Below are 57671 nucleotides of genomic sequence, written 5' to 3' on the forward strand. Positions count from 1 at the left end.
AGTACAGCGGAATCGCGCCCAGGCCCAGCAGCAGGCCCCAGCCCAGATAGTCGTGGCTGCGCCAGTAGGGCGACAGCATCACCGTGCACAGGAACGCCAGGCAGCCCATGGCCGTGGCCACGCGCAGGTAGGTGCTGCCGTAGCGCATGCCGTTGCCGATCGTGACCCACAGCATCACCGCATACAGCGGTGCGGCCGGCTCGCCCTGGATCGTCATGATCCAGGCCATGCAGGTGTAGTCGGTCAGCATGCCGATCACCCGGCGCACATGCGACACGCCCGGATTGACCAGGATCGCGGCCAGCAGGCCTGCGGAAATGGTCAGCTCGAAGGCGAGGATCAGCCACGTCGCAGTCAGCGCCTCACCGCCACCGCTCAGCGAGCGCCAGCCGAGATAGCTGATGAACAGCGCCGTGATGATGATGCGGATCAGGTTCTGCGCGTGCTCGCTGTCCTCGCGCCCGGACAGGCGCTGCTTGAAGCGGGCCAGCAGCGAGCGCTTGTCGGAGCCAGTGGCGGGCGTCGTATCCATGGTCGGATGTCGCATCCTTCGGCGCAGCAGGGAGGAGCAGCACAACGGTACCGCCAACAGCCCCAGCCACAGTGAAACCGCCAGGCCCAGGTTGGCCTGCCAGTAAGGGGTCAACAGCACCGTAGTGCCGAAACTGGCCATGGCCAGCACGACGGCAGCGGCCAGGTACCGCGGCCCGAAGCGCAGGCCGTTGCCCACTGTCACCCACATCACCACCGCATACACCCACGCCAGCGGCTCACCCATCTGGATCATGCCGATCGCGATCAGTCCGTAATCGGCCAGCATCCCGGCCACCCGTCGCGGGTCCGAGCGCTGCGGCCTCCACAGCAGCCAGCCGAACAGCAGCAGCGACAGGCCCAGGCCGGTCACTACCGTCGCCAGCACGCCCTGGTACTGATCCAACCGGTGCAGGCGGGCACCGGACAGCAGAACATAGGTCAGGATCAGCGAGATCAGCACCACCCGCACGATCGCCTGGCCATGTTCCGAATCCGGACGCTGCGCCAGCCGACGCTTCACGCGTGCGAACAGGTCCTGCATGTCACCCACCCGGTCGCGTCGATGCCGTCGAGTGCTGGGCGCAGATGTCCATCAACTGCTGGCGGCCGCGCATCAGCGCATCCACGCAGCGTGGATCGAACAGGCGGCCACGCTGTGCGTACAGATAGGCCAGTGTGGCTTCCATGGTCCATGCTTCCTTGTACGGACGGGGTGAGATGAGTGCGTCGAAGACATCGGCGACAGCAACGATCCGCGCTTCCAGCGGGATCGCTTCGCCGACCAGGCCGTCGGGATAGCCGCTGCCGTCATAGCGCTCGTGATGGCGCAGCGCGATGAGCGCGCCCACCTGGATGAAACGGTTCTGGCTGCCACTGAGCAGCTCGTGGCCGATGCGTGGATGCCGGCGCATGATCGCCAGCTCCTCGTCATTGAGCTTGCCCTGCTTGAGCAGCACCGCGTCGGGAATGGCGATCTTGCCCATGTCATGCAGCGGTGCGGCCATCTCGATCAGGCGCACGTCGTCTTCGGGCAGGCCCAGCTGCTCGGCAATCAGCCCCGCCACGCGCGCCATGCGTTCGAGGTAGGCACTGGTGCCGGCATCACGGAACTCGATCGCCCGTGCCAATCGCGACAGGGTCTCGCGTTCGCGTTCCTCGACCTCGTGCATGCTGGCCAGCAGGCGCTGCTCCAGCGACAACGCGCGCTGCTTCACGTTCTCGGTCTGCTGGCGCAGCTGCAGCAGGTTGTAGCAGCGCGCGCGCAGTTCGCGCGGGCGGATCGGCTTGACCAGGAAGTCGATGACCCCCGCTTCCAGCGCCGCCTGCCGGATCGGCTCGTCGCCGACCACGGTGATCAGGATCACCGGGATATCGCGGTGCTTGGGCAGGCGACGGAAACGGCGGGCGAACTCCAGCCCGTCCATCTCCGGCATGCGGTAATCGAGCAGCAGCAGGTCGACCGGGTGCGCCTCGCACCAGGCCAATGCGGTCAGCGGATCGCCGAAGTCATGCACGCTCAGTTCCGGCGCGATGTCTTCGATGACGTGACGCAGCATCGTCCGCGCGGACGTCTGGTCGTCAACAATGACGATGTTCAACGCGTACTCCGCCTGGTTTCTCGACCATGCTGGATCATCAGCAGGCGAGGATACCCTGCCGCTGCGAACGCTCGCACCCTGCATCGGCCCGACTCCCGTGTCATGCGTCCCGGTTCATGATCGTCATCACATTGTGAAGCGGACTCTCCACAATGCGCACTCCCCCTGGCGCCGATCAAGCCATAACAGACGTCAAGGTAGTGCATTAACGATACGCCGAGTGCGGGAGGCGTCAATCGCGCCGTCTCATTTCGCGACGGCGCGCACAAACAGGGGTCAAAAAGACGACTTACTGCTCCGGACGCATGTACGGGAACAGCAGCACGTCACGGATCGAGCTGCTGCCGGTCAGCAGCATCACCAGGCGATCCACGCCGATGCCGAGGCCACCGGTCGGGGCCATGCCGTACTCCAGCGCACGGATGTAGTCGGCGTCGTAGTGCATCGCCTCGTCGTCGCCGCCTTCCTTCGCGGCCACCTGGGCCTGGAAACGCTGCGCCTGGTCTTCCGGGTCGTTCAGTTCGGAGAAGCCGTTGGCCAGCTCCTTGCCGTTGACGAACAGCTCGAAGCGATCCGTGTAACCCGGGTCGTTGTCGTTGGCACGAGCCAGCGGCGAGACCTCCACCGGGTGGTCGGTGATGAAGGTCGGCTGGATCAGGGTGTGCTCGACCGTGGCCTCGAAGATCTCCAGCAGCAGCTTGCCCCAGCCGTAGGAAGGCTTGACGCGGATATTCAGGCGCTCGCAATGGCGCAGCAGCGCGTCGCGGTCGGTGCAGTCGGCGACGGAAATCTCGGGGTTGTGGTGGCGCACCGCCTCGTCCATGCGCCAACGGCGGAACGCCGGGCCCAGGTCGATCCTCGCCCCGTCCCACTCGACCTCGGTGCTGCCGTTGACGGCCTTGGCCACGTCACGGATCACGCCTTCGGTCAGGTCCATGATCTCGTTGTACGTGGCGTAGGCCTCGTACAGCTCCATCATGGTGAATTCCGGGTTGTGGCGGGTGCTGACGCCTTCGTTGCGGAAGTTGCGGTTGATCTCGTACACGCGCTCCAGGCCACCCACGGTCAGGCGCTTGAGGTACAGCTCCGGCGCCACGCGCAGGTACAGGTCCAGGTCCAGCGCGTTGTGGTGGGTGGTGAACGGCTTGGCCGCCGCGCCGCCGGGGATGTAATGCATCATCGGCGTCTCGACTTCCAGGAAGTCGCGGTTGTCCAGCCACGCGCGCATGGCGCGGATGATCTTCGAGCGCTTGATGAAGACCGCGCGCGATTCCGGGGTGACGATCAGGTCGACGTAGCGCTGGCGGTAGCGCTGCTCGACGTCGGCCAGGCCATGCCACTTGTCCGGCAGCGGGCGCAGCGACTTGGTCAGCAGGCGGATCGATTCGGCCTTGACCGACAGCTCGCCGGTCTTGGTACGGGTCAGGCCGCCTTCGACGGCGATGATGTCGCCCACGTCCCAGCCCTTGAAGGCGGCATAGGCATCGCCCAGCACCGTGCCCTGCAGGAACAGCTGGATGCGACCGGACTCGTCCTGGATCTGCGCGAAACTGGCCTTGCCCATGATGCGCTTGGCCATCAGGCGGCCGGCCATCTTCACCTGGCGGCCATTGCCTTCCAGGGCCTCGGCGGTCCACTGTTCGGCATCGGCGAACTCTTCCTGCAGGCGGCCGGCGAAGTCCTCGCGACGGAAATCGTTCGGATACGCGATGCCCTGCCCACGCAGCGCTTTGAGTTTCTCACGGCGCTCGGCGATCAACTTGTTCTCGTCGACGGGGGGGGTATCGGTAGCTTCGCTCATGGATCTGCGGGAATCGTGTAGTGAGGGGGATCTTGCGCCCGGCACAGCCGGTTGCCCAGCATACCAAAACCGTCCAGCCCCAGCCCCGCCGCCGCCCTGCCCCGGTAGTCGCCAACCTTGGTTGGCGGTCCCTGTGTCGACCAAGGTCGACACCCACCGGAGCGCGGCGCCGGCGTCAGCCGTTCCCGGGAAACGCCTGCCGCAGCTCGTCCACCAGCACCCGCTGGTTCTCCGAGTAATCGATCGGCACCGACACCAGGTGCACCCCGCCCTCGTTGAAGGCCGCCTCCAGGGTCGGGACGAACTGCTCGATGGCCGTCACCTCATGCCCCTTGCAGCCATAGGCCTCGGCATACTTCACAAAATCGGGATTGCTGAAGGTCATGCCGTAGTCGGTGAAACCATCCACCGCCTGCTTCCAGCGGATCATGCCGTAGGCACCGTCGTTGAGGATCAGCACCACCAGGTTCAGGCCCAGCCGGCGCGCCGTCTCCAGCTCCTGGCTGTTCATCATGAAGCCGCCGTCGCCACACACCGCCAGCACCCGTCGTTGCGGGTGCAGGATCGAGGCCATGATCGCCGACGGCAGGCCCGCGCCCATGGTCGCCAGCGCGTTGTCCAGCAGCAATGTGTTGGCCACCTGGGTGCGGTAGTTGCGCGCAAACCAGATCTTGTACATGCCGTTGTCCAGCGCCACGATGCCGTCCGGCGGCATCACCTGGCGCACGTCGTGCACCAGTCGTTGCGGGGTGAAACCAGCGTCCTCGGCGCGATCGGCAAGGTGCTCGAGGATGGTCGCGCGCAGCGGCAGCAGCGCATCGGCATGGGGCACCGCGCCTTCGATGCGGTCGGCCAGTTGGGTCAGCGAACGGCCGATGTCACCGATCACTTCCACCTGCGGGAAGTACACCTGCTCCACCGCCGCCTGCGAGTAGCCGATATGGATCACGGTCGGCCCGCCTGGACGCATCACGAATGGCGGCTTTTCGGTGACCTCATGGCCGATGGTCACGATCACGTCGGCCTGGTCGATGGCCATGTGCACGTAGTCGCGTTCGGTCAGCGCCGCGGTACCCATGTACAGGCCCGAGCCGCCGGCCACCGCGCCTTTGCCCATCTGCGTGGTGAAGAACGGAATGCCGGCGCGTAGTACGAACGCCGACAGCGCCTCGCTGGACTGCGGCCGCGACGCCGCCGAAGCGATCATCAGCAACGGCCGCTTGGCATTGCGGATGATCTCCGCGGCGCGGTCCAGCGCCTCGGGGCTGGCAATCGGCCGCTCCACCGCATGCGGCGGAATCAGCGACACCCCTTCTACTTCATCGGCGGCGATATCCTCGGGCAGCTCCAGCAACACCGGGCCCGGGCGCTCCTCCTGGGCCACACGGAACGCTTCGCGGACGATGGTCGGGATGGTGCGCGCCGAGACGATCTGCCGCGCCTGCTTGGTCAGCGGCTTCATCGTGCTGACGATGTCGACGATCTGGAAGCGTGCCTGCTTGCTGGCCACGATGCCCTTCTGGCCTGTGATCATGATGACCGGCCACGCACCGAGCAGCGCGTAGGCGGCGCCGGTGGTGAAGTTGAGAGCGCCCGGACCGAGCGTTGCCAGGCATACGCCCGGCTTGCCGGTCAGGCGGCCATACGTGGCCGCCATGAACACCGCCGCCTGTTCGTGGCGGGTGATGACCAGTTCGATGCTGGAATGGCGGAGCGACTCGACCACGTCGAGGTTTTCTTCGCCGGGAATACCGAAAATGCGCTCGACGCCTTCGTTCTCAAGTGCGGCGACGAGCAGATCTGAACCCTTGGACATCGGATGCCGTCCTTTGTGCTGGACTGATGGTGGATCGTTGCAGGAAGGATGAGAGCCGCGCGTCAATGCTTGTCGAACCACACTGTCTGCGCGTTGACGAATTCACGGATGCCGAAGTGCGAGAGCTCGCGGCCGAAGCCGCTCTTCTTCACGCCGCCGATCGGCACGCGGGGGTCCGAAGCGGAGAAGCCGTTGACGAACACACCGCCGGTCTGCAGCCGGCGGGCCAGCTGCATGGCTCGGGCGCGGTCGCCGGTCCACAGGTTGCCGCTGAGGCCGAACTCGCTCTGGTTGGCCAGTTCCACCGCGTGGTCGGCATCACGGGCGCGGCTGATCGAGGCCACCGGCCCGAAGGTCTCGGTATCGAAGGCCTGCATGCCCGGCTCCACGTCGGCCAGCACGGTGGGGGCGTAGAACGCGCCCGGGCGATCCAGCTGATGGCCGCCGACCAGCAGCTTCGCGCCGGCCTCCATCGAGGCGCGTACCTGCGCATCCAGCTGTTCCAGCAAGTCCTGGCGGGCCATCGGGCCGATGCGGTTGGCCGGGTCGCGGCCATCGCCGATGCTCAGTGCCTGCACCTTCTGGCAGAACTGCGCCACGAAACGGTCGTAGACCGCGTCTTCGACGATGATGCGCTTTCCGGCGATGCAGACCTGCCCGGTGTTCTGGAAGCGCGAGGCGACCGCGGCATCTACGGCGGCGTCCAGATCGGCGTCGGCCAGCACGATGAACGGATCCGAGCCACCCAGCTCCAGCACTACCTTCTTCAGTGCCTGCCCGGCCTGGGCGGCGATGCTGCGGCCGGCGGCCACGCTGCCGGTCAGGGTGACGGCGGCGATGCGGTCATCGGCGATCGCACGGCTGGTACCCTCGCGGCTGATGTTGGCGGCGATGAAGGTGCCTTCCGGCAGCCCGGCATCACGCCAGGCGGCATCGAGCAGTTGCGCGGTGCCGACGATGTTCTCGGCCGGCTTCAGCAGGAAGCCGTTACCGCCCATCAGGATCGGTACCGCCGCGCGCATCACCTGCCAGTACGGGAAATTCCACGGCATGATGCCCAGCACCACGCCCAGCGGCAGGTAGGACACGTAGGCCTTGTCATCGGGCACCTGGGTCGGTTCGTCGCGCAGGAACTGCGCGCCGTGGTCGGCGTACCAGTCGCACAGCACGGCACATTTCTCGATTTCGGCCAGCGCTTCAGCTTGGACCTTGCCCATTTCGGCAGTGGCCAGCGCGGCCAGCTTCTCACGGTCTCGGCGCAGTACGGCGGCCATCGCACGCAGTACGTCTGCGCGCTGTTCCAGGCTCTTGACGCTCCAGGTCGCAAAGCCGACTTGGCCGCGATCGAGGATGGCTTCCAGTTCGGCGTCGGTAGCGAAGGGGTGGCTGGCGATCTGCTGGCCGGTGGCCGGATCGAGGGAAATGGCGGTGGTGGGGGCAGCGGACATGCAGGGCTCCTGGTGTCTCGACAACGGGCGGTGGCCCGTCTCCTGCGCAGGAATGTGGACCCGAATGGCGGAGGCAACAAGGCGTCTGCTTATCCTGTGACCTGCACTTACCTGTCTGAATGGGGATAGGTGCCGGCAGGGCTGCGCCCTGCACCCGCAGAGGCAACGGCAACAGCCGAAGCAACAGCAACAGCGGGCTATCCGTGGGATGGCGGGGTGGGTCCAGTTGCGGGAGACGCCGTAAACCCTTCCATGAAGTGACCCCCGGGAGTTGGACGCCAGATCCAACCCCGAGGGATACATGAACAGATATGACGCTCGTTTCAAACTGCAGGTTGCCAAAGAGGCCTGCAAGACCTCCACATCAGTCAAAGCCGTTGCTCGTCGCCACAGCCTGGAGGCCTCCACGGTCAGGCGCTGGGTGGCGACCTATCGGCTGCATGGTTGGCGCGGATTTCATCGCCAGGCCCGGTTCTATGACCTCCCGTTCAAGTTGGCTGTCCTGGAAAAAATGAGCCAGGACGGCATGTCCGGGCGGGAGGCCACCACCTACTTCCAGATCGGTGATGCCGGCGCGGTGGGGCGATGGCGGCGCCTGTATGCTCAAGGCGGTGCCCAAGCGTTGGCACCGCCTCCGCCGCTGCCCCGAAAGCCGATGAAAAAGACCCGTTCGTCCAAGCCACCTGAGGAAATGAGCCGCGATGAGCTGCTCAAGGAAGTCGCCTATCTGCGTGCGGAGACCGACTACCTAAAAAAACTCGATGCCTTGATCCGGGAAGAGCAGGCGGCGCAAGACGCAAAGCGCAAGCCATCCAAGGATTGAGGCAGGTTCATACGCTGTCGCTTCTGCTCGAAGCGGCGGAGCTGTCACGCAGTACGTTCTATTACCAGAACCATGTCCTGGCCCATCCGGATCAGGACGAGGCAGCCCTGTGCGAGCGCATCCGTGCAATCTACGATCAAAGCCAAGGGCGCTATGGCTATCGCACGGTGACGCTGGAATTGGCCAATCAGGGTCATCGGACCAATCACAAGCGGGTACAGCGCCTGATGGGGGAGATGGGCCTGAAATCACGGGTACGGGTGAAGCGCTACCGGTCCTTCAAGGGGGCCGCCAATGTTGTGGTTGGCAATGACCTCAATCGCCAATTCCACGCCGAGCGCCCCAACCAGAAGTGGGTGACCGACGTGACCGAGTTCAAGGTACAAGGCATGAAGCTGTATCTGTCGCCGATCATGGACCTCTACAACGGCGAAATCGTGGCTTATCAGATCAAGCGCCAGCCCGTGTTCGATCTGGTAGGTCAGATGCTGGAGGAGGCCATCAAGAAGCTTTCGCCGGATGAGCGACCGATGATCCACTCCGACCAGGGCTGGCAGTACCAGCATGAAAACTACCGGCACATACTGGAGAAGCACTCTTTGAAACAAAGCATGTCCCGGCGTGGCAACTGCCTGGACAATGCAGCGATGGAGAGCTTCTTTGGGACGCTGAAGTCGGAGTTCTTTTACCTGAACAGCTTTGACAGCATCGAGAGTCTGGAGGCGGGGCTGGTGGAATACATCCAGTACTACAACCAAGAGCGAATCAAATTGAAATTGAAGGGCCTGAGCCCGGTACAGTACCGGGAGCAGGCCCAACAGGCCCAATCGGCCGCCTGACCCCTGTCCAAGTCTCGGGGGTCACTTCACCATGGGGGCTTGGCCGCGGCATCCATGCCGCGGACACTCCCGCAACCGCACCCCCCCCGCCTTCGACGGTTTCCCGCGATCTGTTGGGACGGCGCTCTGCGTTGCTGTTGGTGGGTGTCGACCTTGGTCGACACAGTAGACCCACGCCATGCGTGGATGACTCATTCGATATCTGAGAGAAAAATCGTGTCGACCAAGGTCGACACCTACCAACAGCCGCGCGGAACAAAGCCGCAGTTGCCAACAGCCGCGTGAACCTGTCGAAGGTGGGGCGGTGTCGGAGTGCGGGGTGTCAGCCGCATGGATGCGGCTGCCAAGCCTACACGGACGTACTTGCGGCGTCCCCGCACGCCGACACCGCCCCGCCAAACCACGGAACCTAGCTCTGGCTCTGGCTTTGGCCGTTGCATTGAGCAGGTGCAGGGCTGCAAGCCCTGCCGAACACCCCCTACTTCCGCAGCAGGTAGGTCACCAGGGAAAGGTCATGCCGGCTCTCCGGCACCAGCACCACGTACTGCAGGTCCAGCAACCCGCGCGTGGGATGGTTCAACTTCTTCGCACCTTCATCGAACCGGCGCACGTCATGCTCCGGCCACCACTGACGGAATTCCTCGCTGTGCGCGGCAATGTCCTCCACCAGCGCCAGGAACGGCGCCTTGTCCGGCGCCTGCGCCATCGCCGCACGGAAACCTGCCAGCAGGCCGCGGGTCATTTCTTCCCAGTTGAGGATCAACGTGCGGTACGGCGGGTACAGGAACATCAGCCGCAGCGTGTTGCGCTCATGCGGCGCCAACTGGCTGTAGTCCACGAACAGATCGGCAATGGCCGGATTCCAGGCCAGGATATCGAAGCGGGTGTTGCGCACGTAGGCCGGGATCGGCTGCATCGCCTCCACCAACTGGCGCAGGCCATCGGTCACGCTCTCGTCCGGTGATTCCAGCGGTACGCCGTAGCCGGACAACGCGAACGCATAGGCGCGTTCGTCGTCGCTCATGCGCAGCACCTGCGCCAGGCGCTCAAGCACCTCGGGCGAGGCACGCACTTCGCGGCCCTGCTCGATCCAGGTGTACCAGCTGACGCTTACGCCGATGGCCAGCGCCACTTCCTCGCGCTTCAGGCCCGGGGTGCGCCGGCGCCCGGCCGGAAGGCCGAGCGTGGCGGGATCGACACGGGCGCGGCAGGCCTTGAGGAAACCGCCCAGTTCCTTGCGTTCACTTTCGCTGCGCATCATCGCTACCGCCGTGCCCGTTGTAGCGTCGAGCCATGCTCGACGCATCTGCTACCCCGCGAAAAGCAGCTGAGCATGGCTCAGCTCTACAGGACGCGTGCTCGACCACCCTCGGCGTTGCGCACGAGGGTGACGATATCCGCGCAGGCGCGCCGATCAGGCATCGACGCGCTTGGAGCCCACGGCCAGGCCGGCCTTCAGGCTGGCCTCGACGAACTCGTCCAGGTCGCCGTCGAGCACCTTCTGCGTATCCGAGCGCTCGATGCCGGTACGCAGGTCCTTGATACGGCTCTGGTCGAGCACGTAGTTGCGGATCTGGCTGCCCCAGCCGATGTCGGACTTGGTGGCTTCCACCGCGTCCTTCTCGGCGTTGCGCTTCTGGATCTCCAGCTCGTACAGCTTGGCGGCCAGCATCTTCATCGCGTTGTCGCGGTTCTGGTGCTGGCTGCGGCCGGTCTGGCAGGCCACGACGATGTTGGTCGGGATGTGGGTGATGCGCACCGCCGACTCGGTCTTGTTGACGTGCTGGCCACCGGCACCGGACGAACGGTACACGTCGGTACGCAGGTCGGCCGGGTTGATGGTGATGTCGATGTTGTCGTCGATTTCCGGCGACACGAACACCGAGGTGAAGCTGGTGTGACGGCGGTTGTCCGAGTCGAACGGCGACTTGCGCACCAGCCGGTGCACGCCGGTCTCGGTCTTCAGCCAGCCATAGGCATAGTCGCCTTCCACGCGCAGCGTGGCCGACTTGATGCCGGCGACGTCGCCACCGGACACTTCCATCAGTTCGGTCTTCCAGCCGCGCGACTCGCACCAGCGCAGGTACATGCGCAGCAGGATCTCGGCCCAGTCCTGGGCTTCGGTGCCGCCGGCACCGGCCTGGATGTCGACGAACGCCGCCGCATTGTCCATCTCGCCGGAGAACATGCGCTGGAACTCCAGCTTCTCCACGTGGGCCTGGTGCTTGTCCAGGTCGGCGACCACGGCCAGGGCGGTGTCCTCGTCCTGCTCGGACTCGGCCAGCTCCAGCAGCTCGGTGGCATCGTTCAGGCCATCGAGCACCGAGGCGATGCCGCCCACGGTCTTTTCCAGGCTGGAACGTTCGCGGCCCAGGTTCTGGGCGTACTCGGCGTTGTTCCAGACGTCGGGGCTTTCCAGCTCCCGCGTTACTTCTTCAAGACGCTCTTTCTTGGCGTCGTAGTCAAAGATACCCCCGAAGCGACAGCACGCGATCGGTCAGATCGGTGATGCGCTGGCGGACAGGATTCAGTTCGATCATGTCGGCGGTTATGCATTCAAAAGATGACTGGTAATGATACCGCAGGCCGTGGGCGCCCGGAATGAGGGCCTGGGCCTGCGCCGGGGAGCCTCGAGCGTGATGTGTCGGCGCTGCATTCAGGCAGGCGGTACCCGCCTTGGCGCGGGGAGCCGGCCAGGCTGCAGCCGACCCCACACAGGGCCTCCTTGCCCCAAGTGGCCGTCCGAGGGTCTTCCTTGGTCCACCCTCGGACGGCCACTTGGGGCAGTTGACTATTTAACCTCGAACTCGCCCACCAGCACGGTCTCGGCGCGGTCCTTCAGTCGCATCGTCACCATCTGATCCTTCTGCTTTGCCGTGCCCCAATGGGTGGTCAGACGCAGCATCAGTGTCGTCGCGCCGGTGACCAGTTGCTGGCGGCTGCCAAAGTAGTTCGCCTCCACCTTGTACTTGCCCGGCTTGGCGTTGCGCAGCGAGAACTGCTCGGGACCATAGCCGCCGGTGAAGTCCTGCGACATCTGCCCGCCCTGGTAGGTCAGGCGGTTGCCGTAGTAGGCGCGCTCGCCGTTCGGGTCGGTCACCCACAGGTCCATGTCGCTGTTGTCGGCATCCCAGGAAAGCACCACGCGCAGGTCCAGCGGCATCGCCTGCAGCAGGCGCGGGTCGATGCTGGTGGTATCCAGCCGGGGCGTGCTGCGGGCCACCAGATTGGTCAGTTCATCCAAGGCGATCAGGGCGATGCCATCGAAGCGGCTGTCCCACGGCCGCACCACCACCTGGTACAGCGGCGCCAGCGCCTGCTGCGGCTTGCCGGCCGCCGCCAGTGCCAGGCCGAGATCGCGGAAGCTCTGCGGTTCTTCCTGGCCCATCGCCAGCACCTGCTCGAACACCGGCACCGCCAGCGCGGGGGCATCGGCCTGCATCAGCCGATAGCCGAGCACGCGCAGCAGGTGGCGATTGTCCAGGTCCATCTCGGCCAGGTTCGACAACACACGCAGCGCCAGGTCGCGCTGACCCTGCGCCAGCAGCAGGTCGGCCACATCAAGGAAGAAGGCGCTGCTGTCGGCGTGGGCATCGCGCTCGGCCAGGTAGCGGTCATACAGTTGCGACGGCGGGCCCTGGCGCAGGCGCCGGGCGATGGCCGAGTCTGGCTGCCAGGCCGCCAGCTGGATGCCGAGCTCGCCCTCGTTGGCGGCAGCGGGCGCAGCGACACGGCCACCCGTGACCGTGATTGAATCCAGGGCCTTGTTCGATACAGGCGCCGAGCGACGTGCACGCGCGCTGCTGGCTTCCATGCGCTGCTCGGCGGCGGCCATCGGGGCCGGGGCGGGCGGTGCCGCAGGGGCCGGCGCGGCGAGCATCGCCACCGGCGCCGATTCCATCGCGTAGTCCGCGGAGGCGACTTCCAGTGCCCCGCCCTTCGGCTGCGGCGGCATTCCCTTCGGCCAGCTACGGTTCCACCACTGCTGGCGCTCCTTCCAGTGTGCCGCCACTTCATCCAGACGCTGGCGATCAGCAGCGGCGCGGTCTGTCACCTGCCGTGCGAACCGCGCGTCGTAGTCCGCGCGCAGCTTGCCGGACGGACGGATGGCATGACGCAGGTAATCCTCCAGCGTCTCCAGCACGATCAGCGAGGTGTCCGGCCCGACCAGGCCAAACTGCTGCGACAGGCGCTGCATGGCCTCGCGGTTGCCGCGGCGGTCGACGGCCAGTTGCTGCAGGCGCGCCTGCGCCCACAAACCGGCCAGCAGTTCACCGTCCTTGCTCTTCTGCGTCGCTGGCAGCGCTTCCCACTCACCGTCGCCAACGCGCACCCGCATCGGCACACCGTCGGCTGCCAGTTGTGCGTGCAGCCACAGCCAGCCGTCGGCTTCACTGCGCCGATCGATCACTACATCCTGCACGCCGCGTCCCGCATCGACCTGCACATCCAGCGGCGATGCCAGCAACGCGTGCGCCGCCGCATCGACATCCTTGCCCAGCGCGACGAAGCGACCGCCATGCGCCTCACTCCAACCCCGCAGTCGCACGGCATCGGTGCGCGCGCCGGCGCTGCTGACCGCAAACAGGCGTTGATCCGGCGCCATCGCCGGCAGCTGTTCCGGCCCATAGGTCAGCAGGCCATCGCTGACCAGCAGGTATTCCTTCACGCCCGGCTGCGGCTGCCACTGTGCCAGCGCGCTGGCACCGTCCGGGCGCACGGCCTGCAGGGCTGCGCGCAGTTCACTCCAGTTGCCGGCGCGGATGCGGAAGCGACGCACCGGCTCGGCGCGATCGCGCAGCACGGTCAAGGCCACGGTGCCGTCGCGCAGCGCAGCGAAATAGCGATCCAGCAGGGCGAACTCACGTGTGTGATCGCGCTGGCCCGCCGAACCGGAGCCATCCCACAGCAGGCCGATTTCGCTCGGCAGTTTGCGCGGCGTGCTGCTGGCCGCCACCGGCAGCTGCGCCAGCAGATAGTGGCCATCCTGCCAGGGCGCCACCTGCACCTGTGCCTGGCGGGTCGCCGGCAGATCCCACTGCAGCTGCTTCGGCAGCTGCGCCCCCTTGCCCTGCCACTGCAGCTGGCCCGCGCTGATGCGGAATGGCGCCGTACCTGCGGTGGTCGTGCCAGGTGCCTGCAGTTTCAGTTCAACCGAGGCTGCACCGGCGGCAAACTGCAGCGGCAGCGTCCACTGCCAGCCTTGGCCGGCGAAGGCCAATGGCTCGCGGATCACCAGCTGCACGCGCCGGCTGCCGCCGGCCGGCAGCGGATAGATGCGCAGGCGGAACTGGTTGCCGGCGGTCTGTTCCAGCAGGCCCGGGTCAACGCCGCGGCGGGCAATCTCCTCGAACACTTGGCGGCCGCGGTCCTTTGGCACCGGCACCGCGTCACGCATCTCGCCGTTGATATCCAGCGCGAAGCCGCTGATCTGCTGGCCATCGGCCAGGGGGAACTGCAGCTCACCCTCCAGCACGCGCCGGTTCGGGTTGTGGAATTCCAGGGTGATCCGGGTCTGGGCGATGCCCGCCTGGACCCCGCCCTCGATGCGGGCGTGTCGCAGTTGGACCGCCTGCTCAGCCGCCGGTGCGGTCAGCAGCGGCGTGGCGGCCTGCGGCCGGGAGATCGGCGGCGACTGCGCGCCAGCGGGCCAGGCCGCAAGGGCCAGCAACAACACAATGCAGCAACGGGCGAAGACCATGACCGGACTCCAGTGGGATCGTGGACCCTTGAACGCACCAGCAGCCGTAACGGGGTTGGGAGACCCAAAAAGGGGACGGAGGGGATTAAGTCGCTTATGCCCTGTTTGCCAGTTGCGACTTAATCCCCTCCGTCCCCTTTTTTCTCAGGTGGGCAGGCAGTGCTCCACGATCAGCTGGATGGCGCTGCCGCCGCGATAGTCGTCGCAGGCCAGCCGGTAGGCGAGGTGCACGTGTCGGCCGGGCGCATTGCCGTGCCAGCCGCCGAAGTGGATCGCGTTGATCGTGCCAGGCACGCCCGGCAGGCGCAGTTCCAGCTTCAGGTGGCGCTCCTTCAGCACGCGCCAGTTGGCCACTTCGAAGTGGCCGTCGAACAGGGGTTCGGGGAAGCCCTGGCCCCATGGGCCGGCCAACCGCAGCGCATCGGCGTGGCGATGATCGAGCTCGTCCGCGGCCAGTTCGCCGTCGCTGAGCACCTGCTGCTGCAGTGCCGCCGGGTCGAGCATTTCCAGCACCACCGCGACGAAGGCGGCCTTGAAGTCATCGACGTGGTCACGCCGCAGGCTGAGGCCGGCCGCCATGGCGTGGCCACCGAAGCGTTCGATCAGGCCCGGATGGCGTGCATCGACCAGCGCCAGGGCGTCACGGATGTGCAGGCCGGGAATGGAGCGCGCCGAGCCTCGCAGGATCTCGGCGCCGGGTTCGGCCGGGGCGAAGGCGATCACCGGGCGATGCAGGCGATCCTTCATCTTCGATGCGACCAGGCCGACCACACCCGGATGCCAGTCAGCATCGAACAGGCAGGCCGCCACCGGTCGCTGACCGGCCATGTCCAGCACCACCCGGGTCAACGCCTGCTCGGCGTCATCGGTCATCGACTGCTGCACGGCGCGCCGTTCCGAATTGATCTGCTCCAGCGTCTGCGCGATCTCGCGCGCCTGGCGCGGGTCTTCGGTCAGCAGCAGCGCGATGCCCAGCGCCATGTCTTCCAGCCGGCCCGCGGCATTCAGGCGCGGGCCGAGCGCGAAGCCGATGTCGGTGGCCGTCAGCCGCGCGGCATCACGGCCGCTGGCTTCGATCAGCGCACGCAGGCCAACACAGCCCTGTCCCGCGCGCAGACGCCGCAGGCCCGCGCTGACCAGTGCCCGGTTGTTCGGATCCAGCGCCACCAGGTCGGCAACGGTCCCGACCGCCACCAGGTCCAGCAGCGTGGTCAGGTCCGGGCCCTTGCCATCCGCAAAGACACCTGCCTCGCGCATGTGCCGGCGCAGCGCCATCAGCACGTAGAAGATCACGCCGACGCCTGCCAGCGATTTGCTCGGGAACGCATCACCGTCCAGATTCGGATCGACGATGACATCGGCCGGCGGCAGCTGCGGCCCGGGAAGGTGATGGTCGGTGACCAGCACCTGCCAGCCGCGTGCCTTGGCCGCGGTCACGCCCGCATGGCAGGCGATGCCGTGATCGACCGTGACCAGCAGGTCCGGCTGCAGCGCGGCCAGCTCTTCCACCAACGACGGTGACAGGCCATAGCCATGCACCATGCGGTTCGGCACCGCGTGGAAGACGTGTTGCGCACCGAGCATGCGCAGACCGCGCACGCCGACCGCACAGGCGGTGGCGCCATCGCAATCGAAATCGCCGACCACCAGGATGCGCTTGTCGTTGGCGATGGCCTCGATCAGCAGACCCACCGCATCATTGATGCCGGTCAGCAGCTCAGGCGCGTGCAGATTGCCCAGCTTCGGCTGCGCCAACTCCGGTGTACCTGCGCCACGGCTGGCATAGAGACGCGCCAGCAGCGGCAGCGTGCCCTCCGGCCAACTGCCGGGTACGACCGCATCGCGGCGGCGGATCATCGGCGTATCAGAGGCGGGCTGCACAGCATCGGCGGCAAGGGACATCGGCATCGCCGGTTACGAAAGACCTGCACATCATAACGTGCACCACTCTCCCAGTCGGCTGCCGCTGCTGACGAGGCACCTTGGCTCTTCGGCCAGCAGCATTTGGATTTCACGACCGCATCTTCCATGCTTGCCTGCCCTGGAACGGACTTCCATCCATGACCCGCACCCTGCTGACCGCGCTGATGGCACTCACCGTGGCGCCGACCGCCCACTCCGCCACGCCTGAGCCCAGGCCCGGGGTCGAATTCGAACACAACGACTGGTCGCTGGCCTGTGACAACACCCGCACCTGTCGCGCCGCCGGCTACAGTCCGGAACAACCCGGCAACCTGCTCAGCCTGATGCTGGAGCGCGCCGGCGGCCGGGGTACGAAGGTGCTCGCGCGGCTGCGCAATGGCGAGAATGGCGAAAGCCCGACGCCGACCGGGGCGCTGCGCCTGCGCCTGAACGGCAAGGACCTGGGCCCGGTGCGCGACACGGGCGACGGGGAGAAAGTGTTATTGCAGCAGGCACAGACCGATGCACTGGTCGCCGCACTGCCGCGCCAGGCACGCATCGAGATCATCGACGGCAAGGGCAAGGCGTGGCCGATCTCCGACAGCGGTGCAGCAGCCGTACTGCTGAAGATGGACGAGGCCCAGGGCCGGCTGGGAACGCCCGGTGCGCTGGTACGGCGTGGCGACAAGCCCGAAGCAAGCGTGCCTGCGGCGTTGCCGGTGCCAGTGATCGTGCGCGGCACGCTGGTGACATCGCGCGCCTCGGACGCGGCACTGGCCAAGGCACCGGGCCTGCGCAAGGCGCTGATCGCCAGCCTGCCGAAGCCGGATGAGTGCGGCCGCCTGAGCGATGGCGGGACAGATGAGATCGAGATCCAGCGACTGGACGCCCAGCATGTACTGGCAAGCACCAGTTGCTTCGTGGGTGCCTACAACTTCAGCAACGGCTACTGGGTAGTGCAGGACAAGGCGCCGTACGAAGCACGCTTCGTCACGTCCGATGCGGAAGACTTCGATCGCGACGACGCCACGTTGAGCGGTCGTTTTCGCGGGCGCGGCGTCGGCGACTGCTTCTCCGGCCACGATTGGGTCTGGGATGGAACGCGTTTCGTGAAGGCCAGAGCGTTCACTACCGGGCAGTGCCGGGGCGTTGCGGGCGGGCACTGGACGCTGCCAACGGTGGTGAGCGAGGTCCGTTGAGGCGCCGCTACCTGCGGTGGTGCCGGCCGCTGGCCGGCAACCCCGGCATACCCTGGGGGTCATAGCCCTTTTCCGATGGAAAACGGATCCGACCCCGCTCGGCCGAGCCCCCGGTCAGTCGTGAAGCTGGCGCGGCTTCTTCCAGAACTGCCAGCGCTGTCCGCGATCCAGCTGGAACTGCAGGCCGTCCTCGAAATCCAGCACCAGCCGCTGCAGCTCGCCGCGCTTCAGCGCGGCCAGCAGCGGACGGATCGCATCGTTGCCGAGCTGCTGCAGGGAACGCAGCTGGCGCAGGTCGACCAGTGCATCCACCGCCTGCTCGCCATCGACGGCTACGCCAGCCGCCAGGGCCAGGCCCTGCAGCAGGGCATCGCGGCTGCGCACCTGTGCGTGCGGCGTGCTGACCGACACCGGCATCACGCCACCGCCCCAGAACCACAGCGAATTGATCGGCTGTTGCCCCTGCGCGGCGCGCTGCTGGTTCCAGGAATGGTTGTGCAGCAGCACCTGTGCCTCGGTCATCAGCGCCCGCCATCGACGGCCGCCCCGCCCTTCCGGCAGGTGCGAGAACAGGTCATCACCCAGCACTTCGTCGGGGCTGTCGAAGTCCGGTAGCTCGCTGTCGATCGGCAGCCGCAGATACCAACGCGAAGGATCGGGTGCGTCAAGCACGAAGCCGGCGTCGGCGAACAACGGCTGCAACACCGGCAGCAACGCCAGGCTGTCGGCCAGCGTCGGTCGCAGCGTTTCGCCGTAGGCCATCATCCGCGCGCCATGCATGTCCGGCACCATGCAGGCCGGATCGGCACGCAGCCAGCTGGCGCCGGCGGCATCGCCGACGTCGCGCTGGCGCGTCAACGCGGCCACCGGCCAGTGCGGCGCGGCAACCGAGAAATGGCGTGTCAGCTGCGCGCGCTCGCCCGGGACGACCTGCACCGTCGTGGCACGACCGAGCGCACGTGCCACATCGTCCGGCAACGCAGCCGCGGCAAAGCGGCTGCGGGCCGGCAACAGCAGGGTCGCCGTTGCCACCGTGTCAGTCCACGTAGCTGACGCTGACGATCTCGTACTCGCGTTGGCCAGCCGGGGCGTCGATCACGATCGAATCACCTTCCAGCTTGCCGATCATCGCGCGCGCCACCGGCGAGGAAATCGCGATCAGGCCCAGCTTGATGTCCGCTTCCAGGTCACCGACGATCTGGTACTTCTTCTCTTCGTCGGTTTCCACGTCGGCCAGCGTCACGCTGGCGCCGAACACCACCTTGGAGCCGGCGTTGAGCTTGCTCACGTCGATGATCTCGGCGTGCGACAGCTCGCCTTCCAGCTGCTTGATGCGGCCTTCGATGAAGCCCTGTTCCTCGCGCGCGGCGTGGTACTCGGCGTTCTCCTTCAGGTCGCCATGCTCACGCGCTTCGGCGATGGCGGCGATCACCTTCGGGCGCTTGACCGACTTCAGGTGATCCAGTTCGTCGCGCAGCTTCTGCGCGCCCTTCATCGTGATGGGGGCTCTCATGCATTCAACTCCTTGTGCAGCTCCTGCAGCGACCAGACGGGGCCGGTGCCGCGGAATTCCAGTGAATCCACCAGCGCCTTGGCGCCGGCAATGGTGGTCGAGTAGGTGACGCGATGCTGCAGCGCCTCGCGACGGATCGAGAACGAGTCGTTGATCGCCGAGCGACCTTCGGTCGTGTTGACGATGTAGACGATCTCGCCGTTCTTGATCGAGTCGACGATGTGCGGACGGCCTTCGACCACCTTGTTGATGATCTCGCAGTCCATGCCGTGCTGCTGCAGCCACGCGGCGGTGCCACGGGTGGCGACCAGGCTGTAGCCACGCGCCAGCAGCGCCTTGGCCACCGGCAGCACGCGCTTCTTGTCCGGGTCGCGGACCGAGACGAAGGCCTTGCCGACCGGCGGTGCCTTGATGCCACCGGCTTCCTGCGCACGCGCAAAGGCGGCGTTGAAGGTGCGGCCGACGCCCATCACCTCGCCGGTGGAGCGCATCTCCGGCCCGAGGATCGGATCGACGCCCTGGAACTTGGCGAACGGGAAGATCGCTTCCTTCACCGAGTAGTAGTCCGGCACGATTTCCTTGGTCGCGCCCTGCTCGGCCAGGCTCTTGCCGGCCATGCACCGCGCGGCGATCTTCGCCAGCGGCATGCCGGTGGCCTTGGACACGAACGGCACGGTGCGCGAGGCACGTGGGTTCACTTCCAGCAGGTAGATGGTGTCGGCACCCTCGTCGCTGGTCTGGATCGCGAACTGGGTGTTCATCAGGCCGACCACGTTCAGGGCCTTGGCCAGCTCCACCACCTGGCGGCGCAGCTCGGCCTGGGTTTCAGCCGACAGCGAGTACGGCGGCAGCGAGCACGAGGAATCGCCCGAGTGCACGCCGGCTTCTTCGATGTGCTCCATCACGCCGCCGATCAGGACGTTGCCCTGGGCATCGGCAATGATGTCGACGTCGCACTCCACGGCGTTGTCGAGGAAGCGGTCCAGCAGCACCGGCGAATCGTTGGACACCTTCACCGCGTCGCGCACGTAGCGGGCCAGGTCGGCTTCGCCGTAGACGATTTCCATCGCACGGCCACCCAGCACGTAGCTCGGGCGGACCACCAGCGGGTAGCCGATCTCGCGGGCCAGCAGCAGGGCTTCCTGGTCGTTGCGGGCGATGCGGTTCGGCGGCTGCTTCAGGCCCAGCTTGTCGACCAGCTGCTGGAAGCGCTCGCGGTCTTCGGCCAGGTCGATCGAGTCCGGGCTGGTGCCGATCACCGGCACGCCGTTGGCTTCCAGCGCGCGCGCCAGCTTCAGCGGGGTCTGGCCGCCGTACTGCACGATCACGCCCTTCGGCTGCTCCAGTTCGACGATTTCCAGCACGTCTTCCAGGGTCAGCGGTTCGAAGTACAGGCGGTCGGAGGTGTCATAGTCGGTCGACACGGTTTCCGGGTTGCAGTTGACCATGATGGTTTCATAGCCATCCTCGCGCAGCGCCAGTGCCGCGTGCACGCAGCAGTAGTCGAACTCGATGCCCTGGCCGATGCGGTTCGGGCCACCACCCAGGATCATGATCTTGTCGCGGTTGCTCGGCGCGGCCTCGCACTCGTCCTCGTAGGTCGAGTACAGGTAGGCAGTACCGGTGGAGAACTCGCCGGCGCAGGAGTCCACGCGCTTGTAGACCGGGCGCACCTTGTGCGCACGACGCAGCGCGCGGATGGCGGCTTCATTGGTACCGGTCAGCTGCGCCAGGCGCGCATCGGAGAAGCCAGCGCGCTTCAGCTTGCGCAGGCGTGCGGCGTCCAGCGCGTCGATGCCACCGGCAGCGACTTCGCCTTCTGCAGCGATGATTTCCTCGATCTGGTCCAGGAACCAGTGGTCGATGAACGACAGTGCGTAGATTTCTTCCACGCTCATGCCGGCGCGGAACGCGTCGGCGACGAAGAACAGGCGCTCCGGGCCCGGCGCCTTCAACTCGCGGCGCAGGGTCTGCAGGTCGTCTTCGTTGGCCAGGTCCAGGCCGGTCGGGTCGAAGCCGACCTTGCCGGTTTCCAGGCCACGCAGGGCCTTCTGCACCGACTCCTGGAAGGTACGGCCCATCGCCATCACCTCGCCCACCGACTTCATCTGGGTGGTCAGGCGAGCGTCGGCGGCCGGGAACTTCTCGAAGGCGAAACGCGGGATCTTGGTGACGACGTAGTCGATGGATGGCTCGAACGAGGCCGGGGTCAGGCCACCGGTGATCTCGTTCTTCAGTTCGTCCAGGGTGTAACCCACGGCCAGCTTGGCGGCGACCTTGGCGATCGGGAAGCCGGTGGCCTTGGAGGCCAGCGCCGAGGAACGCGACACGCGCGGGTTCATCTCGATGACGACCACGCGGCCGGTCTTCGGGTTGATGCCGAACTGCACGTTCGAGCCACCGGTATCGACGCCGATCTTGCGCAGCACGGCGATGGAGGCATCGCGCAGGCGCTGGTATTCCTTGTCGGTCAGGGTCTGCGCAGGCGCCACGGTGATCGAGTCACCGGTATGCACGCCCATCGGGTCGAGGTTTTCGATCGAGCAGACGATGATGCAGTTGTCCGCGGTATCGCGGACAACTTCCATCTCGAACTCCTTCCAGCCCAGCACCGACTCTTCCACCAGCACTTCGGTGGTCGGCGACAGTTCCAGGCCACGGCTGACGATCTCGACCAGCTCTTCGCGGTTGTAGGCAATGCCGCCACCGCTGCCGCCCAGGGTGAAGCTGGGGCGGATGATGGTCGGGTAGCCGACGCGGGTCTGGATCTCCAGCGCTTCGTCCAGGGTGTGGGCGACGGCGGCGGTCGGGCATTCCAGGCCGATCTCACCCATGGCCACGCGGAACAGCTCGCGGTCTTCGGCCATGCGGATCGCTTCGCGCTTGGCGCCGATCAGTTCGACGTTGTACTTCTCCAGCACGCCGTTGTCGGCCAGGTCCAGCGCGCAGTTCAGCGCGGTCTGGCCACCCATGGTCGGCAGCAGCGCATCGGGCTTTTCCTTGGCGATGATCTTCTCGACCGTCTGCCAGTTGATCGGCTCGATGTAGACGGCGTCGGCCATCTCCGGGTCGGTCATGATCGTGGCCGGGTTGCTGTTGACCAGCACCACGCGGTAACCCTCGTCACGCAGGGCCTTGCAGGCCTGGGCGCCGGAGTAGTCGAACTCGCAGGCCTGGCCGATGACGATCGGGCCAGCACCGATGATGAGGATGGTCTTGAGGTCAGTGCGCTTGGGCATTTTCTTCTCTAAGTCAGTACAGCGTGACAAGGGGGGTGATCGCACGCTGTCGATCAGGAATCTTGATCCGCAGCGCCGCGCCAGGGGCAGCAGCGATGCGGGGTTTACGGTCCATCGCGACGCCACCGGCAGGCCGGCGGCGTACTGATCACGCCTTGGCCTGCTCCATCAGCGCCACGAAGCGGTCGAACAGCGGACCGACATCGTGCGGGCCCGGGGATGCTTCCGGATGGCCCTGGAACGAGAACGCCGGCACGTCGGTGCGGGCGACACCCTGGTTGGTGCCGTCGAACAGCGAACGGTTGGTCACGCGCAGGGTCGGCGGCAGGGTTGCCTCATCGATCGCAAAACCGTGGTTCTGCGAGGTGATCATCACCCGGCCACTGTCCAGGTCCTGCACCGGGTGGTTGGCACCGTGGTGGCCATGGCCCATCTTCATGGTCTTCGCGCCAGAGGCCAGGCCGAGCAGCTGGTGGCCCAGGCAGATGCCGAAGGTCGGGATCTTCACGTCGATGAAGGCCTTGATCGCGTCGATGGCGTAGTCGCACGGTTCCGGGTCACCCGGGCCATTGGACAGGAACACGCCGTCCGGCTTCAGTGCCAGCACTTCGGCGGCCGGGGTCTGCGCTGGCACCACGGTCACTTCGCAGCCGCGCTCGGCCAGCATGCGCAGGATGTTGGTCTTCACGCCGAAGTCGTAGGCCACGACCTTGAACCGGGCCGGCACGCTGACGAAAGCATTGGCATCCAGGTCCAGCTGGCCCTCGGTCCAGGTGTAGGTCTTCTCGGTAGTGACGACCTTGGCCAGATCCATGCCCTTCAGGCCCGGGAACTTGCGGGCGGCTTCCAGTGCCTTTTCCACGTCGATGTCGCCGGCCATCAGCGCACCGTTCTGCGCGCCCTTCTCGCGCAGGATGCGGGTCAGCTTGCGGGTGTCGATGCCGGCGATGGCGACCACGCCCCGCTGGATCAGCCAGTCCTGCAACGACAGCTGGCTGCGCCAGTTGCTGGGACGGCGCGGGACGTCGCGCACGATCAGACCGGCCGACCATACCTTGGACGCTTCATCGTCCTGATCGGTCATGCCGGTGTTGCCGATATGCGGATAGGTCAACGTGACCATCTGCCGGGCGTAGGACGGGTCGGTCAATACTTCCTGATAGCCGGTCATGGCGGTGTTGAACACCACTTCACCGACGGACAGGCCGGGCGCGCCTACGGATTCGCCCTCGAATACGGTGCCGTCTTCGAGGACGAGGATTGCGGCTTGGGTCACGGGAATCTCACTTTGGCTACCGAGGGGGCTGCCGAAGTCACGCCTGCGCTTCACGGAAATCCGGTTGCAAAAAAGCGCGGACGTGCGGTCTGGGACCGGTCCGGCTTTCGTGATTCGGCGAGTGCGAATTGTAACGCTGCCGGGGCGCTCGCGCCAGCGGTTATCGCGCTATATGAACAGGCGATTGCGCATTCATCTCAATGCGGCCGCGTATGCGGCACCCGCCACCCGGTAGTGGGGGGGGGGGGGGGGGGGGGGGGGGGGGGGGGGGGGGGGGGGCGGGGGGGGGGGGCGGGGGGGGGGGGGGGGGGGGGGGCGCGGGGGGCGGGGCCCCCCCATCGGCGTCCCGTGACCCTGGGTTGCCGGCCAGCGGCCGGCACTACCGCCTTACGCCAGCAGGTCCCGCACCCGGTAGCTGCCCGGGGCCCGGCCTTGCAGCTGGCGGGCGGCGAACAGCGCACCGCGGGCGAAGATGTCGCGGTTGGTGGCCCTATGCACCAGCTCGATGCGCTCGCCCAGCCCGGTGAACTGCACCAGATGCTCACCTACGATGTCGCCAGCACGCAGGCTCGCGTAATGCGGCTCCGCTCCGCCGCGCTGCGCGGCCGCGCCCAGGGTTAGCGCGGTGCCTGACGGTGCGTCCTTCTTCTGCGTGTGGTGCGATTCGACGATATCGCAGTCCCAGCCGGCCAGCGCCTGCGCGGCGCGCTCCACCAGCTCGTCCAGCACCGCCACGCCCAGGCTGAAGTTCGACGCCCAGACCAACGGGATCTTCGCCGCTGCTGCATCCAGCGCCTGCCGCTGCGTGCCGGAGATGCCGGTGGTACCCGACACCAGCCCCGCGCCGCGTTCCACGCACAGCGCCAGCATCGGGTCGAAGCCCTCCGGCAGGCTGAAGTCAATGGCCACGTCGAACACCGGCGCACCGGACAGTTCGCTGGCACCAAAGAACGGCACGCCGTCGACCACGCGCTGCGCCGGCGCACGGCCGGTCACGGCGGCCACGATCTGCAGGGTTTCGGGATGTTCGGCGGCCAGCCGCAGCAGGGCCTGGCCCATGCGCCCGGAGGCGCCGTGAATGAGCAATCGCAGGGGAGTCTGGTTCATGCCTGCAGGCTAGCGGCAGCACGCCTGCTCCGGCAAGCGCCGTCACTGCGACGCTGGGTGACCTTCCGCGCAATGGATGCTCGTTCCTCCCTGGGTACGCCTCTCTTGACTGCACCAGGCGGAGCGCATGCGACACCGTAGATGTCGCGTTTACCACTGGACGCAGAAACGCGGCCACTCAAGGCTGTGGTCCCCTCTTCCGGCCCAGGCAACGCCCATGAAATCCGCGACCGTCTTCAGCAAGTGCGCCAGGAAGACCGGCTATGCCGGGACCACGACCACCCGCTACCGCTTGCTGGATGACGCCCTGCTTGTCGTGAATCACCAACGCGCCAGCGAAAGCCGCGGTTTCTATGTGAATGCTGGACTCTACTTTCCAGAGTTGCTCGTGCACCCCCTCACGCCCGACGATCTTGAAACGGCTTTCAGGTACCGCTCCAGCATCCCCACGCCGCATGTCGACTGGCGTATCGAAGAGACGCCAGGCCTGCGCCGGGCTTTCACCCAGCAGGATCTTCATGACCTGCTCGATGCTGGCGATCGCAACGCGATGAAGCGCCTGCTGCTCAATGCCCTTGCCGACGTGGCGGGCTTCGCAGCGACCCATGGAAATCGCGCCTCGGTACGGCGGATGCAGCAGGAGGGACGCTTTCGCGCGATCATCCGCAAAGAGGTCTGAACCCCGGAAAGCGTGCGAACCAAGGTTCGCACCCACAGGCCGAAAGTTCGCACCCGCCGCACAGCCGCCGTCGAGCATGGCTCGACGCTACTTCTTGTTGGTCGGCCCGCAACTGTCGCAACCGCCACAGGCACCGCCACCTCCGCTGGCAGGCGGCGCGATCTTCCGCCCCAGCGCCTGCGCCCAGGCCGGGCGGCCCGGCTTCAGCAGAGCCAGCGCCAAGGCACCGCGCAGCTTGCGCACCGTGCCGGGGAACTGCTTCTTCAGCACCACCCAGGCGCTGACCAGCACGGCCACCGCGATGATCAGGTACTGGATCAGCAGCCCGGTATCCATCAGCCACCTCCCAGCGCCCTGATCACCTGGTAGGTGATCAGCGCCGCCACGTAAGCTGCGGCGAACAGGTAGAACGCGGCAAAGGCCATCTGCTTCCACGAGTTGGTCTCGCGCTTGATGGTGGCCAGCGTCGAGATGCACATCGGTGCGTAGATGTACCAGACCAGCAGCGACAGGGCCGTGGCCAGCGACCAGCCATCGCTGATCAACGGGGTCAGTGCCTGGCTGGCCGCATCGTCATCCGCCGCCGACAGCGCATACACCGTCGCCAGCGACGACACCGCCACCTCACGCGCGGCCAGGCCCGGGATCAGCGCGATGCAGATCTGCCAGTTGAAGCCCAGCGGTGCGAAGAACACCGCCATCGCATGGCCGATCTGGCCGGCGTAGCTATAGTCGATGGCCGGCATCGTGGCGCCCGCCGGCGCCGCTGGGAACGACAGCAGCACCCACAGCAGGATGGTCAGCGCCAGGATGATGCCGCCGACGCGCTTGAGGAAGATCATGCCGCGCTCGTACAGCCCCACCGCCAGGTCGCGCGCATGCGGCAGCCGGTACGACGGAAGCTCCAGCATCAGCGGATGCTCGCTCTTGTCGCGGCGCCACTTCTTCATGATCCACGACATCGCCAGCGCACTGAGGATGCCGGCGGCGTACAGGCCGAACAGCACCAGGCCCTGCTGGTTGAACACGCCCCACACGGTCTTCTGCGGAATGAACGCACCGATCAGCAGCGCGTACACCGGCAGGCGCGCCGAACAGGTCATCAGCGGTGCGACCAGGATGGTGGCCAGGCGGTCACGCGGGTCCTGGATGCTGCGCGTGGACATGATGCCCGGCACCGCGCAGGCGAAGCTGGACAGCAGCGGGATGAACGAGCGGCCAGACAGGCCGGCAGCGGCCATCATGCGGTCGAGCAGGAACGCCGCGCGCGGCAGGTAGCCGGATTCCTCCAGCACCAGGATGAAGAAGAACAGGATCAGGATCTGCGGCAGGAACACGACCACGCCACCGACACCGGCGATGATGCCGTCGGTCAGCAGGCTGGCCAGCGGACCCTCCGGCAACACGCTGCCAACGAGAGTACCGAGCCAGGCGAAGCCAGCCTCGATGCCATCCATCAACGGCGTCGCCCAGGCATACACCGCCTGGAAGATCAGGAACATCACCACCGCAAGGCTGATCAGCCCGAACACCGGGTGCAGCAGCCAGCGGTCCAGCGCGTCGTCGATCTTCGCGGTTCGCGCCGGCATGCGCACGGCGACCGAAAGGATCTCGCGCACCTTGGCGTGGTAGTCGATGCCACCTTCCGGGCCCGGCACCGGCGCATCCAGGTGCGGCACCATCGCATCGAGGCGCTCGACCAAGGCCTTGGCGCCCTGCTTGCGCACCGCCACGGTCTCCACCACCGGCACGCCCAGCTCGCGTTCCAGCGCGGCCACATCCACCTGGATGCCGCGGCGTTGGGCGGCGTCGACCATGTTCAGCGCGACCACCATCGGCTTGCCCAGCTCACGCAGCTCCAGCGCGAAGCGCAGGTGCAGGCGCAGGTTGGTGGCGTCGATCACGCACAGCAGCACGTCCGGCGCGGCTTCGCCCGGGTAGAAGCCCCGGCACAGGTCGCGGGTGATCGCCTCGTCCAGGCTGGCCGGATGCAGGCTGTAGGCGCCCGGCAGATCAAGCACCGCGAATTCACGGCCGGACGGCGCACGCAGGCGGCCCTCCTTGCGCTCTACGGTGACGCCGGTGTAGTTGGCGACCTTCTGCCGACTGCCGGTCAGCTGGTTGAACAGCGCGGTCTTGCCGCTGTTGGGGTTGCCGACCAGCGCAATGCGCAGCGGGGCGGTGGCAGCGGAAGCGCTCATGCGCGTCGCTCCTGGCGGTTGGCGTCTACCACGATGCGCTTGGCCTCACTGATCCGCAGCGCGAACCGGGTGAACCCGACCTGCACCAGCAGCGGCTCGCCCCCCACCGGACCTTTGGCCACCAGGCGCACTTCCTCGCCATTGACGAAACCCAGCTCGCGCAGGCGACGGGCGATGGCATCGTTGGCGTGCAGGTCCTGCACGGACTCGACCACGGCCGAGGTGTGCAGCGGCAGTTCGGACAGCGTCATCTAGCGTGTTCTCTGCTGGATGTAAATGGTTCTCGATTCTAACATTCCCGCGTCGCGTCATGGCCCATGACCAATGGCCCGCTATGATCCATACAGGTATGGAGTGACCCTGGAATCCCATGAACGATGCTTTGCAGATCGAGCGCCGCGGCGCCGTCATCACCCTCTGGCTGAACCGGCCGGAACTGCACAATGCCTTCGACGCCAGCCTGATCGCCCGGCTGACCGCCGCGCTGGAGGCCGCCGGACGGGACGATTCGATCCGGGCCGTGGTGGTGGCCGGCCATGGCGCCTCCTTCTCGGCCGGCGCCGACATGCAGTGGATGCGCGGCATGGCTGCGGCCAGCGAAGCCGATAACCGCGAGGACTCGCTGGCCCTGGCCCGGCTGATGCGCACCCTGGACGAGCTGCCCAAGCCGACCCTGGCACGGGTCCACGGCGCGGCCTTCGGCGGCGGTGTCGGCCTGGTCGCCTGCTGCGACATCGCCATCGCCAGCACCGTGGCCCGCTTCGGCCTGACCGAAAGCCGCCTGGGCCTGCTGCCGGCGGTGATCTCCCCCTATGTGATCGAGGCCATCGGCCCACGCCAGGCCCGTCGATGGTTCGCCACCGGCGAGCACTTCGATGCCGAGACCGCACTGCGGATCGGCCTGGTCCACCAGCTGGTCGAACCCGAGCGCCTGGACGAGGCGCTGGAACGCCAGCTGGCCCTGCTCGACAAGGCAGGCCCGATCGCCTCGTCCACCGCCAAGCAGCTGGTGCGGCAGGTCCGGGACAGCCATGACCGCGACACCCTGGATCGCGATAATGCCGCCCTGATCGCGCGCCTGCGGGTGTCCGCCGAGGGCCAGGAGGGCCTGGGCGCCTTCCTCGACAAGCGCGCCCCCCATTGGGTCACGGAAGCCTGAACATGCTCGATCATCTTGGTTTGACCAGCGCCGACCTGGCGCGCAGCAAGGCCTTCTTCCTGCAGGCACTGGCGCCACTGCAGATCGACGTGGTGATGGAAGTGAGCGCCGAACTGACCGGCGACCACGACCACGTCGGCTTCGGCAGCGACGGCAAGCCGTTCTTCTGGCTCGGCAATGGCGGCACCGCCAGCCACGGCGTGCACGTGGCCTTCGCCTGCGCCAGCCGCGCGCAGGTGGACGCCTTCCACGCCGCCGCCCTCACCGCCGGTGGCCGCGACAACGGCGCGCCGGGCCTGCGCCCGTGGTACCACCCGGATTACTACGCCGCCTTCGTGCTCGACCCGGACGGCAACAACATCGAAGCGGTCTGCCATCGCCCCGTCGGCGAGGTGGCTGCATGAGCGACTACGTCCGCATCGTCGAGGTCGGCCCGCGTGACGGCCTGCAGAACGAAAAGCAGTCGGTGTCCACCGCCGACAAGATCGAACTGATCAACCGCCTGTCGGCCACCGGCCTGCGCAGCATCGAGGCGACCAGTTTCGTCAGCCCGAAGTGGATTCCGCAGCTGGCCGATGCCGCCGAGGTCTACGCCGGCATCCAGCGCCGCCCCGGCATCCACTACCCTGTACTGGTGCCGAACGAACAGGGCTACGACCGCGCCCGCGCGGTGGGCGTGGAGGAAGTGGCGGTGTTCACCGCTGCGTCCGAGGCCTTCAACCGCACCAACACCAATGCCGGCATCGACGAGTCGCTGGCCCGGTTCGAGCCGATCCTCCGCCGCGCCGCCGCCGATGGCGTGCGCGTGCGCGGCTACGTCTCCACTGTGCTCGGCTGCCCCTACCAGGGCGAGGTTCCACTGGCCGACGTGGCACGGGTGGCGCGCGCGCTGCACCAGATGGGCTGTTACGAAATCTCGCTGGGCGACACCATCGGCGTCGGCACCCCACGCAAGGCACGGGCGATGCTGCAGGCGGTCGCTGCCGAGATTCCGATGGAGGCATTGGCCGTGCACTTCCACGACACGTATGGCCAGGCCATCGCCAACATCGCCACCTGCCTGGAAGAAGGCGTGCGCGTGGTCGACAGTGCCGTCTCCGGGGCCGGTGGCTGCCCGTATGCCAAGGGTGCCAGCGGCAACGTCGCCAGCGAAGACGTGGTCTACCTGCTGCGGGGCCTGGGCCTGGACAGCGGCGTGGACCTGCCGGCACTGGCCGAGACCGGCCGCTGGCTGGCCGGCCTGCTCGGCCGCGCTACCGCCAGCCGCACCGGCCAGGCGCTCGCAGCGACCGGCTGAGCACCCCGCTGCGCCGCTCCCGCTCGGGCGGCGCAGCGCACAACGGCGACGGTCGCCGCTTCCGTTAGAATCGGCGGTTCTCGAACCTGCAGGACCGTGCAATGCAGCTGTCTTCCGTACGTGCCGTGATCACTGGCGGCGTCTCCGGCCTCGGCCTGGCCGTGGCCCAGCACCTCGTCGCCCAGGGCGGCAAGGTGGCTCTGTTCGACCTCAACGACGACAAGGGTGCAGCTGCCGTTGCCGGGCTGGGTGCCGACAAGGCCCGCTATTTCAATGTCAACGTCAGCGATGAGGCGGCCGTGGCTGCAGCCATCGACCAGGCCCACGATTTCCTCGGCGGCCTGAACGTGGCGATGAACTGCGCCGGCATCCTCGGCGCCGGTCGCGTGCTCGGCAAGGAAGGCCCGATGCCGCTGGCCGGCTTCCAGGGCACGGTGATGGTCAACCTGGTCGGCAGCTTCAACGTCGCCAAGGCCGCGGCCAACCGCATGCAGCACAACGACGCCGGCGAAGACGGCGAGCGCGGCGTGATCATCAACACCGCCAGCATCGCTGCCTATGAAGGACAGATCGGCCAGGCCGCGTATGCGGCCAGCAAGGGCGGCGTGGTGTCGATGACGCTGCCGATGGCGCGCGAACTGTCGCGCTTCGGCATCCGCGTCAATACGATTGCTCCTGGCGTGTTCTGGACGCCGATGGTCGATGGCATGCCCGAAGCCGTGCAGCAGTCGCTGGCCGCCTCGATCCCGTTCCCGTCGCGCCTGGGCAAGCCGGAAGACTTCGCCAATCTGGTCGGCTTCATTCTCGGCAACACCTACCTCAACGGCGAGACCATCCGCCTGGACGGCGCTACCCGCCTCGCTCCGAAGTGATTCCCCCCCGGGCGCCGGGACGGCGCCCTCCCCCAACGACCTAAATCACCATGAAAGCCAACGACATCAAGAAGGGCAACGTCGTCGAGTACAACAACGGCGTGTACCAGATCCGCGACATCGAGCGCAGCTCGCCGCAAGGTCGCGGCGGCAACGTCCGCTTCCGCTTCATCATGTACAGCGTGCCGGGCGGCAACAAGCTCGACGCCAGCTTCGATGCCGACGACAACCTGGTCGAGGTCGAACTGCTGCGCCGCCAGTCCACCTATTCGTACAAGGACGGCGATGCCTTCGTCTTCCTCGATGACGAGGACTACACCCCGTACACCCTGGATGCGGACGTGATCGGCGACGACGCCGGTTACATCACCGACGGCCTGACCGGCATCTACGTGCAGGTGATCGACGAGCAGCCGGTGGCGATCCAGCTGCCGGCCTCCGTGGTGCTGGAGGTGATCGAGACGCCGCCGGAACTGAAGGGTGGCACCGCCACCAAGCGCCCGAAGCCGGCCAAGCTCAACACCGGCATCGAAATCATGGTGCCCGAGTACATCGTCAACGGCGAACGCGTGCTGGTGAACACCGCCACGGGCGAATTCGCCGGCCGTGCCGACTGAGCGCCTCGCGCTGATCGGCTGCCTGTTCCTGCCTGCGGCGTGTTCGCCGCAGGCAGCGGACGGATCATCGGTGGCAGCGGTTGTGTAGAGCCGAGCCCACGCTCGGCTGCTTGTGCGCCGGACAGGCACAGCAGCCGAGCGTGGGCTCGGCTCTACAGGTAGCTTACGGCTGCTTCGCGCCGAAATTGCCGCAGCCGTGGTACTGGCGGGTGCCGATGGTCAGGTTCACCTTGGCCTCGAACGCCTCGCCGCTCATGTCATCCTGGCAGGTGGTGCGCTGGAAGCTGAGCTTGACGTCGGTGCCGTCGGACGCCTTTCCGCTCCATCCATCAGCGCCCTGGGTGGGTTTGGCCACGTCGAAGCGGCGCTCGCCATAATCGACCTCCACCTGCAGGCCCGGCGCATCGCCGTCGACGACTGCAAGCCAGCCGGGTTCATTGCCGGTGGCACGGAATGCCGCATTGCCGGCGCTGCCATCGCCTTCGGTAGCTTCCACCGCATGGCACTCGCGATCCGGTTCGCCCTTCAGGCTCAGCAGGCCATCATCGCTGCCCTTGGTCCAGAAGCTGTTGCCGAGACCATCGCTGTACTTGGCGCCGGATGCCGCGCGCTCGGAGGTCATGGCGAAGCTACGCTCGCCGATCACCAGCGTGGCAGCATCCTCGCCATTGAATGTCGCGCCCACACTCAGATCACCACACTGGTAGGCGGTCTCGCTGCCACCTTCCGTGTTGGCGCTCGGCTGCGGCGTGGCAGGCGGGGTGTCATTGCTGCCCGCCGCGGGTGCCTGGGCCGGCTGGCACGCGACCAGCACCAACCCCAGGGAGGCTGCCAACAGACTGGGAACTACACGCATGGCTCGACTCCTTGTCGACACTACAGAGAGGCTCGACCCTACCACCTGTCGGTGAGCAGGGCCTGAAAGCGGCCTGACCGCACTCATGCAGCCAGTACCGCCATCGACAACAGCTGCGCGCCGCTTTCGCCGGAACTGCAGGTCCACACCCGCAGCAGGCGCAGTTTCAGCTCGCGCTCCTGGCCCTGCCCGCGCACCGACAAGCGCACGTCGCTGGACAACAATGCCAGGCGTCCGCACAGCAGCGTTTCCACCGCGTACGACTGCAGGCTGCGCACGTGCAGGTTTCCGGCCAGCCAGTCGCCCAGCCACGGCAGGTCGAGCAAGCGTCCGCCCTGCCCGTCCATCATGAACAATGCCGGCGATACCAGCGCGGTCAGCGCATCGTGGTCGTCATCCAGCAATGCCTGCCGCAGGCGCTGTTCCAGCGCTGCCAGCTGCCGCTCATGCAGGTCTTCAACGATGTCCCGTTCCATCCACGGATCCTTCCGGCATCGGCCGGCGCCTGCGCAGGCGTTGCGCGATCCACTGCCGCGCGCCCTGCACCACTACATAGAAGACCGGCACGAAGAACACCGCCAGCACCGTCGCACTGACCATGCCGCCGAACACACCGGTTCCAATCGCCTGCTGGGTTTCCTTCGACGCGCCCTGCGCCAGCATCAGCGGCACCACGCCCAGCGCGAACGCCAACGAGGTCATCACGATCGGCCGCAGGCGCAGCCGCGCCGCCTCCAGCGCCGCTTCAACCAGGCCGCGACCCTGCTGCTGCAGCTGGCGCGCGAACTCGACGATGAGGATCGCGTTCTTCGCCGACAGCCCGATCACGGTGATCATGCCGACCTTGAAGAACACGTCGTTGGGCATGCCCCGCAACAGCACCGCAGCAACCGCACCGAGCAGGCCCAGCGGCACCACCAGCATCACCGCCAGCGGGATCGACCAGCTCTCGTACAGTGCCGCCAGCACCAGGAACACCACCAGCATCGACAACAGCAGCAACCACGGCGCCTGCGCACCGGACTCCCGCTCCTGCAGCGACTGGCTGGTCCACTGCAGGGCAAAACCGGACGGCAGCTTCTCCGCCAACCGCTCCATCTCCGCCATGGCCTGGCCGGTCGACACGCCGGAGGCCGGTGCGCCGGACAGGTTCAGCGCCGGGAAGCCGAGATAGCGCTGCAGCTGCAGCGGCGCCTCGGTCCAGTGCGGCGTCACCAGCTCCGACAACGCCACCATGCCGCCTTCGCTGTTGCGCACGTATAGCTTCAGCACGTCCTCCAGCTCCATCCGGTGGGGTGCATCGGCCTGCAGGATCACCTGCTGCAGCCGCCCCTTGTTGGGGAAGTCGTTGACGTACTGCGAGCCCATCGCCGCCGACAGCGTGCTGCTGATCTGCTCGAACCCCACGCCCATCGCCTCGGCCTTGGCGCGATCGATGTCCAGCCGCACGCTGGTACCTGCCGGCAGGCCATCGGCATGCACCGCCGACAGCAGCGGGCTGGCTTCGGCCAGCTTCAGCAGCTGCTGCAGGGCCGCACGCAGTTCGGCCTGGCTCTGCCCGGTACGCGCCTGCAGGGCCAGCGAGAAGCCGGACGAACGGCCCAGGCTGTCGATGGCCGGCGGCATCACGCTCATCACCTCGCCCTCGGCAATCGTCGCCATCGCCTTCTGCGCGGCCTCCACTTCGCCGGCCGCGGTGGCCCCTGCACGCTCGCCCCAGTCCTTCAGCATCGTGTAGGTCAGCGCCGCGCTCGGGCCGGAACCGGAGAAGCTGTAGCCGAGGATCGACTGGTTGGAGCCGATGCCCGGGCGTGACGCCACGTGCCGTTCGTAGGCTTCGACCACGGCCAGCGTGCGTTCGGCGGTGGCTTCGGCCGGCAGCTGGATCGAGGTCATGAAGTAGCCCTGGTCCTCTTCCGGCAGGAAGGCGCCCGGCAGCCAGTGCAGGCCCAGCAGCAACGCCACTACCAGTGCGGCGAACACGCCCATGACCCGTCCGCTCCGCTGCAGCACCGACGCCACGCCACGCTGGTAACGCCCGGTCATCCGCTCGAAGCCACGATTGAAGGCACCGAACAGCCCGCCACGGCCATGATGGCCATGGGTGTTCGGGCGCAGCAGCGTCGCGCACAACGCCGGCGTCAGGCTCAGGGCCAGCAGCGCCGAAAACAGGATCGACACCGCCATCGCCACGGTGAACTGGCGGTAGATGGCGCCCACCGAGCCGCTGGCCAAGGCCATCGGAATGAACACCGCGGTCAGCACCAGGGTGATGCCGATCACCGCGCTGGTCAGCTCGCGCATCGCCTTGATGGTCGCCTCGCGCGGCGGCAGGCCCTCCTCGGCCATGATCCGCTCCACCCCCTCGACCACCACGATCGCGTCGTCGACGATGATGCCGATCGCCAGCACCATGCCGAACATGGTCAGCACGTTGATCGAGAAGCCCAGCGCCAGCATCACCGCAAAGGTACCGAGCAGCGCGATCGGTGCGACCAGCGCCGGAATCAGCGTGTAGCGCCAGTTCTGCAGGAACAGGTACATCACCGCGAACACCAGCAGCATCGCTTCCAGCAGCGTCTGCACCACCTTCTGGATCGAGATCTTCACGAACGGCGCGGTGTCGAACGGGATGCTCGCCTCCACGCCGCGCGGCAACAGCGGCGCCAGTTCGGCCATGCGCTCACGGACCGCCGACGCCGTGCGCACCGCATTCGCGCCCGGCCGCAGCTGCACCCCGGCAGCGGTGGCCGGATGGCCGTCCTCGCGGGTGCCCCAGGCATAGCTCTGCGCGCCCAGTTCGACGCGGGCGACATCACCCAGCACCACCCGTGAACCGTCGGCCCCGGCGCGCAGTACGATCGCCGCGAACTGTTCCGGCGTGGACAACTGGCCGTCGGCGCTGAGCGGCACGGTGATGCGCTGGCCTGGAACACCCGGCGAATCACCGATGCGCCCCGGCGAGATCTCCAGGTTCTGCTGCTCGATGGCAGCGGCCACGTCACCCATGGTCAGCCCATAGCCGGTCAGCCGGGTCGGGTCCAGCCACACGCGCATCGCCTGCTCCGCACCGAACAGCTGCACGCGGCCGACGCCATCGATGCGGCGCAGCTCCTCGATGATGTTGCGCGCCATGAAGTCGCCCAGTGCGGCCTCGCTGACGCTGGCATCGGGCGAACGCAGGCCGACCAGCATCAGGAAGCCGGAATCGGCGGCCTCCACGAACAGGCCGTTCTGGCGCACGCTGCGCGGCAGGCGCGGCTCGATCGCCTTGATCCGGTTCTGCACGTCAACCTGCGCCAGCTCCGGGTTGGTACCCGGCTTGAAGGTCGCAGTGATCGAGGCTTCGCCGGAGGTGTCCACCGACGACTCGAAGTACAGCAGGTGCTTGACGCTGGACAGCTCGCGCTCGATCAGGCCAACCACGGCATCATTCAGCGTCTGCGGGCTGGCACCCGGGTAGCTGGCATAGATGCTGACGCTGGGCGGGGCGACTGCCGGATAGCGCTCCACCGCCAGCCGCGGGATCGCCAGCACGCCGGCCAGGATGATGAAGATCGCCAGCACCCAGGCGAACACCGGGCGATCGATGAAGAAACGTGCCATGTTGGATTTTCCTGGAGGGACCGGCCCGGAACAGGCTCAGCCCTTGCTGCCGGCCTGCACTGCACCGGCGCTGGCAACCGGCATCTGCCAGTCGCGCGCATCGACCACCACGCCTTCCTGCAGGCGCTCCTGGCCCTCGACCACCACTTTCTCGCCGGCCTTCAGGCCCGTGCGCACCAGCCACTGGCGATCGACACTGCCGTCCACTTCCAGCGTGCGGATCACCGCCTTGCCATCGCCACCGATCACCCAGGCATAGGCCTGGCCACCGGCACTGCGCAGCACGGCCTGCTGCGGCACGGTCAGTGCGCTGGCCGGCGCACCCCGCGGCACCTTCGCGCGCACGTACATGCCGGGCAGCAGCTGGCGCTGCGGGTTGTCGACCAGGATGCGCAGGATCACATCACCGGTGCGCGCATCGACATTGATACCGGAGAACAGCATCTGGCCACGTTCGGGCAGCGGCCTGCCGGCCGCACCGATGATCGTCACCGGCAGCTCGCCGCCACCGGCACTGCGTTGCAGCGACTCGAGCTGCGCCGCTGGCTGGCGCACATCGACGTAGACCTGGTCGATCTGCTGCACCACCGCCATCGGCTCGGCATCGGCCACGCCGACCAGTGCACCTTCGGTCACCAGCGCCTGGTCGATGCGACCGGCAATCGGTGCACTGACCGTTGCATAGCGCAGGTCGAGCTGGCGGCGGGCCAGGATCGCGCGCGCCTCGTTCACCGCGGCACGGGCCTGTTCGTATTCCGCAGTGGCATCGTCGCGATGCTGCTGGCTGACCGCCTGCGCGGCCGCCAGCGCATGCAGGCGCTGCGACTGCACGCGGCTCCGGCCCAAGGCGGCCTCACTGCGCTGCAGCGCGGCCAGTGCCGAGTCGACATCGGCACGGAACGCCGCCGGATCAATCTGGAACAGGGCCTGGCCGACGCGCACTTCCGCACCCTGCTCAAACAGCCGGCGCTGCACGATGCCGCCCACCTGGGCACGGATCTGTGCGGTGCGTACGGCGGCCACGCGGCCGGGCAGTTCGTCATCGCGCTGCACGACCTGTGGGCCGACAGTAACCACGCTGACGCGCGGTGCCGCTTCGGGGGTGGCCTCGGGGGCGGAGCAGGCCGTCATGGCCAGGGCGAGGGCCGCGATCAACGCGACCGGAGTCCTGAAGGTTCTCATTGCTGTGCACAATGCCGCGCGGGCGGCTGATAGGTTCTGAAGCGTGCAGTCTGCGGGGCGATGATGGGGTTTCGATGGAGGAACTGTGGAGATACGATGGAGGCAAGCACCTTAAGGCCCCGCCCCTGCATGCATGCCTCCCCTGCCCTCGCCGCCCTCGTCCTGATCGTCGAGGATGAGGCCGAGATCGCCGATATTCTCACCGCCTATCTGGAACGCGAAGGACTGCGTACGCTGCGCGCCGCCGACGGCCACAGCGCGCTGGACCTGCACCGCAGCGCCCGCCCCGACCTGGTCCTGCTTGATGTGCAGCTGCCGCGCCTGGATGGCTGGAGCGTGCTGACCCAGCTGCGCCAGCGCGGTGAAACGCCGGTGATCATGCTGACCGCACTGGACCAGGACCTGGACAAGCTCACCGCGCTGCGCATGGGCGCCGACGACTACGTGGTCAAGCCGTTCAATCCGGCCGAAGTGGCAGCACGCGTGCGCGCCGTGCTGCGGCGTACGTTGCGCGCCTCGCGCATGGACGCACCGACCGCGCTGCGGGCGGGCCCGCTGCTGATCGACTCGGCTACCCATGCCGTGCATGTGGAGGGCGAAGGCTACAGCCACGAAGTGCTGCTCACGCTCACCGAGTTCAAGCTGCTGCACTGCATGGCGCTGGCGCCGACCCGCATCTTCAGCCGCAGCGAACTGATGCACGAATGCCTGCCGGAAAGCGAAGCGCTGGAACGCACCGTCGACAGCCATGTCAGCAAGCTGCGCCGCAAACTCGATGACGTGGGCATGGTCAACGTCCCGGCCAGCGTGCGCGGTGTCGGCTACCGGTTGATGGCCGACCGCTGATGGCGCGCCTGCGCCGTTCCGGGCTCAGCCGCCACATCATCATCTCGATGTCGCTGATGGTGATCGGCGTCATCGTGATGATGATCCTGTCGTCGTGGCTGCTGTACGCGGTGCTGGTCGAGTTCTTCCCCGGCAGCACCGAGGAGCCGGAAAGCTGGCTGCCGACCGGGCCGGAACTGGCATGGATGGTGGGCGTGATCCTGACCGGACTGGCGCTGGCCATCGCCGCTTCGTTCCGTCTTGCGCACCGGATCCTGTCGCCACTGAATTCACTGGTGGACAGTGTGCGTGCGCTTGCCGGCGGCGACCTCGGGGCGCGCGCGAGCGTCGAGGAGAATTCGCCGGGTGAAGTGGCGACCCTGGTCGAGGACTTCAATGCAATGGCCCGCCGCCTGCAGCACATGGAGAGCGAGCGCGCGATGTGGCACGCGGCCATCGCCCATGAGCTGCGCACGCCGGTGACGATCCTGCGCGGTCGCCTGCAAGGGCTCGCCGAGGGCGTGTTCCAGCCGGACGAGTCACAGTTCCGCAGCCTGCTGGCGCAGGTCGAGGGCCTCTCGCGCCTGATCGAGGATCTGCGCGTGCTGAGCCTGTCCGACAACGCGCGGCTGGACGTACGTCGCGCGCGCACCGATGTGGTGGCCGAAGTGCATTCGGTGATGACCCTGGTCGATCCGCAGTTCCGCGCCGCCGGCTTCGTGCTGGAGCTGGAAACCAGCCGCGAGGAACACAACGCGCACTGCGACCCGACCCGCCTCCGCCAGGCGCTGCTGGCGCTGCTGGAGAACGCACGCCGCTATGCCAGCCCGGGCAAGGTGCGGATTGCCGTGCATGACACACCGGGACATGTGCAAGTGGCAATCGAGGATGAGGGCCCGGGCATCGATCCGGAGCTGCACGCCGACATCTTCAGCCCGTTCATGCGTGCCGACGGCTCACGTTCACGCCAGGGCGGCGGCAGTGGCCTCGGCCTGGCGGTGGTCAAGGCCATCGCCGACGCGCACGGCGGCCGCGTCTACTGCACGGCGGGCAACGCCGGCGGCAGCCGTTTCGTCATCGAACTGCCGCGCCAGTAGCGGGCGTGGCTGCCTGTTCCCGCAGGCGCGCGCCAAGTGCGGCGAGGTTGGCATCGATCGCATCCATCTCGTTGCGCTGGCCCACCGGCAACTGCTGGCGCAGTTGCACGCGCAGCGCCTGCCAGGCCGGCACCGCCTCTGCGCTGGCAGTGGCAACCGCTTCGGCCAGCACCGCCTGCTCATCGGCCAGCGGCAACCCGTAGCCATCGTCGACCAGCAGCGTACCCGGGCGCAGCCATTGCCCACCCTGCTCCAGCAGCTGGCGCAGGCCGCGCGTCTCGGCACTGTCCGGTGCCGCCAGCAGGCGCCGTTTCAGCACATCGCGCGCGCGCAGTTCGGCGCGGCGTTGCGCAGCCTGTTCCAGCAGCAGCAGCCCGGCGCTGGCACGCAGGTCACCCTGCAGCAGCCAGGGCGCACGCTGCTGTGCGGGCAGCTTCAGCCAGCCACGCACATCGCGCACCGGCAGGTCCAGCTGCGAAGCCGCCACATCGAACAACTGCTGATAGTGATCGCGCGCCGAGGCAAAGTAGTAGCCCTGCGCCTGCGCTGCATTGCGGTCCGTCAGCACCTGCTCGTCCAGCACATGCAGCCGGGACAGCCGACGCTTCAACCCGCGCGGACTCAGCTGGGCCAGCCCGGCCTCCCCCAGGCGCGACACACCCGCCTGCAGCAGCTTTGCGGTTTCCACCGCGCAGTTGTTGCTGACGAAGTAATAGCGCCCGTCATAGCTCCAGTGCACCTGTGCAGTGCGCTCGAGCAGGCCGGCGATCTCGCCGGGCGACAACTGCAACGGCAGCGACTGTAACCCACGCAGTTCCACCTTGGTGTACTCGTCCACCACCTGCTGCAGCGGCAGCACGAACAGGCGCGAGGGATAGCCGCCGCTCAGGCCACGCCAGTTGGAAATCTGCACATCACCTACGAATGCGCGGAACGACAGCACGCGGTGGTACTCCAGGTCCAGGCGGCAGTCTGGCCCCGGCGCACGGCCCGGCCGGCAGATCACCAGCCGCAGCATGCTGTGCCCCCAGCGGCTCATCGGCTGCGCACTGCCTTCGGCGAACAGGTAGTCCACGGCGTAGACGCGCGAAGGATCGAGCTGCAGCAGCGATGCCGCACCCTCTTCCGATTCGGCCTGCAGCAATGGCAACGTGGCCGCGCAGTGCGACTGCGGCAGCGATGGCGGTGTTCCGAAATGCGCCTGGTACCACTGCGCCAATGCCGGGCGCCGGCAGGCAAACTCGGCATCGAGCACGAAATGCTCGGCGTTCACTGCCAGGTACTCGGCCGGGTCCTTCAGCTCATAGGCATCCGGACTACGGTCACGGAAGTCGTTGCCACCACGGCCAAGATGCCAGGGCTTGCGCTGCCATCCGGCCAGGTCGAGCCAGCGCGCACTGCGCGACCAGTTCGCACCGCTACGGTCTGCAACATGGGTCAGTTCATGCACCAGCGCGCTGCGCCGGGCACGGCGGGCGCCGGGCGCACTGTCGCCCAGCAGGCTCCGGCGCAGCGCGATACGGCCAGCGAAGGTGCGGCCATGCACATCGGCCGGCAGGTCATCCGTCCAGCGCACCCGTACCTGCGCCGGCAACGCAGCCAGCAGGCCGTCCGGCAACAGTGACTGCACGTCAGCCAGGGTCTGGCTGGCGAGCTGCTGCTGTGCCGGATCGAGACCGGACGCATCAAGCTGCAGGCGATCAGCGGCGTGCGCGACGTGAGCGATCAGCAGTAGAGCCACGCCATGCGTGGCTGCGTTCCGTGCAGATGTCATGGCGTTGCCGGCCCGCGGCCGGCACTACCCGAAGGCGGGATCAACGCGCCAGCAGCGCGCGGGCCAGTTCCAGGTCGCTCTGCTGCTGCGCGGCAGCGCTCTGCTCACGCAGGTGGACCAGCGCGGCCTGCAGGCGGGCGCCACGGATCTGGCCGTCGCTGGCGATGAACGCGGCGGCATCGTCGCGTGCGGCCTGCACCACCTTGTCGTCGCCCGAGCTGCTGGCCGAAGAGCCCGACGATGCACCGGTGGCGGAACCGGCCGAGGTGCCGGCGAAGCTGGAAGCGAAGCCGGCCAGCGGCAGGGACAGCAGGGCGAGCAGCAGAAGCGGACGGGTCATCGGTTCGAAGCCGGTTGTGAGGATGCGTGGAGCGTAACGGGTGCGTGAAGGATTTGCCCGGCTCAAACGTCGAACAGCTTGCCGGGATTCAGCCGCGCTTGGGGATCGAACGCACGTTTGACCGCCTTCATCAGGGCGATCTCGGCCGGGCCGCGGGTGCTGTCCAGGTAGCCCTTCTTGACCAGGCCGATGCCGTGTTCAGCCGAGATGCTGCCATCGAACCGGGCCAGCACCTGCGCCAACAGCTTGGTCACGTGTTCACACTGCGCCACGAAATCGGCGTCGCTGGTGTCGTCGGGCTTGAGCACGTTGATGTGCAGGTTGCCGTCACCGATGTGGCCGAACCAGACCACGTCGAAGTGTGGGTAGGCCTGCCCGATCAGTGCCTGGGTCTCGGCCAGGAACGCAGGCATCGCCGAGATCCGCACCGAGACGTCGTTCTTGTAGGGTTTGTAGCGCGCCAGCGATTCGGTGATGCCTTCGCGCAGGCGCCACAGCTGGGCGGCCTGGGCGTCGCTGGCACTGATCACCCCGTCGCTGACCCAGCCGTTGCCCATGCAGTCCTCGAAGGCGGCCATCGCCGCCGCTTCCTGCGCTTCGTCGTTGGCGGCGAACTCGGTGACCACGTAATACGGGTGCACCTCGTCGAACGGTGCCTGCGCACCATGCGCCAGCACGTGCTCCAGCGCCCGGTCAGTGAAGAACTCGAAGGCCTGCAGCTGCAGGCGCGCGCGGAACGCGGCGAACACCTGCATCAGCACCTCGAAGCTGGGCACGGCCAGCAGCATCACGTTGCTGGCTGGCGGCGGATCGGTGAGTTTCACTGTCGCCTCGACGATCACGCCCAGCGTGCCTTCCGAACCGATCAGCAGCTGGCGGAAGTCATAGCCGCTGGAGTTCTTGATCAGGCCCTTGTTGAGCTCCAGCAGTTCGCCGCTGGCGGTAACCACCTTCAGCCCGGCGATCCACTCGCGGGTGTTGCCGTAGCGGATCACACGGATGCCGCCAGCATTGGTGGCGATGTTGCCGCCGATCGTGCACGACCCGCGTGCAGCGAAATCCACCGGATAGATCAGGCCGTGGTCCAGCGCGGCGTTGTGCACGGCCTCCAGCGGCATGCCGGCCTGCACCACCAGGGTGCGATCGACCGCGTTGTAGGCCAGCGCCTTGTTCATCCGCTCCAGGCTGAGCACCAGCTCGCCATTGGCCGCCACCGCGCCACCGGAAAGGCCGGTACGGCCGCCGGACGGCACCACGGGCACGCCCTCACCCGCACTCCAGCGCATCACCGCCTGTACCTCCTCGACCGTGGCCGGCAGTGCGACCGCCAACGGCGCCGGCGTCCAGCGCCGGGTCCAGTCGCGCCCGTAATGCTCCAGGTCGGCCGGGTCGGTCTTCAGCTTCAGGCCGGGACAGGCCTGCTGCAGCGAGGCAATGCGGGAATCGGTCATGACGGTCCAGCGCGGGGCGTGAAGAACGGGCAAGCGTGCCAGCGGCACGCGCCAGCGTCCAGCCCTGCGAGCAGGCAGATAGCTACGGATGCAACCAATTGCGCACCGCACCATGAGCGCTGCGATCTGGCATAGTGGTTGGCCCCTGTCCCACTGGCCGTGTTGCCCCATGTCGCCGAAGAAGACCTCGTTCCCGAAGCAGGATATCCGCGTGCTGTTGCTGGAGGGGGTCAGCCAGACCGCCGTGGAGGTGTTCAGCGCGGCCGGCTACAGCCAGATCGAGGCGCACACCAAGGCACTGCCCGAGGACGAATTGAAGGCGCGCATCGCCGAGGCGCACATCGTCGGCATCCGCTCGCGCACCCAGCTCAGCGCCGAGGTGCTGGCCGAGGCCAAGCGCCTGATCGCGGTGGGCTGCTTCTGCATCGGCACCAACCAGGTCGACCTGGACGCGGCCGAACTGGCCGGCATCCCGGTGTTCAACGCGCCCTACTCCAACACCCGCAGCGTGGCCGAACTGGTGACTGCCGAGGCGATCATGCTGACCCGTGGCATTCCGCAGAAGAACGCCGAATGCCATCGCGGCGGCTGGTCGAAGTCAGCCAGCGGCAGCCATGAAGTGCGCGGCAAGACGCTGGGCATCATTGGTTACGGCCACATCGGCACCCAGGTCGGCGTGCTGGCCGAATCGCTGGGCATGCAGGTGATCTTCCACGACGTGGAAACCAAGCTGGCGCTGGGCAATGCCCGTGCAGCGGCCAGCCTGGACGACCTGCTGGCGCGCGCCGACATCGTCACCCTGCACGTGCCGGAGACCCCGTCCACGCAGTGGATGATCGGCAGCACCGAGCTGGCGAAGATGCGCAAGGGCGCGCACCTGATCAACGCCGCGCGCGGCACCGTGGTCGACATCGATGCGCTGGACGCGGCCCTGGCCAGCGGCCACGTCGGTGGCGCCGCGCTGGACGTGTTCCCGGTCGAGCCGAAGGGCAACGGCGATATCTTCGAATCGCCGCTGACCCGCCACGACAACGTCATCCTCACCCCGCACGTCGGCGGCAGCACGCTGGAAGCGCAGGACAACATCGGCGTGGAAGTGGCGGCCAAGCTGGTGCGCTACAGCGACAACGGCAGCACCCTGTCGGCGGTCAACTTCCCGGAAGTGACCCTGCCCGAACACGAAGACAGCCTGCGCCTGCTGCACATCCACCAGAACGTGCCGGGCGTGCTGTCCAAGGTCAACGAGATCTTCTCGCGCCACAACGTCAACATCGACGGCCAGTTCCTGCGCACCGACCCGAAGGTGGGTTACGTGGTGATCGACATCACCGCCAGCGAGGCGCAGGCCGCCGCCGTGCGCGACGAGCTGGCCGCGATTCCGGGCACGCTGCGGACGCGCATTCTGTATTGAGCAAGGCGTCGCCGGGCATGCCCCGGCGGATTGCTTCCGGCATTGCGCCATCCACGCATGGCGTGGATGGAACACCTCAGGACCTTACGGCGTGGAGGTTCTTGTAAAAGTCCCAATGGATCAGAACCCTGTCTTCCATCGACAGGAACAGCGTATCGACGAAATCCAGCTCCTCGGCATGAGCCAGCCAGTCCTGCAGGCGGCTGCCCAGTGAAGGTACCGCCCCATCCACCTGGACAACCGTCAACGCAGCCTCGCTTGGCAAGCCAACAGCATCTGCAATGGCGCTCAACTCCTGCGCCAGCCGCTCCCGCCCCACCCCGGGGACCTCCAGGCGCGATGGCACGCGCTCCCAGTCGATGCATGTGATGACTGGCAATGCAGCCTTGATCATCGCAAGGGCAGCATCCTGCTTCGCCTCGCCACAGGCATGAGCCGCAACAAACGCGGCACAGCCGTCCGAGAGCATCAACGTGCCAGCCACCGGCGCGCCATGCGCTGCATCGATTCATCCGATTCGGGGTCGGCCGCGACTTCGGTCACCGGCCGCCATGCCAGGTCAAGTGACTCCTCGCTGAGCACGAATGCCTCGCCACCGAGCGCGCGGATCACGAAACGCACGTCGTAGTGCCAGTGCCCCGGCACATCCTTGCGCTCCGGAATCCAGTGCTTGTCCAGATCGAAGATGGCCGGGTCTTCCAGCACCAGCCCGCTCAGGCCGGACTCCTCCTCGGCCTCCTTCAGCGCCACCTGGGCCAGGTCGCGGTCGCCGTCGGCGTGGCCACCCAACTGCAGCCAGCGCTGCAGCTTGCGATGGTGGGTCAGCAGCAGGCGCTGGCCGTCGGCGCTGACCAGCCAGCAGCTCGCGGTGAAGTGGCCTGCAAGCCGCTCACGCCGGAACGGATCTTCCGGATCATCCAGCAATGTGCCGAATTCGGCAGCCAGTGCGTCGTGGGCGGGCTCGCGGCGGGCATAGTCCCGCAACAGACCGCGCAGGCGATCGTCAAGCACGGCAAGGGTTTCGGCGGTCTGGCGCATGAATGGGGGCGGTTCGGAAAAATACTGCTCATTATCGCCGTTCATTGTTGCGATTGCGCTTGTGCGTTGGCTTCAGCTTTGGCTAAGGTACAGCGGGCTGTTCGCACGGCCTTCACCATTCAAGGCAGCCGGCAACGTATCGGCCGCCCACCCCATCCGATCACTAGGAAGTACTGCATGCTGAAAGCTCTGTTGAGGGTCAAGCCGGTCCAGCCGGCCGGGCACGTCGATGCCGGCGAACCCATCGAAGGCAGCCTGGACGGCGAAGCCACGTTGAAACGGACCCTCACGGCTAAACACCTCATCCTGCTGGGCGTGGGTGCGGTGATCGGCGCAGGTATCTTCGTGCTGACCGGCCAGGCCGCAGCCAACCACGCGGGCCCGGCGGTCATGCTGTCGTTCGTGCTGGCCGGTTTCGCCTGTGCGCTGGCGGGCCTGTGCTATGCCGAGTTCGCGGCGATGATGCCGGTCTCCGGCAGTGCCTATTCCTATTCCTATGCCACCCTCGGCGAAGGCATGGCCTGGTTCATCGGCTGGTGCCTGGTGCTGGAGTACCTGTTCGCCTCGGCATCGGTCGCGGTGGGCTGGTCGGCCTACCTGATCAGTTTCATCACCACCACGCTGCACATGCCGTTCCCGGACCTGCTCAGCGCCGCGCCCATCGCCTGGACCGGCAGCGAGTTCGTCTCCTCCGGCAAGCTGTTCAACCTGCCTGCGGTGCTGATCGTGGCGGCGGTGTCCGGCCTGCTGTACGTGGGCGTGACCCAGTCGGCCTTCGTCAACGCCATCATCGTGGCGATCAAGGTCACCGTCATCTGCCTGTTCATCGGCATCGGCGCGGCCCATATCGACCCGGCCAACTGGCAGCCGTTCATTCCGGAAAACACCGGCGTGCCGGGTGAGTTCGGCTGGAGCGGCATCTTCCGCGCGGCCACCATCGTGTTCTTCGCCTATATCGGCTTCGATGCGGTCTCCACCGCCGCCGGCGAAACCAAAGACCCACAGCGCAACATGCCGATCGGCCTGCTCGGCTCGCTGGCGGTGTGCACCATCGTCTACATCATCGTCTGCGCGGTACTGACCGGCATGATGCCGTACCACCTGCTGGGCACCGACAAGCCGGTGGCCACCGCACTGGAGCCCTACCCGACCTTGTCGTGGCTGAAGACCCTGGTCGAGATCGGCGCCATCGCCGGCCTGTCCTCGGTGGTGCTGGTGATGATGATGGGCCAGACCCGCATCGCCTACACCATTTCCCGCGACGGCCTGCTGCCGAAGTTCTTCGGCAAGGTCCACGCCCGGTTCCGCACGCCTTACTGGGCCACGATCGTGGTCGGCGTGATCGCCGCCGCGCTGGCCGGCCTGGTGCCGCTGAACGTGCTCGGCGAACTGGTGTCGATGGGCACCCTGCTGGCCTTCGCCACCGTCTGCATCGGCGTGCTGGTGCTGCGCTATACCAAGCCGGAGATCCATCGCCCGTTCCGCGTACCGGCGGTGTGGATCATCTGCCCGCTTGGCGCCGCGGCCTGCCTGTTCCTGTTCTGGCAGGCGTTCGTGGTGCACTGGCACCTGTTCGTCGGCTGGACCGTGCTGGGCATGCTGATTTACCTCGGCTACGGCATGCGCAACAGCAAGCTGGCCAAGTCGCCCTGATCCGCCTACGGGCCGGCCTCGCGCCGGCCCGTCCGTTTTCCCCGCGCGCCGCTCTTGGCGCGCTTCGACAAGACCACCACACATGTTCAAGCAACTGTGGGCCACCAAGCACCCGCATGCCGCCCATGAAGACGCCAACGGCCTGAGCCTGCGCCGCCACCTAGGCCCCTGGGGGCTGACCGCCCTCGGCATCGGCGCGGTGATCGGCGGCGGCATCTTCGTCATCACCGGCCAGGCGGCCGCCAACCACGCCGGCCCCGCGATCATGCTGTCGTTCGTGCTGGCCGCCATCTGCTGCGCCTTCTGCGCGCTGGCCTACGCCGAGTTCGCCTCGATGGTGCCGGTCTCCGGCAGCGCCTACACCTATACCTATGCCACCTTCGGCGAACTGTCGGCCTGGTTCATCGGCTGGATGCTGGTGCTCGAATACGGCGTCTCTGCATCGGCGGTGGCGGTCAGCTGGACCGGCTACTTCCTCAGCCTGCTCAGCCAGTTCGACATCCATCTACCGGCGGCGCTGGTCAGTGCGCCACTGGACGCACAGCTGCGGCCCACCGGCGCGATCGCCAACCTGCCCGCCGCGGCACTGGTACTGTTGCTGACCTGGCTGTGCTACGTCGGCATCAGCAAGTCCTCGGCGATGAACATGGCAATGGTCGTGCTCAAGACCGGCCTGATCGTGCTGGTCATCGTGGTCGGCTGGAAGTACGTGGACACCAGCAACTGGACCCCGTTCATTCCGGCCAATGAAGGCCCGGGCAAGTACGGCATGGAAGGCGTGCTGCGTGGCGCGGCGATGGTGTTCTTCGCCTACATCGGTTTCGAGGCGGTATCGGTGGCGGCCCAGGAATCGAAGAACCCGCAGCGTGACATGCCGATCGGCATGATGCTGTCGCTGGTGATCTGCACCGTGCTGTACATCGCGATGGCCGCAGTGATGACTGGCCTGGTGCCGTTCCAGCTGCTGGGCACCGACGAGCCGGTGGTGACTGCCGTGGCCGCACACCCGCAGCTGGGCTGGCTGCGCTGGGTGGTCGAGGTCGGCGCGCTGGTCGGCCTGTCATCGGTAGTGCTGGTGATGATCATCGGCCAGCCGCGCATCTTCATGATCATGGGCCGCGACGGTCTGCTGCCGCCGGTGTTCACCAGGATCCACCCGAAGTACCGCACCCCGCACATCAACACGGTGATCACCGGCATCGGCATCGCGCTGCTGGCGGCGCTGTTCCCGCTGGACATTCTCGGCGAGCTGACCTCGATGGGCACGCTGATTGCGTTCGCGGCGGTCTGCGCCGGCGTGCTGATCCTGCGCCGCACCCAACCGGACCTGCCGCGCCCTTTCCGCATGCCGATGGCCTGGCTGATCTGCAGCCTGGGCGTGCTGAGCTGCCTGGCGCTGCTGTCGGCGATGACGATGCACAACTGGATGCTGATGGGCGTCTGGACCTTCGTCGGTTTCGTGATCTATTTCTGCTACGGCTTCAGGCACAGCCGCCTGCGTGTGAAGTAGGGTTTTTTGCATTGCAGGGCCTGCGGCCCTGCACCCGCTGGAGCAACGTCAACAGCAACAGCTGGACTGAGGGTTTGGCGGGGAGGGGGGAGATTGCGGGGGACGCTGCAAGTACATCCCTGTAAGCTCGGTCGCCGCATCCATGCGGCTCACGCCCCCGCAACCTCCCCCCTCCCCGCCTCCGACAGTCTCCTGGCACGTCCGGTAGATCCACGCCATGCGTGGATGAATTGCGTCTGAGAGATGAATTCTCTCCGGTCGATGAATTCCCTGTAGAGCCGAGCCATGCTCGGCTCCGAGCAAGCGCAGCGCCGCGACCCGCTTTTCGCTTTTCCTTCTTCACTCCGTGGCCGGCCGTACACAGGAACCTGTCAGAGGCGGGGCGGGTGGGCCGTGTAGGGGCGTTGGCGCCATGGATGGCGCCATCGAGCTTACAGGGACGTACTTGCAGCGTCCCCTGCACGGCCCACCTGCCCCGCCCCGCCCATGAACCGCTCTATACGACCAGCCACGAGGGGCTCAGCCGTTGGCCGAATCCAGTAAAATCGCCGACATGAACGCCCCCACCTTCCCGTACGACACCGCGCGCCTCAGCGAACTGGCCCAGCTGCTGATCGACAACGTCCGCGAACTGGCCCACGCCGGCTGGACCCCGGCCACCAGCAGCAACTTCTCCCACCGCCTGGACGATCGCCACGCCGCGATCACGGTGTCCGGCAAGGACAAGGGCCGCCTGATCGAGAACGACATCATGGTGGTGGACTTCGACGGCCAGGCCGTGGGCCGTCCGTTGCGCCCGTCCGCCGAGACCCTGCTGCACACCCAGCTGTACCGCCGCTTCCCGGAGGTCGGCTGCGTGCTGCATACGCATTCGCCGGTGCAGACCATCGCCTCGCGCCTGTATGCGCCGCAGGGCCACATCCGCCTGGAGGGTTACGAGCTGCTGAAGGCCTTCGCCGGCAACAGCACCCACGAGATGGCCATCGACGTGCCGGTGTTCACCAATACCCAGGACATGAACGTGCTTTCGCAGCAGGTCGATGACCTGCTCGACCGGCAGAACCTGTGGGGCTACCTGATCGACGGCCATGGGCTGTACGCCTGGGGCCGCGATATGGCCGAAGCACGCCGCCACCTGGAAGCGTTCGAATTCCTGTTCCACTGCGAACTGGAACTGCGCAAGCTGCGCAGCTGAACCGGCGCGCAGGTGCAGATGCCGATCCGGAATCTGCGCCCCGCCCCCACCCTGCTACCCTGTCTTCCCCCAAGACGTTCAAGCTGCCGCCATGAGCCGACTGCGCATCTACGACGACACCCGCCCCGAATCGCCGCTGCTGGACACCCAGGACGGCGCGGTCATCGCTGCCGAACTGCAGAAGATCGGCGTCACCTTCGAGCGCTGGCAGGCCACCGCGCCAGTCGCGCCGGGCGCCAGCCAGGAGGAAGTGTTCGCCGCCTACCGTGCGGACATCGACCGACTGGTCGCCGAGCGCGGCTTCAAGAGCGTGGACGTGGCCTCGATCGCCCCGGACAACCCGAACCGCGCCGAGCTGCGCAAGAAGTTCCTCGACGAGCACTTCCACAAGGAAGACGAGGTGCGCTTCTTCGTCGCCGGCTCCGGCCTGTTCACCCTGCACGTGGGTGACAAGGTCTACGAGATCGAGTGCGTGAAGGACGACCTGATCGCCGTGCCCGATGGCACCACCCACTGGTTCGACATGGGCGATGAACCGAGTTTCGTGGCGATCCGCTTCTTCACCGAGCCGGACGGCTGGGTGGGTCATTTCACCGGCACCGACATCGCGCAGAAGTTCCCTCGTTACGTACCCACCCAGGCGTCCTGATCCATGCAAGCCCGCGTCATCCTGACCGACATCGAAGGCACCACCAGCAGCATCTCGTTCGTCAAGAACGTGCTGTTCCCCTATGCGCGCAAGGCGTTGCCCGCGTTTGTCGCCGAGCATGGCCAGCAGCCGGACGTCCGCCGCTGGCTGGATGCGGTCGCTGCCGAGATCGGCGGCGCCTGCCAGGACAGCCTGGTGGCCGAAACGCTGCAGGGCTGGATCGACCAGGACCGCAAGCACACCGCACTGAAGGCGCTGCAGGGCCTGATCTGGGACGAAGGCTACCGCCGCGGCGACTACACCGCGCACTTCTACCCGGAAGTAGCGCCGGTGCTGAAGGGCTGGCACGCTTCCGGCCTGCCGCTGTACGTGTACTCCTCCGGTTCGGTGCCGGCGCAGAAGCTGTTCTTCGGCTTCAGCGATGCCGGTGACCTCAGCCCGCTGGTGTCGGGCTGGTTCGATACCGAGATCGGCGGCAAGCGCGAGGCCGACAGCTACCGCCGCATCGTGCAGGCCATCGGCGTACCGGCCGGCGAGATCCTGTTCCTGTCCGATGTGGTGGAAGAGCTGGATGCCGCCCGTGAAGCCGGCCTGCAGACGCGCCTGATCGACCGCCGCGACGACTACCCGATGCCGCGCACCGGCCAGGCCGCCAATGGCCACGAGCGGGTCGAGAACTTCCAGCAGATCCAACTGTAAAAAAGAAAGGTGTGCGGACCAACGGTCCGCACCTACCCGGCTCCGCTTCTGGTAGTTGCCAACCTTGGTTGGCATACGGCCGATGTGTCAACCAAGGTTGACACCTACCAGAACATGGTCCACCTGCCCTCATCGATCGTTGAGGGTTTTCACCTTCAGCGCTTCGCGCAGGGTAACCAGATCCACCGGGCCACGCACCGCGATATCGCGGGTTTCGCCCGGCAGCAAGTCCAGCAGGTTGTCTTCGACCTGCACATCCAACGCACCGAAATCAATCCACGCCGCGCGCACGTAAGCCGCGCTTTCCAGCCGCAGTCGATAGTGGTCGCCTTCGATGGACAACGTGGCCTTGAGCTTCTGCCGCGGCAACATCTGGTCCTTGGCTTCGACGAATCCGACCACCTGCCGCGCGCTCACCGCCCCGTTCTGTAGCAGCTCGAACACCGCCACCGTGCGCTTCGGGTCGGCACCGGCCAGCAGCTCGGCATCGCGGAAATCACCGATCGAGGTCACACCCGACGCCGCCAGCGTCACCGCGTCCTCGCGACGGCGCAGCACCTTCCCCTCCACGTCCATCACCCGCAGCCGCCAACGTGCATCCAGCGCCGCACCGTCATTGATCAGGCGTACCCGCGTACTGCCCTCATCGCGCAGCGCCGCTACCGTGACCGGCGCGAAGAAGCGCCGCGCGGCGAAGTGCAGCGCCTTCCAGCGACCGAAGTAGTCCACGCTGGACCATGAAGCACCCGGCCAGACATCGTTGAGCTGCCAGTACAGCGAGCCCATCGTGTACGGCCGCGAAGCGCGATGGTGCAACGCGGCCAGCGCGATGCCATCGGCCTGCATCACCTGGCTGAGGTAGACAAAGTCCTCGAAGTCCTTCGGCGTGCCGTAACCCAGTTCGATGTAGTGCAGCAGGCGGCTGTTGCCCTCGCCGGCCATGAATTTCTGGTGCGCGCGGATCACCGGGCTGTCGATGCGCTGCTCGGCGCGGGTGGCGATCTGGTCCACGGTGGCCACCGACGGCCATGCCTGCAGGCCGTACTCGGACATGAAGCGCGGCGTCTCGCGCAGGTAAGCCTGCACCGGCAGCGCCGGATTGCCCCAGACCTGCCAGTAGTGCTTGTCGCCACGGGTCGAGTCGTTCGCCTTTTCGTCCAGGTCGTTGCTGGGCGAGCTGGACCAGTACGGCACGCCCAGCCCCTCCTCCCCCACTACCTGACGCAGATCATTGCCGAACAGGTCGACATAGCCCTGCCAGACCTTCGCTGCAAACGCAGGGTCGGCTGCCTTCAGGTCGCGACCGTGGCCCCAGTCCTTCCAGGCGGTTTCTTCCTCGTTGTTGCCACACCACAGCACGATGCTGGGGTGATGGCGCAGCCGGCGCACATTGTCGCGTGCCTCGGCCACCACGCTGGCACGGAAGGCCGGATCGTAGCCCGGCTGCATGCCACCACCGAACATGAAGTCCTGCCAGACCAGCAGGCCCAGTTCGTCGGCGATGTCGAAGAACGCATCGTCCTCGTAGTAGCCGCCACCCCAGTTGCGCAGCATGTTCATGTTGGCGTCGCGTGCGGCGGTCAGCACCTGGCGCAGGCGCGCGGCGTCGACCCGTGCGGGGAAGGCATCGAACGGAATGACGTTGGCGCCCTTGGCGAAGATCTCCACGCCGTTGATGACGAAAGCGAAGCCCTGCCCGCCCTTGCCGTCTTCCTCGCGGCGCAGTTCAACCGTGCGCAGGCCGATGCGCTGCTCGCGCACCAGATCCGGCGCGCCACCTTGGTCCAGGCGGGCCCGCACCGTGTAGCGGTCCTGCGCGCCGTGGCCGACTGGCCACCAGCGCCGCGGATCGGCCAGTTCAACCGGAACCTCGATGCTGTTCTGGCCGGGCTTCAGCAGCACCGTGCGCTGCACCTGGGCCACGTTCCGGCCCTGCGGATCCTCCACATCCACATTCACCACGGCCGAGCCCGCCGCCGCACCCTGCTCCACTCGCAGCAGCACGGCCAGCTTCGCCTGCTCCGCGCTCAATGCATCCGTGCGCACCGCAAGATCGGTCAGGCGGTGCGCGTCCCAAGCCTGCAGATCGATTCCGCGCCAGACGCCGGCGGTGACATAGCGCGGACCCCAGTCCCAGCCGAAGTGGTAGGCCGGCTTGCGCGCGAAGTTGCCGACCATCGCGTCCTTCGGCTCATCGCCATACGGCGACGGGTAGTTGCCAGCGATCTTGTGCGGCATTGCCTGCACGCCCGGCAGCAGGGTGCGGATCGGCGAACGGAACACGATCTGCAGTTCATTGTTGCTCGCACGGAGGCGGCCTTCGACCCGGGCACGCCACGTGCGGTGTGCGTTGTCCGCGCGCAGCAGCGGCTTTCCGTTGAGGCTGACTTCGGCGTAGGTATCCAGCCCATCGAAGCGCAGTTCGGCATTGGGCCTGGACAGCGTCGCGGCATCGACGTCGAAGCGAGCGCGGTACTCCCAGGCCGCCAGGCCGATCCATTGCAGCTCGGCCTCGGGCGCACCGACATACGGATCACGGATCAATTCGTGAGCCAGCAGGTCGGTGTGCACGCTGCCCGGCACCGTCGCCGCCCGCCATTGCTGCAGACCTGGGTGGGCGGCGCCCTGCGCGTCGCCGGGCAGCATGCGGAACTCCCACTGCGCCTGCAGCGGAGCTGCAGCTACCGGGAAGGAGGAGGCTGCAACCAGCAGCAGGAGCAGGCGGACAACGAGGGGAAGGCGATGCACGGGATGCTCCTGTTTTTCCGCCGGGCATGGCCCGGCGCTACCAATTCAACACGCCACGGTAGCGCCGGACCACGTCCGGCGAGCGCGCAGCGCGGCAGACCTCAACGCACGACGTTCAGCACTTCGTAGCACGCGCCCATGGTGTGGTAATCCACCTTGCCGGCCGGGCTCTTCTCGTCGCTGTACTTGCGGTTGTCGGCATCGAGGATGCGGAACCAGGCGCCGTACCGGTGATCGACGAAGTGTTCCCACGAATACGCCCAGATACGCTGGTACCACTGCCAATAGCGGTCATCGCCGGTACGCTTGGCCATCAGTGCGGCGGTCGCCAGCGTCTCCGCCTGCACCCAGAAATACTTGTCGTCGTCGCAGACGAAACTGTCGCCACCGATCGGGGCGCCATCCATGCCCGGCTGCCGGCGCGATTCCGGCGCGAAACCGTAGTACAGGCCACCCCGCGCCTCGTCCCAGCTGCGCGCCACGGCCACGTCGAACAGGTGCTGCGCGGTCGGCACCAGCCAATCGGCCTGCACATGGCGGTCCAGGATCAACAGCAGCTTGGCCCATTCGGTCTGGTGGCCCGGCTGGAAGCCCCACGGGCGGAACAGGTGCTTGGGGTCATCCAGGTTGTAATCCCAGTCGATCTCCCAGTTGGAATCGTAGTGCTCCCACACCAGGCCACCGGCCTTGGCGGCCTGGCGGCGGGTCATGTTGTCGGCCAGCTGCAGCGCGCGCTCCACATAGCGCTGTTCGCCGCTGGCCTCGAAGGCGGCCAGCATCGCCTCGCACATGTGCATGTTGGCGTTCTGGCCACGGTAGCCGGTGAAATTCCACTGCCCATCGGCTTCGTCCTTGTAGAGGCCGTGCTGCGGCTCCCAGAAACGCGCTTCCAGCAGCTGCCAGGTCTCGTCCATCCATGCGCGGGCCTGTTCGAGACCGGCCTTCAGTGCGCAGCTGTAGGCCAACAGCACGAACGCCACGCCATAGCAGTGGTTCATGTCGTCCTCGACCTTGCCATCGCGCAGGGTCCAGGCGTAGCCACCGGTGGCCGGATTGCGATGCACCTCGCGCAGATAGCGCACGCCATGCTCGACTGCGTCGCGGTATTCGGTGTTGCCGAACTCGCGGTATGCCATCGCGTAGTTGAAGACGAAACGGGTGCTGCTCACCAGGTGGCGGTGGCTGGCATCGTAGATGCTGCCGTCATCACGGAAGTAGTGGAAGAAGCCGCCGTTCGGATCGATGCAGCGCGGGTGGTAGAACGCCATCGTGTCGGCGATATGCGCACGCAGGAACGCGGGTGAACGGAAATCGGGGGAGGTGCTCATGCGGTAATGTCCTGGGCCTGCAGCAGCTGCTGCACTTCATCGAGCGAGGGCATCGCGGCGAACGCGCCCTTGCGGGTAACCGCCAGAGCGCCGACCGCGGCACCGAAGCGCAGCGTGGCGGTGATCGCCTCCGGGTCCTGGCAGAACGCTGCAAAGCCTGCACCGGCCCCGCCACGCTCCAGCAGCCCAACCAGCACGCCACCGACGAAGGCATCGCCAGCAGCCGTGGTGTCGACCGTGGCCACGCGGAAACTGGTGACCGTGCCGTGGTTGTCGCGGGTGTACCAGTGCAGCGTGGCCGCACCGTCGGTGACGATGACCCAGCGCGCCTGCGCGGCCAGCAGGCGCCGCAGCACCGTCGCCTCGCCGTCACTGCCCAGCGGTGCGGCCAGGTAGTCCAGCTCCTCGCGCGACAGCTTGACCAGGTCGGCACGTTCCAGCGCCTGCCACAGGCGCGGCGTCGGGTCCTCGTTGGCCGGCCACAGCGCCGGGCGCAGATTGAGGTCCAGGCTGACCACCGCACCGGCGTCACGGGCGCGCTCCATGCCGGCGAAGGTCGCCTCGGCAATGGCCGGCTCGGTCAGGCTGTTGGAGCAGACATGGAAGCACTGCGCGCTGTCGAAGCACGCGGCCTGGAAGTCGCTGTCACGGAACAGCAGGTCGGCCGCCGGTGGGCGGTAGAAACTGAAGCTGCGCTCGCCGCTGGCATCCAGCGCGACGAAGGCCAGCGCGGTCTTTGCCGCATCGGTACGCACGATGTAATCCGTGCCCACGCCATGCTCGGCCAGGCTGTCCGCCAGGAAGTCACCGAACATGTCTCGGCCCAGCATGCCGACGAACTGGGTCTTCGCCCCCAGTCGCGCTGCCGCCACCGCAACGTTGGCCGGCGCACCGCCGGCGTACTGAAGGAATGCGCGCGGGGTGTCGGCCGAGGCCGGCGGCTGCGCTAGTAGATCGATCAAAATTTCGCCGAAGCAGACAATGGCACCCATTCCGGACTCAGCCTCCCTGCGTTGCGGAAGCCGGCGTACGTGCGCCGACCAGTCCATAGAAAATGATGTAGCCGTAGCACAGCAGCGGCAGGATGAAGCTGGCCTGCACACCGATGTGGTCGGCCAGCACGCCCTGCAGGTACGGCACCACGGCACCGCCGACGATGGCCATGATCAGCAGGCTGGAGCCCTTGTTGGTCAGCGGCCCCAGGCGCTCGATGCTCAGCGCGAAGATGGTCGGGAACATGATCGAGTTGAACAGGCCGATCGCCACCACCGAGTACAGCGCGATGCTGCCAGAGGTCAGCATGGTCGTAACCAGCAGGGCCACGTTGACCAGCGCGAAGATCGCCAGCAGGCGGCTGGGCGAGAAGCGCGCCAGCAGCGCCGAGCCGGCGAAGCGGCCAATCATCGCCATCGTCCAGTAGGCCGACACGTAATGGGTGGCCTCCTGTTCGCTGAAGCCGCCGATGTTGGGCATCGACAGGTAATTGACCAGGAAGCTGCCGATCGACACTTCGGCACCGACGTAGAAGAAGATGCCCAGCACGCCCAGCAGCAGGTGGCGCTTGCGCAGTGCATCCAGGTAGCTGTGGTGGTGACCCTGGTCAGCCTGCTCGGTGGCGTCGCTCAACGCCGGCAGGCGGAACAGGAACACGAACAGCGCCAGCAGTACCAGCGCCACCGCCAGGCCCACGTATGGACCCTGCACGGCCTGCGCCTCGGCGGCACGGTAGGCCAGCTGCTCGGCGGCCGGCAGCGCCGCGATGTCATCGGCACTCTTCACCGTGTTGGACAGGATCAACATGCCGCCAAAGATCGGGGCGATGGCCGTGCCCAGCGAGTTCAACGCCTGCGCCAGGGTCAGGCGGCTTGAGCTGGTCTGCTCCGGTCCCAGCAGTGCGACGTACGGGTTGGCGGCGACCTGCAGCACCGTGATGCCGGTCGCCAGCACGAACAGTGCACCGAGGAAGGCGCCGTAGACGCGCAGCTCGGCCGCGGGCCAGAAACCCAGTGCGCCGATACCGGCGATCAGCAGGCCGGCCACGATGCCCTTCTTGTAACCCAGCGCCGCCACCAGGCGTCCGGCCGGCAGCGACATCAGGAAATAGGTGCCGAAGAAGGTGAACTGCACCAGCATCGCCTTGGCGTAGTTCAGCTCGAACACCGCCTTCAGGTGCGGGATCAGGATGTCATTAAGGCAGGTCAGGAAGCCCCACATGAAGAAGATCGTGGTGACCACGGCCAGCGCCTTGCCGTTGGTGACGGCGGGTGCGTTGCCCGAAGAACCCGATGGACGGGGCGTTGCGGAGATCGGCATGCGGTACGCGCCTCGATGCGCGGAAGGTCGTTGTTGCGTGGAAGGGATGTATGAAAGGAATCAGTTCGGTCGTGCGGCACTGCTTTCGCGGATGCGCAGCTGCACCGGCGCGACCGTGCGCCGCGGCGGCGCATCCGGTTCGTCCAGTCGTTGCAGAAGCAGCGCCGCAGCTTGCCGGCCACGCTCGCGCGGGTCGGCGGTCAACGTGGTCAGTGGCGGCACCGCCACCGCAGCCTCGGAAATATCATCGAAACCGGTAACGGCAAAATCGCCGCCCGGACGGATGCCACGCGAATTCAGGCCCAGCATCAGGCCCAGCGCGACGGTGTCGTTGTAGCAGACGGCCGCACTCGGGCGATGGCCATCGGCAAACAG

At 66.9% G+C, this 57671-nt stretch carries 47 protein-coding genes (2 of these 47 cut by a window edge); 16 read left to right on the forward strand and 31 right to left on the reverse strand.

Features of this window, described 5'->3' with window-relative positions; genetic code table 11:
- The 5 genes from ROV95_RS14470 to ROV95_RS14490 form a co-directional block, all read right to left on the reverse strand.
- A protein-coding gene (locus ROV95_RS14470; protein ID WP_312545149.1) for a response regulator crosses the window boundary here: on the reverse strand, window positions 1-532 show its 5' end (the start). Its footprint begins 1649 nt before the window's first position; only the first 532 of its 2181 coding nucleotides appear in the window; the start codon lies at window positions 530-532; the stop codon falls past the left edge of the window.
- Between the two features lie 544 nt (window positions 533-1076).
- Window positions 1077-2216 carry a two-component system response regulator gene (locus ROV95_RS14475; RefSeq protein WP_019661474.1) on the reverse strand — a complete coding sequence of 380 codons (1140 nt, stop codon included), beginning with the start codon at window positions 2214-2216 and terminating at the stop codon, window positions 1077-1079.
- 205 nt (window positions 2217-2421) lie between these two features.
- The gene (gene lysS, locus ROV95_RS14480; RefSeq protein WP_312544997.1) at window positions 2422-3933 is read right to left on the reverse strand and encodes a lysine--tRNA ligase; all 1512 of its coding nucleotides are present in this window, start codon (window positions 3931-3933) and stop codon (window positions 2422-2424) included.
- Between the two features lie 175 nt (window positions 3934-4108).
- The gene (locus ROV95_RS14485) at window positions 4109-5749 is read right to left on the reverse strand and encodes an acetolactate synthase large subunit (RefSeq protein WP_312544998.1); all 1641 of its coding nucleotides are present in this window, start codon (window positions 5747-5749) and stop codon (window positions 4109-4111) included.
- A gap of 62 nt (window positions 5750-5811) precedes the next feature.
- Window positions 5812-7197 (reverse strand): NAD-dependent succinate-semialdehyde dehydrogenase, encoded by a 1386-nt coding sequence (locus ROV95_RS14490; RefSeq protein WP_312544999.1) that lies wholly within the window; start codon window positions 7195-7197, stop codon window positions 5812-5814.
- A gap of 301 nt (window positions 7198-7498) precedes the next feature.
- Between ROV95_RS14490 and ROV95_RS14495 the strand changes: the two genes are divergently transcribed.
- A protein-coding gene (locus ROV95_RS14495; RefSeq protein ID WP_312542110.1) for an IS3 family transposase occupies window positions 7499-8859 on the forward strand; the annotation gives its coding sequence in 2 pieces (ribosomal slippage) (window positions 7499-7966 and window positions 7969-8859; 1359 coding nt in all).
- Between the two features lie 478 nt (window positions 8860-9337).
- On the opposite strand, the gene ROV95_RS14500 is transcribed toward ROV95_RS14495, so the two are convergent.
- The 4 genes from ROV95_RS14500 to recJ all read right to left on the reverse strand — a co-directional run bounded on the left by ROV95_RS14500 (window position 9338) and on the right by recJ (window position 16462).
- A complete protein-coding gene (locus tag ROV95_RS14500; protein ID WP_312545001.1) occupies window positions 9338-10120 on the reverse strand; it encodes a helix-turn-helix transcriptional regulator in 783 nt (260 codons plus the stop codon).
- 153 nt (window positions 10121-10273) lie between these two features.
- A protein-coding gene (gene prfB, locus ROV95_RS14505) for a peptide chain release factor 2 (RefSeq protein ID WP_014037064.1) occupies window positions 10274-11399 on the reverse strand; the annotation gives its coding sequence in 2 pieces (ribosomal slippage) (window positions 10274-11323 and window positions 11325-11399; 1125 coding nt in all).
- Between the two features lie 251 nt (window positions 11400-11650).
- Window positions 11651-14560, reverse strand: a complete 2910-nt coding sequence (locus ROV95_RS14510) for a VIT domain-containing protein (RefSeq protein ID WP_312545002.1) — start codon at window positions 14558-14560, stop codon at window positions 11651-11653.
- A gap of 144 nt (window positions 14561-14704) precedes the next feature.
- Window positions 14705-16462, reverse strand: coding sequence for a single-stranded-DNA-specific exonuclease RecJ (recJ, locus tag ROV95_RS14515; RefSeq protein ID WP_312545003.1), 1758 nt, complete (start codon window positions 16460-16462; stop codon window positions 14705-14707).
- 158 nt (window positions 16463-16620) lie between these two features.
- Here recJ and ROV95_RS14520 point away from each other — a divergent pair, with 158 nt between their 5' ends.
- Window positions 16621-17661, forward strand: coding sequence for a DUF1176 domain-containing protein (locus ROV95_RS14520; protein ID WP_312545004.1), 1041 nt, complete (start codon window positions 16621-16623; stop codon window positions 17659-17661).
- 114 nt (window positions 17662-17775) lie between these two features.
- On the opposite strand, the gene ROV95_RS14525 is transcribed toward ROV95_RS14520, so the two are convergent.
- From ROV95_RS14525 to ROV95_RS14545, 5 genes are all read right to left on the reverse strand, one after another.
- Window positions 17776-18693: a phosphoglycerate mutase gene (locus ROV95_RS14525; RefSeq protein ID WP_312545005.1), complete on the reverse strand. Its 918-nt coding sequence runs from the start codon at window positions 18691-18693 to the stop codon at window positions 17776-17778.
- A 4-nt stretch (window positions 18694-18697) separates the two neighbouring features.
- Window positions 18698-19162, reverse strand: a complete 465-nt coding sequence (gene greA / locus ROV95_RS14530; RefSeq protein WP_026347191.1) for a transcription elongation factor GreA — start codon at window positions 19160-19162, stop codon at window positions 18698-18700.
- A gap of 8 nt (window positions 19163-19170) precedes the next feature.
- Window positions 19171-22413: a carbamoyl-phosphate synthase large subunit gene (carB, locus tag ROV95_RS14535; protein WP_021204548.1), complete on the reverse strand. Its 3243-nt coding sequence runs from the start codon at window positions 22411-22413 to the stop codon at window positions 19171-19173.
- A gap of 148 nt (window positions 22414-22561) precedes the next feature.
- A complete protein-coding gene (carA, locus tag ROV95_RS14540) occupies window positions 22562-23689 on the reverse strand; it encodes a glutamine-hydrolyzing carbamoyl-phosphate synthase small subunit (RefSeq protein ID WP_312545006.1) in 1128 nt (375 codons plus the stop codon).
- Window positions 23690-24076: 387 nt separating this feature from the next.
- Window positions 24077-24748, reverse strand: coding sequence for a 4-hydroxy-tetrahydrodipicolinate reductase (locus ROV95_RS14545; protein ID WP_262213531.1), 672 nt, complete (start codon window positions 24746-24748; stop codon window positions 24077-24079).
- Window positions 24749-25013: 265 nt separating this feature from the next.
- On the opposite strand from ROV95_RS14545, the gene ROV95_RS14550 reads away from it, so the two are divergent.
- Window positions 25014-25475 carry a DUF4304 domain-containing protein gene (locus ROV95_RS14550; RefSeq protein WP_019661458.1) on the forward strand — a complete coding sequence of 154 codons (462 nt, stop codon included), beginning with the start codon at window positions 25014-25016 and terminating at the stop codon, window positions 25473-25475.
- Between the two features lie 87 nt (window positions 25476-25562).
- Here ROV95_RS14550 and ROV95_RS14555 read toward each other — a convergent pair whose 3' ends face one another.
- The 3 genes from ROV95_RS14555 to ROV95_RS14565 are packed head-to-tail and all read right to left on the reverse strand — an operon-like array spanning window position 25563 to window position 27927.
- Window positions 25563-25811 (reverse strand): DUF6587 family protein, encoded by a 249-nt coding sequence (locus ROV95_RS14555; RefSeq protein WP_312545008.1) that lies wholly within the window; start codon window positions 25809-25811, stop codon window positions 25563-25565.
- Window positions 25811-27676 carry a ferrous iron transporter B gene (locus tag ROV95_RS14560; RefSeq protein ID WP_312545009.1) on the reverse strand — a complete coding sequence of 622 codons (1866 nt, stop codon included), beginning with the start codon at window positions 27674-27676 and terminating at the stop codon, window positions 25811-25813. The genes ROV95_RS14555 and ROV95_RS14560 overlap by 1 nt, the downstream gene beginning before the upstream one ends.
- Entirely contained in the window at window positions 27673-27927 is a 255-nt protein-coding gene (locus tag ROV95_RS14565; RefSeq protein ID WP_312545010.1) for a FeoA family protein, read from the reverse strand. Before ROV95_RS14565 ends, ROV95_RS14560 begins: the two co-directional genes overlap by 4 nt.
- 119 nt (window positions 27928-28046) lie before the next feature.
- Here ROV95_RS14565 and ROV95_RS14570 point away from each other — a divergent pair, with 119 nt between their 5' ends.
- The 5 genes from ROV95_RS14570 (at window position 28047) to yeiP (ending at window position 31621) form a co-directional block, all read left to right on the forward strand.
- Complete coding sequence (locus ROV95_RS14570; RefSeq protein ID WP_312545011.1) at window positions 28047-28835, forward strand: enoyl-CoA hydratase-related protein; 789 nt, start codon at window positions 28047-28049, stop codon at window positions 28833-28835.
- A 2-nt stretch (window positions 28836-28837) separates the two neighbouring features.
- Window positions 28838-29239, forward strand: a complete 402-nt coding sequence (locus ROV95_RS14575) for a VOC family protein (RefSeq protein WP_134731729.1) — start codon at window positions 28838-28840, stop codon at window positions 29237-29239.
- Complete coding sequence (locus ROV95_RS14580; RefSeq protein WP_312545013.1) at window positions 29236-30132, forward strand: hydroxymethylglutaryl-CoA lyase; 897 nt, start codon at window positions 29236-29238, stop codon at window positions 30130-30132. Before ROV95_RS14575 ends, ROV95_RS14580 begins: the two co-directional genes overlap by 4 nt.
- A gap of 101 nt (window positions 30133-30233) precedes the next feature.
- Window positions 30234-31004 (forward strand): SDR family oxidoreductase, encoded by a 771-nt coding sequence (locus ROV95_RS14585; RefSeq protein WP_312545015.1) that lies wholly within the window; start codon window positions 30234-30236, stop codon window positions 31002-31004.
- 50 nt (window positions 31005-31054) lie between these two features.
- Window positions 31055-31621, forward strand: a complete 567-nt coding sequence (yeiP, locus tag ROV95_RS14590) for an elongation factor P-like protein YeiP (protein WP_005409468.1) — start codon at window positions 31055-31057, stop codon at window positions 31619-31621.
- 163 nt (window positions 31622-31784) lie between these two features.
- Here yeiP and ROV95_RS14595 read toward each other — a convergent pair whose 3' ends face one another.
- From ROV95_RS14595 to ROV95_RS14610, 4 genes are all read right to left on the reverse strand, one after another.
- A complete protein-coding gene (locus ROV95_RS14595; protein WP_312545017.1) occupies window positions 31785-32477 on the reverse strand; it encodes an MliC family protein in 693 nt (230 codons plus the stop codon).
- 83 nt (window positions 32478-32560) lie between these two features.
- Window positions 32561-32953 carry a nuclear transport factor 2 family protein gene (locus ROV95_RS14600; RefSeq protein WP_005413199.1) on the reverse strand — a complete coding sequence of 131 codons (393 nt, stop codon included), beginning with the start codon at window positions 32951-32953 and terminating at the stop codon, window positions 32561-32563.
- Window positions 32934-36083: a multidrug efflux RND transporter permease subunit gene (locus tag ROV95_RS14605; protein ID WP_312545019.1), complete on the reverse strand. Its 3150-nt coding sequence runs from the start codon at window positions 36081-36083 to the stop codon at window positions 32934-32936. The genes ROV95_RS14600 and ROV95_RS14605 overlap by 20 nt, the downstream gene beginning before the upstream one ends.
- 36 nt (window positions 36084-36119) lie before the next feature.
- Window positions 36120-37265 (reverse strand): efflux RND transporter periplasmic adaptor subunit, encoded by a 1146-nt coding sequence (locus tag ROV95_RS14610; protein ID WP_312545020.1) that lies wholly within the window; start codon window positions 37263-37265, stop codon window positions 36120-36122.
- A 129-nt stretch (window positions 37266-37394) separates the two neighbouring features.
- Between ROV95_RS14610 and ROV95_RS14615 the strand changes: the two genes are divergently transcribed.
- Window positions 37395-38111 (forward strand): response regulator, encoded by a 717-nt coding sequence (locus tag ROV95_RS14615; RefSeq protein WP_312545022.1) that lies wholly within the window; start codon window positions 37395-37397, stop codon window positions 38109-38111.
- Entirely contained in the window at window positions 38111-39187 is a 1077-nt protein-coding gene (locus ROV95_RS14620) for an ATP-binding protein (protein ID WP_021204537.1), read from the forward strand. Before ROV95_RS14615 ends, ROV95_RS14620 begins: the two co-directional genes overlap by 1 nt.
- Here the strand turns inward: ROV95_RS14620 and ROV95_RS14625 are convergent.
- From ROV95_RS14625 to ROV95_RS14635, 3 genes are all read right to left on the reverse strand, one after another.
- Window positions 39165-40961: a DUF4105 domain-containing protein gene (locus ROV95_RS14625; protein WP_312545024.1), complete on the reverse strand. Its 1797-nt coding sequence runs from the start codon at window positions 40959-40961 to the stop codon at window positions 39165-39167. The two genes, ROV95_RS14620 and ROV95_RS14625, sit on opposite strands and share 23 nt — an antisense overlap.
- A gap of 40 nt (window positions 40962-41001) precedes the next feature.
- Complete coding sequence (locus tag ROV95_RS14630; RefSeq protein ID WP_005409460.1) at window positions 41002-41301, reverse strand: DUF2388 domain-containing protein; 300 nt, start codon at window positions 41299-41301, stop codon at window positions 41002-41004.
- Between the two features lie 62 nt (window positions 41302-41363).
- Window positions 41364-42752 carry an FAD-binding oxidoreductase gene (locus ROV95_RS14635; protein ID WP_312545025.1) on the reverse strand — a complete coding sequence of 463 codons (1389 nt, stop codon included), beginning with the start codon at window positions 42750-42752 and terminating at the stop codon, window positions 41364-41366.
- A gap of 169 nt (window positions 42753-42921) precedes the next feature.
- Here ROV95_RS14635 and serA point away from each other — a divergent pair, with 169 nt between their 5' ends.
- Window positions 42922-44163 (forward strand): phosphoglycerate dehydrogenase, encoded by a 1242-nt coding sequence (gene serA, locus ROV95_RS14640; protein ID WP_312545027.1) that lies wholly within the window; start codon window positions 42922-42924, stop codon window positions 44161-44163.
- A 76-nt stretch (window positions 44164-44239) separates the two neighbouring features.
- Here the strand turns inward: serA and ROV95_RS14645 are convergent, their stop codons facing one another.
- The gene (locus ROV95_RS14645) at window positions 44240-44647 is read right to left on the reverse strand and encodes a hypothetical protein (RefSeq protein WP_312545029.1); all 408 of its coding nucleotides are present in this window, start codon (window positions 44645-44647) and stop codon (window positions 44240-44242) included.
- Window positions 44632-45246: an NUDIX hydrolase gene (locus tag ROV95_RS14650; RefSeq protein ID WP_005416355.1), complete on the reverse strand. Its 615-nt coding sequence runs from the start codon at window positions 45244-45246 to the stop codon at window positions 44632-44634. Before ROV95_RS14650 ends, ROV95_RS14645 begins: the two co-directional genes overlap by 16 nt.
- A 132-nt stretch (window positions 45247-45378) precedes the next feature.
- Here ROV95_RS14650 and ROV95_RS14655 point away from each other — a divergent pair, with 132 nt between their 5' ends.
- The 5 genes from ROV95_RS14655 (at window position 45379) to mtnC (ending at window position 50907) form a co-directional block, all read left to right on the forward strand.
- Window positions 45379-46854 carry an amino acid permease gene (locus ROV95_RS14655; RefSeq protein WP_005416354.1) on the forward strand — a complete coding sequence of 492 codons (1476 nt, stop codon included), beginning with the start codon at window positions 45379-45381 and terminating at the stop codon, window positions 46852-46854.
- 82 nt (window positions 46855-46936) lie between these two features.
- Complete coding sequence (locus ROV95_RS14660; RefSeq protein WP_049441190.1) at window positions 46937-48364, forward strand: amino acid permease; 1428 nt, start codon at window positions 46937-46939, stop codon at window positions 48362-48364.
- 553 nt (window positions 48365-48917) lie between these two features.
- A complete protein-coding gene (locus ROV95_RS14665) occupies window positions 48918-49559 on the forward strand; it encodes a methylthioribulose 1-phosphate dehydratase (protein ID WP_312545031.1) in 642 nt (213 codons plus the stop codon).
- Window positions 49560-49650: 91 nt separating this feature from the next.
- Window positions 49651-50208, forward strand: a complete 558-nt coding sequence (locus ROV95_RS14670; protein WP_005409451.1) for an acireductone dioxygenase — start codon at window positions 49651-49653, stop codon at window positions 50206-50208.
- 3 nt (window positions 50209-50211) lie between these two features.
- Entirely contained in the window at window positions 50212-50907 is a 696-nt protein-coding gene (gene mtnC, locus ROV95_RS14675; RefSeq protein ID WP_312545033.1) for an acireductone synthase, read from the forward strand.
- A gap of 129 nt (window positions 50908-51036) precedes the next feature.
- On the opposite strand, the gene ROV95_RS14680 is transcribed toward mtnC, so the two are convergent.
- From ROV95_RS14680 to ROV95_RS14700, 5 genes are all read right to left on the reverse strand, one after another.
- Window positions 51037-53655, reverse strand: coding sequence for a glycoside hydrolase family 2 protein (locus tag ROV95_RS14680; protein WP_312545035.1), 2619 nt, complete (start codon window positions 53653-53655; stop codon window positions 51037-51039).
- A gap of 101 nt (window positions 53656-53756) precedes the next feature.
- Window positions 53757-54983, reverse strand: a complete 1227-nt coding sequence (locus ROV95_RS14685; protein ID WP_312545037.1) for an AGE family epimerase/isomerase — start codon at window positions 54981-54983, stop codon at window positions 53757-53759.
- Window positions 54980-55975: a carbohydrate kinase gene (locus ROV95_RS14690; protein ID WP_134731480.1), complete on the reverse strand. Its 996-nt coding sequence runs from the start codon at window positions 55973-55975 to the stop codon at window positions 54980-54982. Before ROV95_RS14690 ends, ROV95_RS14685 begins: the two co-directional genes overlap by 4 nt.
- A 7-nt stretch (window positions 55976-55982) precedes the next feature.
- The gene (gene fucP / locus ROV95_RS14695; protein ID WP_019661435.1) at window positions 55983-57296 is read right to left on the reverse strand and encodes an L-fucose:H+ symporter permease; all 1314 of its coding nucleotides are present in this window, start codon (window positions 57294-57296) and stop codon (window positions 55983-55985) included.
- A gap of 60 nt (window positions 57297-57356) precedes the next feature.
- Window positions 57357-57671, reverse strand: partial view of a LacI family DNA-binding transcriptional regulator gene (locus ROV95_RS14700; RefSeq protein WP_057499695.1) — the 3' portion only. Its footprint extends 735 nt past the window's final position; the window shows 315 of its 1050 coding nt (coding positions 736-1050); the start codon falls outside the window, past its right edge — the gene reads right to left on this strand; its stop codon occupies window positions 57357-57359.

It is taken from the genome of Stenotrophomonas maltophilia group sp. msm1, from assembly GCF_032025805.1.
Lineage (GTDB): Bacteria > Pseudomonadota > Gammaproteobacteria > Xanthomonadales > Xanthomonadaceae > Stenotrophomonas > Stenotrophomonas hibiscicola.

Excerpts from the sequence above, each read along its gene's own strand:
- ROV95_RS14665 (WP_312545031.1), top strand. The coding sequence starts at position 48,918 with ATGAACGCCCCCACCTTCCCGTACGACACCGCGCGCCTCAGCGAACTG.
- lysS (WP_312544997.1), bottom strand. The coding sequence starts at position 3,933 with ATGAGCGAAGCTACCGATACCCCCCCCGTCGACGAGAACAAGTTGATC.
- yeiP (WP_005409468.1), top strand. The coding sequence starts at position 31,055 with ATGAAAGCCAACGACATCAAGAAGGGCAACGTCGTCGAGTACAACAAC.
- ROV95_RS14650 (WP_005416355.1), bottom strand. The coding sequence starts at position 45,246 with ATGAACGGCGATAATGAGCAGTATTTTTCCGAACCGCCCCCATTCATG.
- ROV95_RS14690 (WP_134731480.1), bottom strand. The coding sequence starts at position 55,975 with ATGGGTGCCATTGTCTGCTTCGGCGAAATTTTGATCGATCTACTAGCG.
- ROV95_RS14500 (WP_312545001.1), bottom strand. The coding sequence starts at position 10,120 with ATGATGCGCAGCGAAAGTGAACGCAAGGAACTGGGCGGTTTCCTCAAG.
- mtnC (WP_312545033.1), top strand. The coding sequence starts at position 50,212 with ATGCAAGCCCGCGTCATCCTGACCGACATCGAAGGCACCACCAGCAGC.
- ROV95_RS14635 (WP_312545025.1), bottom strand. The coding sequence starts at position 42,752 with ATGACCGATTCCCGCATTGCCTCGCTGCAGCAGGCCTGTCCCGGCCTG.
- ROV95_RS14660 (WP_049441190.1), top strand. The coding sequence starts at position 46,937 with ATGTTCAAGCAACTGTGGGCCACCAAGCACCCGCATGCCGCCCATGAA.
- recJ (WP_312545003.1), bottom strand. The coding sequence starts at position 16,462 with ATGTCCCTTGCCGCCGATGCTGTGCAGCCCGCCTCTGATACGCCGATG.
- ROV95_RS14595 (WP_312545017.1), bottom strand. The coding sequence starts at position 32,477 with ATGCGTGTAGTTCCCAGTCTGTTGGCAGCCTCCCTGGGGTTGGTGCTG.
- serA (WP_312545027.1), top strand. The coding sequence starts at position 42,922 with ATGTCGCCGAAGAAGACCTCGTTCCCGAAGCAGGATATCCGCGTGCTG.
- ROV95_RS14555 (WP_312545008.1), bottom strand. The coding sequence starts at position 25,811 with ATGGATACCGGGCTGCTGATCCAGTACCTGATCATCGCGGTGGCCGTG.
- ROV95_RS14625 (WP_312545024.1), bottom strand. The coding sequence starts at position 40,961 with ATGACATCTGCACGGAACGCAGCCACGCATGGCGTGGCTCTACTGCTG.
- ROV95_RS14560 (WP_312545009.1), bottom strand. The coding sequence starts at position 27,676 with ATGAGCGCTTCCGCTGCCACCGCCCCGCTGCGCATTGCGCTGGTCGGC.
- ROV95_RS14580 (WP_312545013.1), top strand. The coding sequence starts at position 29,236 with ATGAGCGACTACGTCCGCATCGTCGAGGTCGGCCCGCGTGACGGCCTG.
- ROV95_RS14570 (WP_312545011.1), top strand. The coding sequence starts at position 28,047 with ATGAACGATGCTTTGCAGATCGAGCGCCGCGGCGCCGTCATCACCCTC.
- ROV95_RS14550 (WP_019661458.1), top strand. The coding sequence starts at position 25,014 with ATGAAATCCGCGACCGTCTTCAGCAAGTGCGCCAGGAAGACCGGCTAT.
- ROV95_RS14620 (WP_021204537.1), top strand. The coding sequence starts at position 38,111 with ATGGCGCGCCTGCGCCGTTCCGGGCTCAGCCGCCACATCATCATCTCG.
- ROV95_RS14605 (WP_312545019.1), bottom strand. The coding sequence starts at position 36,083 with ATGGCACGTTTCTTCATCGATCGCCCGGTGTTCGCCTGGGTGCTGGCG.
- carB (WP_021204548.1), bottom strand. The coding sequence starts at position 22,413 with ATGCCCAAGCGCACTGACCTCAAGACCATCCTCATCATCGGTGCTGGC.
- ROV95_RS14685 (WP_312545037.1), bottom strand. The coding sequence starts at position 54,983 with ATGAGCACCTCCCCCGATTTCCGTTCACCCGCGTTCCTGCGTGCGCAT.
- ROV95_RS14670 (WP_005409451.1), top strand. The coding sequence starts at position 49,651 with ATGAGCCGACTGCGCATCTACGACGACACCCGCCCCGAATCGCCGCTG.
- ROV95_RS14630 (WP_005409460.1), bottom strand. The coding sequence starts at position 41,301 with ATGACCCGTCCGCTTCTGCTGCTCGCCCTGCTGTCCCTGCCGCTGGCC.
- ROV95_RS14615 (WP_312545022.1), top strand. The coding sequence starts at position 37,395 with ATGCATGCCTCCCCTGCCCTCGCCGCCCTCGTCCTGATCGTCGAGGAT.
- ROV95_RS14520 (WP_312545004.1), top strand. The coding sequence starts at position 16,621 with ATGACCCGCACCCTGCTGACCGCGCTGATGGCACTCACCGTGGCGCCG.
- ROV95_RS14600 (WP_005413199.1), bottom strand. The coding sequence starts at position 32,953 with ATGGAACGGGACATCGTTGAAGACCTGCATGAGCGGCAGCTGGCAGCG.
- ROV95_RS14490 (WP_312544999.1), bottom strand. The coding sequence starts at position 7,197 with ATGTCCGCTGCCCCCACCACCGCCATTTCCCTCGATCCGGCCACCGGC.
- ROV95_RS14545 (WP_262213531.1), bottom strand. The coding sequence starts at position 24,748 with ATGGGCCAGGCCCTGCTGCGGCTGGCCGCCGAACATCCCGAAACCCTG.
- ROV95_RS14585 (WP_312545015.1), top strand. The coding sequence starts at position 30,234 with ATGCAGCTGTCTTCCGTACGTGCCGTGATCACTGGCGGCGTCTCCGGC.
- ROV95_RS14475 (WP_019661474.1), bottom strand. The coding sequence starts at position 2,216 with ATGCAGGGTGCGAGCGTTCGCAGCGGCAGGGTATCCTCGCCTGCTGAT.
- ROV95_RS14655 (WP_005416354.1), top strand. The coding sequence starts at position 45,379 with ATGCTGAAAGCTCTGTTGAGGGTCAAGCCGGTCCAGCCGGCCGGGCAC.
- fucP (WP_019661435.1), bottom strand. The coding sequence starts at position 57,296 with ATGCCGATCTCCGCAACGCCCCGTCCATCGGGTTCTTCGGGCAACGCA.
- ROV95_RS14610 (WP_312545020.1), bottom strand. The coding sequence starts at position 37,265 with ATGAGAACCTTCAGGACTCCGGTCGCGTTGATCGCGGCCCTCGCCCTG.
- ROV95_RS14510 (WP_312545002.1), bottom strand. The coding sequence starts at position 14,560 with ATGGTCTTCGCCCGTTGCTGCATTGTGTTGTTGCTGGCCCTTGCGGCC.
- ROV95_RS14575 (WP_134731729.1), top strand. The coding sequence starts at position 28,838 with ATGCTCGATCATCTTGGTTTGACCAGCGCCGACCTGGCGCGCAGCAAG.
- ROV95_RS14485 (WP_312544998.1), bottom strand. The coding sequence starts at position 5,749 with ATGTCCAAGGGTTCAGATCTGCTCGTCGCCGCACTTGAGAACGAAGGC.
- ROV95_RS14565 (WP_312545010.1), bottom strand. The coding sequence starts at position 27,927 with ATGACGCTGTCCGAACTGCCGCTGCACACCTCGGCCGTGGTCGAGTCC.